We start from the raw sequence: 55,871 nt of genomic DNA, 5'->3' as shown, positions 1-55,871 counted from the left end.
AACTCGCCGGTGCCGCCGGCGGCGAACAAGCCGGCGACGTCATAGCCGCACAGCCAGTCCATGTTGGCGCGATAGGTCGCCTCGTCGAACGAATAGTCCGCGTTGAACGGGGTCACGGGGAAGGACAGGAGGCCGCCACCGATTCTAGCGGCCATCTCCTGAGGGGTCATCTTGCTCATGGCGCCACTCCTTGAATGTTTCTGGGAACGGGATGCGCGAGCAGCGCGCGTCCATGGCGGAATTTCTAGGGAATGGTTCGATGCGCGTCCAAGCCAAACGCGGTATCGAGCGATGCTAACTCTGCATCAATCGCCGCGCAGATGCGGCGCTGCGATTTCGGTCGCGATCTCGATCAGCGACGGCAGCAACTGGTTCTCGTGATCGCGCCGCCATACCATGAACAGCTCGACCGGCACGGGCGATCGCAGCTTCAGCGGCTTCAACTTGACGTCCGCGATCTTCAGGCTGGCGGCCGCTTCCGGCACGATCGCTACGCCAAGCCCGGCGCGCACCATAGCGAGGATCGAATGGATCTGGCTGAGATGCTGCACATAGCGCGGCAGCACGTCGGCGCGCGTGAACATCGACACCAAGAGATCGTGGAAGTAGCGCGCCTCGTAGGGCGAATACATCACGAAGGGCTGGTCGTCGAAATCCTTAATGCTCACGGTCTCGGCCGCGGCCAGCGGATGCTTCTTCGGGATCGCGGCGAGCAGCGGCTCGGCCACGACGCGCCGGCTGGCGAATTCCGGCCGCGCGATCGGCGGACGCAGCAGGCCGGCGTCGATCTGCCCGGTGGTGAGCGCCTCGAACTGATCGCCGGAGACCATCTCCTTCAGCGAAAAATCGACCTCGGGCAGGCGCGAGCGGCAGGCCGCGATCAGGTCGGGCAGGAAGCCGTAGGCGGCCGCGGCGGTGAAGCCGATCTTGAGCGAGCCGGTCTTGCCGAGCGCGATGCGGCGGGCAACCTGCGAGGCGGATTCCGCGAGCTTGAGGATGCGCCGCGCCTCGGGCAGGAAGCTGCGTCCCGCCGGCGTCAGCCGCACCGAGCGGCTGGTGCGTTCCAGCAGCGGCGCGTCGATGATGTGCTCGAGCACCTGGATCTGCCGGCTCAGCGGCGGCTGCGTCATGTTGAGCCGCGTCGCGGCGCGGCCGAAGTGCAATTCTTCGGCCACCGTGACAAAGCAGCGGAGCTGGCTCAGGTCGAACATCGATGCAAGCCCGGAATTGATCGCGCGGGGATTTGTACGTTCTAGCATCGATGCCTCCCACTGGCCAAGAAGACAAAAAAGCAGACAAAAAAGCAGACAAAGACGGCGGCCGAAGCCGCCGTTTGGTTTTCTGCTCCCTCTCCCCGTTCTTACGGGGAGAGGGTTGGGGTGAGGGGCTCTCTCTGCGCAACGGCCGCCTCGATGTGCACGCGCGATCCGAACGAGTCGGAAGGACTGTCTCTGCGGAGACGTGTTGCTTCGCCCCTCACCGAAATTCGCTGTGCGAATTTCGACCTCTCCCCGCGGAAGGCGGGGAGAGGTGAAGCGCGCTCACGCCGCCTTGAGCTGCACCCGCTTGATCTCGCCGACGATGAACAGATAGGCGATCGCCGCGACCAGCGCGTTGGCACCGACGAACACCAGCGCGCCGTTGAACGAGCCGGTGGCGGCCAGAATGTAGCCGATGACGATCGGCGTCGTGATCGAGGACAGGTTACCGAAGGTGTTGAACAAGCCGCCGGAGACGCCGCCGGCTTCCTTCGGCGAGGTGTCGGAGACGACCGCCCAGCCGAGCGCGCCGATGCCCTTGCCGAAGAAGGCGAGCGCCATGAAGCCGACCACCAGTGCCTGGCCGTCGACATAGTTGCAGGCGATGATCGACATCGACAGCAGCATGCCGCCGACGATCGGGATCTTGCGCGCCATGGTCAGCGAGCCGGTGCGGCGCAGGATATAGTCCGAGATCACGCCGCCGAGCACGCCGCCGATGAAGCCGCACAGCGCCGGCAAGGTCGCGACGAAGCCGGCCTGCAGGATCGAGAGCCCGCGCTCCTTCACCAGATAGACCGGGAACCAGGTCAGGAAGAAATAGGTCAGGGTGTTGATGCAGTATTGGCCGATATAGACGCCGAGCATCATGCGGTTGGCGAGCAATTGGCGGATGTGGTCCCAGCTGGGGCCGCTGTCCTGGGTCTTGCCGGCCTTCGCCGCGTCCATGTCGACCAGCGCGCCGCCCTGCTTGATGTAGTCGAACTCGGCCTCGTTGATCGCGGGGTGCTCCTTCGGCTCGTAGATGGTCTTGATCCAGGCAATGCCCATGACGATGCCGAGCGCACCCATCACGTAGAACACATGGCGCCAGCCATACTCATGGGCGATCCAGCCCATCAGCGGCGCGAAGATCACGGTGGCGAAATACTGCCCCGAATTGAAGAAGGCCGAGGCGGTACCGCGTTCATTGCCGGGGAACCAGGAGGCGACGATGCGGGCATTGGCCGGGAATGACGGCGCCTCGGCGATGCCGACCAGGAAGCGCAGGGCGAACAACAGGACCACGGCCGCGCCCGCGGACAGGAATCCGACCAGGCCCTGCATCGCGGTGAAGATCGACCAGACGATGATGCTGAGCGCATAGACCCATTTGGAGCCGAAGCGGTCGAGCAGCCAGCCGCACGGCACCTGGGCGACCACATAGGACCAGCCGAACGCCGAGAACACGTAGCCCATCGCGACGGGATCGAGATGCAGTTCCTTGGAAAGGGCGGGGCCGGCGATCGAGAGCGTGGCGCGATCGGCATAGTTCACGGTGGTGACGAGAAACAACATCGTCACGGTCAAGAGCCGGACGCGGGATCGCCGCGTGTCTGCGGCGGACACAATTGCGCTCATTAGCGCCTCCTCGAAAATTTCCTCGGGGTCTGTCCTAGAGAGATGACGACAATGGGTCCAAGCCGAAACGGGTATTGATCCATACCGATTTTGAATGGATCGGCCCGGTGTCATTCCACCTTCGCCGCTATTGCCAGGGTTTCGCATTTAGTGTACCAATAGTACAGTTATTAAGGGCGCAGCGTTGCGCCCGGCTGCTCGAGGTCGAATGCTGATGACCACGCCGCGCGACTATGAGGTGTTCGAGGCAGGCGATGTGACGCTGCAGGGCGGCGCCGTGTTTCCGCAACTGAGGCTCGCCTACAAGACCTATGGCACGCTGAATGCGGCGCGGGACAACGTCATCCTCTATCCGACGTCGTTCGCCGCACAGCACTCCGACATCGAATGGCTGGTGCAGCCGGGCGGCGCGCTCGATCCCGAGCGCTACTTCATCGTCATCGCGAATCTGTTCGGCAATGGCCTGTCTTCCTCGCCGTCGAATTCGGTCGAGGTGCTCGGCGGCGCGCCGTTTCCTGCCTTCACCTATCATGACGCGGTCGCGATCCAGCGGCGGCTGCTGGTCGAGCGGTTCGGCGTGACCAGGCTCGCGCTGGTCTATGGCTGGTCGATGGGCGGCATGCAGGCCTATCACTGGGCCGCGCGGTATCCCGACATGGTCGAGCGCGCGGCCGTGGTCTGCGGCAGCGCGCGGTGCTCGCCGTATAATCATGTGTTCCTCGAAGGTGTGAAGGCCGCGCTGACCGCCGACCCGGCCTACCGGGACGGCCGCTTCGTCAGCAAGCCCGCGGCGGGCCTTCGTGCGATGGGGCGCGTCTACGCCGGCTGGGCGATGTCGCATGAGTTCTATCGCGAGGAAGTCTGGCGCGCGGCCGGCTTCAACTCGCTGGAAGACTACCTCGCGGGATCCTGGGACGGTGCCTTCGCGCGGCGCGATGCGAATGATCTGATGGCGCAGATCGCGATCTGGCAGGCCGGCGATATCAGCCGTTGCGATCAATTCGGCGGCGACTTCGACCGGGCGCTGGCCGCGATCAAGGCGCATGTCCTGCTGATGCCGGGGCGTACCGATCGCTATTTCGACCCGCGCGACAACGAGGCTGAACTCGGCCGCCTGGTCAACGCGCGCTCGGCCGCGCTGCATGCGATTCCGTCGATCCACGGGCACCGGGCCGGCAATCCCGCCAACAACGCCGAAGACCGCGCCTTCATCAACGCCGAAATCTCGGCGCTGCTGCAACGCTGACAGGTGAGACGACCATGAGCACCGCAGAGACCAGTGACGCCGGACCCCGCCTGAAGCCGCTCAGCCCGCTGACCTTGCGCGATTTGTCGACCAAGTCGAACCTTGCCGGCGCGGTGCGCGCGGCAAGCCATTACGGGATGATCGTCATCGTCGGCGCGCTGATCTCCCTGGTCTCATCGCGCTACGGTCTGCCATGGGCGCTGCCGCTGATTGCCGTGCAGGGCTACTTCGTCGCATTCCTGTTCATGGTGGTGCATGAGACCGCGCACAAGACGGCGTTCCGCAGTCCAGCGCTCAATCTTGTCGTAGGCAATCTGTCCGCCTTCATGATCGGACTGCCCTACCAGTATTACTGCCTGTTCCACTGGGACCATCATCGCTACACGCAGGATCCGGAGAAAGACCCGGAGCTGATCGTCGGCCCCAAGCCCGCGTCGGACACCCAGCTCGCGATCGCCTATTCGGGACTGCTGCAGGTGTTGGTTCGCATCCGCCTGATGTTTTGGCATGCACTCACCGGAAAGGTGGTCGTGCCGTGGATTCCGGAGCACAAGCGCGCCCCGATCGTGCTGGAGGCGCGGCTCTATCTCGCGGGCTATCTGCTGTTGCTCGCGGCCTCGTTCGCGCTGCACAGTGCGATCCTGCTCTGGGTGTGGATCGTGCCGCTCCTGGCCGGTCAGCTCATCCTGCGCCCCTATCTCTATGCCGAGCACACCGGCTGCGAGCGGACGCGGAGCGCGTTCGAGAACACGCGCACAACGATGACCAGCAGGATCATGAAATGGTTCGCCTGGAACATGCCTTACCATGTCGAGCACCACGCCTATCCCACGGTGCCGTTCCATGCGCTGCCGAAGCTGAACGCTATCGTCGATGGCCACATCGTGTATCGCGGCAGCAGTTACCGGGCCGTCACGCGCGAGACCTGGGTCTGGTTCCGCCGTCAGCGCCAACGCTCTGCTTGATAGTCAAGCGTCCGTGCGCGGCCGCAGCACCAGATTGACGAGATTGCGGGCGTAGGCCGGCGTCAGCGGCTTGATGCCGAAGACGTAGCGGTAGAACAGGCTGCCATAGATGGCGTCATAGATATCGCCGGGGACGCCCGGCGCGCCGATGCTGCCGTCCTTCTGGCCGGCGGCGATGATCTCCAGCATCTTGCTGCGGCGCAGGCCGAGGTAACGCTCGTAGAACAGTTCTGCCGTGCTGGTCTTCGAGATGCATTCCGAGATCACGGCAAGCTGCACGCGGCCGAACTCGCCCTGCAACGCCTCGACATAGGTTGCAACGTGGCGGCGGATGCGGGCCACCGGACTGCCGGTTTCGGGCAGCGGCACGGCCCGCGAGGCCTGGTCGAGGAAGGCATCGATCAGCAAGGCTTCGCGCGACGGCCACCATTTGTAGATCGTCATCTTCGAGACGTTGGAATGCCTGGCGATCGCGTCGATGGTGGTCGCGGCGAGGCCGGTCGTCGCCATCAGTTGATAGGCGCCTTCCAGGATCGCGGCCGTGGTCGCGGCGGAACGCGGCCGCCCGCGCCGCCCCGTTGCCGCTTCCTCTGTCTGCGTCTTGCCGCTGGCCATGGCCGGACTTCGCGTCCTGCGTCTTTCAATCATTGCGCTGCATGCGGGCATAGCATGAAATCGCGCTCGGTTTCAGATCGTCGCCGTCGCTGATAGTGTACAACGCGCAGGCCAGAGCTTGCGTGCGGCACATTGCCCTCGCTCTGTCCAGCTCAGCCGCCGATCCAACAGGAGTGTCCCCGTGAAGGCCGTCTACAGTGATCTGCACCGCAGCCATGATCCGCAATTCTTCCTTGTCCGCGGTGTGGTCCAGCGTACCACCGAACAGCCCGAACGCGCCGACCGCCTGCTGGCGGGCCTGAAGGCTGGCAAGCACACGCTGATCGAGCCGACCAGGTTCGGGCAGGGGCCACGCGCGCGCGTGCACAGTCCGGAATATCTGAGCTTTCTCGCGGACGCCTGGGACGAATGGTCGGCGCTCGGCAATGCCGGACCGGAGATGATCGCGAACATCCACCCGGTGCGCAATGCCGGCACGTACCCTGCTCATATCGTCGGCAAGCTCGGCTGGCACACGATGGATACCGCGGCTCCGATCGGTCCCGGCACCTGGGCCGGTGCCTGCGCCGCGAGCGACGTGGCGGTCACCGCCGCGCAGATGGTGCTCGACGGCGAGGACGCCGTCTACGCGCTGTGCCGCCCGCCCGGTCACCACGCCTATCGCGACCTCGCCGGCGGCTTCTGCTTCCTCAACAACAGTGCGATCGCGGCCGAGCATCTGCGCCAGAAGCATGAGCGCGTCGCGATCCTCGACGTCGACGTGCATCACGGCAACGGCACGCAGGGCATCTTCTACGAGCGGCCGGATGTCTTCACCGTCTCGATCCACGCCGATCCGTCGTTCTTCTACCCCTTCGTCTGGGGCTATGCGCATGAGCGCGGCGCCGCAGGTGGCCTCGGCACCAATCTCAACATTCCCCTCGCCAAGGGCACCGGTGACGACGACTACATGAAGGCGCTCGCGGTGGCGGAGAAGGCGATCCGCTCCTTCGCCCCGACCGCGCTCGTGGTCGCGCTCGGTCTCGACGCCTCCGAGAAGGACCCGCTCGCCGGTCTCGCCGTCACCACCGACGGCTTCCGCCGTATCGGCGAGGGACTGGCCCGATTCGGACTGCCGACGGTGCTGGTGCAGGAGGGCGGCTATCTCTCCGACATCCTCGGCGCCAATCTGACGGCAGTGCTCGGCGGGTTTGAGGCCGCGCGCTAGCGCGGCTTCGGGCGAGGTGGCGACCGGTCCGCGCGAAGAAAGCCCGTCAAGGCCGGAATCCGGAGCATCGGCCTTGATTGGTCAAAGCCGATACCCCGGCCGCGAGGCGCGCAACAGAACGTCGCGGACTTGCGTGTCCGCAACCAAAATCACATCATGCCGTTGGTATTCGGCGCTGGCTTATGATTCTGCCTGGCGACTTCAGCCGGCCAGGTGGACAGCAACGCGAGGACGGCCATGAGTGACCTGCTTCGCATCGCCATCGTCGGCTATGGCGAGATCGCGTGCCGGCAGCACGTGCCTGCGATCGCGAAGACGTCAGGCGTGGCTCTCGTTGCGGTGGCCGATCCCGTCAAGACCCCGCCCGGCCTGCCGCATTTCCGTGATTTGCAGGAGTTGTTGCGCGACGGGCCGGAGATCGACGCGGTCGCGCTGTGTACGCCACCGCAGATGCGCCACGCGCAGGCCGCCGCCGCGCTCGCCTCGGGCAAGCACGTGCTGCTGGAGAAGCCGCCGGGCACGACGTTAAGCGAACTCAAGCCGCTGATCGCGGCCGCGCAGGAGGCGGGTCGGACATTGTTTGCCACATGGCATTCACGCTATGCGGGCGCGGTCGGTCCTGCGCGGCAATTGCTCGCGAGACGCACCATCAACAAGGTCACCATCATCTGGAAGGAAGACGTGCGCGTCTGGCATCCGGGTCAGGCCTGGATCTTCGAGGCGGGTGGCTTCGGCGTGTTCGATCCCGGCATCAACGCGCTGTCGATCCTGACCGAGATCCTGCCGCGTGCGGTCTTTGTCAGGAGTGCGGCGTTGGACTTTCCGTCCAATCGGGAGGCGCCGATTGCGGCAGAGATCGAACTCTCCGACGCGAGCGGCTTGCCAATCCACGCCGAATTCGATTTCCGCCAGACCGGATCGCCGAGCTGGGACATCCTGTGCGAAACCGAGGCCGGGCCTGTGACGCTGTCGAAAGGTGGAAGGCAGCTGCGCGATGGCGGCAGGCTGGTGGTCGATGCGCCAGATGAGGAATATCCCGCGCTGTACCGCCGTTTCGTCGCGCTGACCTCGGAAGGAAAATCCGATGTCGACCTCGCGCCCTTGCAGCTTGTCGCCGATAGCTTCATGTTCGGACGACGGCGCCTCGTCGAGGCGTTCGAGGACTGACAATGACATCAGCCAGCATCGGTCGCGCTCCCTTCGGCAAATTGCACGACGGCACCGTGGTCGAGCGCGTGATCTTGCGCGGCGAACACGGTTTTGAGGCCGCCATCCTTCCGTTCGGCGCCACGCTGCAGGCGCTGCTTGCGCCGGATCGTGACGGGCATTGCGACGACATCGTGCTTGGCCACGATGAACTCGACGGCTATCTCGCACAGCGCAAATTCTTCGGCGCGACGATCGGGCGCTATGCCAACCGGATCGCCGGCGCGCGTTTCGTGCTCGATGGCGAGACCGTGCAGCTCGACGCCAACAACGGTCCCAACGCGCTGCACGGCGGGGTGCAGGGCTTTGATCGCAAGCTGTGGCGGATCGTCGAACTATCGGATGATCCGGCGCCGACGCTGGTGCTGGAGCGCGAGAGCCCGCATGGCGAGGAGGGCTATCCGGGCAATCTCGCGGCGCGCGTGACCTATCGCGTGCGCAGTCCGATGGAGCTCTCGGTCACCTACGAGGCGACGACCGACCGGCCGACATGCCTCAATCTCACCAATCACAGCTTCTTCAATCTCGAGGGCGCGCGCTCGGGCATGCAGATCCTCGATCACCGGCTGACGATCGTCTCCGACCATTTCCTCGCGGTGGATGCCACGGCGATCCCGCTCCACGAACCGCCGCGGCCGGTCGACGGCACGCCGTTCGATTTCCGCAAGCCTACAGCCATCGGCGCGCGGATCAGGATGAATGACGAGCAGCTGCGGCTCGGGCGCGGCTATGACCACAATTTCTGTCTGGCCAAGGGGGCGGGCCTTTACCTTGCTGCGCGCCTCGAGGCGCCGCACGGCGGCCGCGTGATGGAGCTGTTCACCGATCAGCCGGGACTGCAGTTCTATTCCGGCAATTTCCTCGACGGCTCGACCGCCGGCAAGGGCGATCGTGTGTACCGGCAATCCGACGCGCTCTGTCTCGAGCCGCACGCCTGGCCGGATACGCCGAACCGGCCCGACTTCCCGTCGGCGCGGCTCGATCCAGGACAGCTCTATCGGCGCAGCATCGTCTACCGCTTCTCAACCGCGTGAGTGACGCCATGACCGACCGTGCCGCCGAGCCGCTGATGGAAGAGGTACCGACATCGGTGCTGTCGGCGGAGCGTTGCCATCTCGGCGAAGGCCCGACCTATGATGCGGCGACCGACACCGCCTGGTGGTTCGATATCCGCGAGCGCCGCCTGTTCGAGCATCGATTTGCAGGTGGCCGCACCGTCATCCACGAATTGCCGAAAATGGCGAGTGCATTGGCGCGGATCGACGGCGAGCGGCAGCTGATCCTTGCCGAAGATGGACTTTATGTACGGCACGTTGCAGACGGCCGCCTGGAGCTGTTCGCTGCGCTGGAGGCCGACAATCCGCTGACGCGCTCCAACGACGCGCGTGTGCATCCGTCGGGCACGTTCTGGCTCGGCACCATGGGGCGCCATGCCGAGCAGGGTGCCGGCGCGATCTATGCGCTGCACCGGGGCCGCATCGTGCGACTCTATCCCGGGATCACCATCCCGAATGCGATCTGCTTTTCGCCCGCGGGCGACATCGGCTATTTCGCCGATACCGCAACCAACGTGCTGCATCGCGTGCCGCTCGATCCATCAACAGGACTGCCGACCGGTGAACCCATCGAATTGATCAGGCATCAAGGCAGCGGCGGCCTCGACGGCGCGATCGTCGATGCCGACGGCCTGATCTGGAACGCGCGCTGGGGTGGCGGTCGCGTCGACGTTTACGATCCCGCCGGCCGGCATCTGCGTTCGCTGCGCGTACCAGCGAGGCAATCGAGTTGCCCGGCATTCGTCGGCCGCGACTTCTCGCGCGTGCTGATCACCTCGGCCTGGCAGGACATGGATGAGGCGCAGCGTGCGGCCGATCCCGAGCATGGCAGGACGTTCCTGCTCGAGGCCGCCGCGCGCGGTCGGGCCGAGCCTCACGTCAAACTATCCTGACGGATGGGTGCCGCGCGGCGTTGTTGACGCGACCGGATTATTTGGACGATAGTACAAATATGGTCCGCAAACCTGCCAGGTCCGACGTGAAGGCGGCCAGCGCCCGCAAGCCGAACATGCGCGAGGCGATCCTCGCCGCGGCCGAGGAATTGTTCTCGACCTACGGCTTCAACGCCGTCTCGGTACGCGACATCGCGCACGCCGCCGGCGCCAATCCGGGCAGCGTGACCTATCATTTCAGGACCAAGGACGGCCTGCTGCTGGAAATCTATCGGCGCCATTGCGGCCCGATGAACCGCCGGCGCTCCGAGCTGTTGGCGGCGGCGCGGCGGGTGCGCGATCTGCAGGACCGGCTGGAGGCGATCGTGCGCGCCTATGTGTTGCCGGCCTTTACGTCCGGCAGCGATCTTGCCGGCGGCGGAACGCGGTTCACGCGATTGCGCGCGATCATGTCGGCCGAGGGCAATGAGGTCGTGCGCAAGATCATCGCGCAGACCTTCGACGACACCAGTCATGCCTTCATCGACGCGATTCATGAAAGCCTGCCGCATATTCCGCGTACCGATCTGGTCTGGCGCAGCCACTTCCTGCTCGGCGCGCTCTACTACACGCTGGTGACGCCGGAGCGCGTCTCGCGCCTGTCGCGCGGCAGCGCCGACGGCTCCGATGCCGGCCACGCCATCGAGGAACTGGTGCGCGCCACCGTTGCCGCGTTGCAGGCCGCGCCGCTCGACGAAGGGGCGCCCCGCAAGATCCCGGGCGCGAATCCGGGCCGAGTGGTGACCTGAACGTCCGGAGCTTGTCGCGATGGAGAAACTTCGGCTGCGCGCCGTGCTCGGCAATCATCCGCACATCCGGGCGGTGAAGAACGGTGAGCTTCGCTCCGACCTGTTCGATCTCGAGTTCACCGAATTCACGCCGACCAACGCCGCGTTCAAGCCGATGGTGCGCGAGCAGGCCTTCGACGTCTGCGAGATGGCGATCGTGACCTATCTGATGGCAAGGGCGCACGGCAAGCCGTTGGTGCTGCTGCCGGCGGCGATGGTCGGCCGCTTCCAGCACGGCCATGCGCTCTATCGCGCCGACCTCGGTACGCTTGAGCCGGCCGATCTCGAAGGCAAGCGGGTCGGCATCCGCTCGTTCACGACCACGACCGGGGCATGGATGCGCGGCATCCTTGCCAATGACCATGGCGTGAACCTCGACAGGATCAACTGGGTCACGTTCGAGGATCCACATGTTGCGGAATATGTCGACAGCACCGAGCGCGCGCCGAAAGGCAAGACAATCGTCCAGATGCTGGGGGACGGCGAGGTCGACGCCGTGCTGGGCGAGACCTCCAGCGATCCGGAGCTCAAGCCGCTGTTCGCCGATCCAGCCCGAGAGGCGTCCCTGTGGTATCAGCGGCACGGCGTGGTGCCGGTCAATCATCTGGTGGTGGTGACATCGCGGCTTGCGGCGTCGCGGCCGGACGTGGTGCGGAGCCTGTACGAGCTGCTCAAGCGCGGCAAGGCAGCGGCCGGCCCGCCCGGGCATGCCGGACCTGCTGCCGTTCGGCGTTGCGGCGAACCGCAAGCCGCTCGAATTGATGATCGACTATTGCGTCCAGCAGGCGTTGATCCGCCGGCGCGTCACGGTCGACGAGCTGTTCGACGACACGACACGGGACCTGAACTGATGACAATCTCCGGCGATCCGCGGCAATGGCAAATCGGCATGCTCGGCTATGGCGAGGTCGGTCGCATCCTTGCCGAGGATCTGCGCCAGCAGGGCGTGAGGGTTTCGGCCTACGACATCAAGCTTGACCGCGAACAGGGCGCGGCGCTGCGCGCACACGCGGCGGAGATCGGCGTCGAGCTCGCGTAATCCCATGCCGTTCTTGCGGCGCGGGCCGATTTCATCATCTCGGCGGTGACGGCGAGCCAGGCGGTGCCGGTGGCCGCGGCCTGCGCGCCCGGGATCCGGAGCGGGGTCTGGTTTCTCGATTTCAACTCGGCCTCGCCCGGCGCCAAGCAGCGCGCGGCGGCGCACATCGACGGCGCCGGTGGCCGCTATGTCGAAGGCGCGGTGATGACTTCGCTGCCGCCGTACCGGATCAGGGTGCCGCTGCTGCTCGGCGGCCAAGGCGCGCGGGAGCTGGCGCCGCTGCTGGTCGCGCTCGGTTTTGCGGCGAAGGTCGCAAGCGACGAGCTTGGCGTCTCCTCGGCAGTCAAGATGTGTCGCAGCATGATGATCAAGGGGCTGGAGGCCATGGTGATCGAGAGCTTCACCACCGCGCGCGCCTATGGCGTCGAGGATGCGGTGCTCGCCTCGCTCAAGGAGACCTTTCCGTCGATCGACTGGGAGAAGCAGGGCGCCTATTTCTTTCAGCGGGTGATCGAGCACGGCCGGCGGCGCGCCGAGGAGGTGCGCGAGGTGGCGGAGACCGTGCGCGAGGCCGGGCTGACGCCGTGGTCTGCCTCCGGCACGCCGAGCGGCAGGGCTGGATCGCCGATCTTGCCGATGAGGGCGTGTTCGGAGCCAAGGGAACGCCGGACTTCGCCCGCAGCGCCGACTGGCGTACCGAGGCCGACCGGATTCTCGCGCGCATCAAGTCGTAAGGTCTCGCCCGGAGAATCCGCCGCGTTCCCTGCCGACGCGCAATGCGCTATTGCTCCATGAACAGTTTGTTCTGGAGGCACTCCCATGAAGAATTCCGGCAAGGTCGTCGCCATCACGGGTGCGGCACGCGGCATCGGCAAGGCCTGCGCGGCGCGCTTCCTGTCCGACGGCGCCAGGGTCGTCATCTCGGATGTCGACGCTGCAGGGCTGGTCCACACCGCCCAGGAACTCGGACATATCGATCAGTTGCGGGCGGTCGAGGCCGACGTCAGCAAGCGCGCCGATGTCGATCGCATTGTCGCGACCGCGGTGAAGGAGTTCGGCCGGCTTGACGTCATGGTCAACAATGCCGGCGTCGCGCGCAACCGCGACTTCCTCGACATCAGCGAGGCCGAATTCGACGACGTGATGGGCATCAACCTCAAGGGCGCGTTCTTCGGCGTCCAGGCTGCGGCGCGCCAGATGATCGCGCAGGGCGGTGGCGGCGTCGTCGTCAACATGTCCTCGGTCAACGCGCTGCTCGCGATCCCCTCGCTCGCGACCTATGCGATGTCCAAGGGCGCGATGAAGCAGCTCACCTCGGTCGCCGCCGTGGCGCTGGCGCCGCACGGCATTCGCGTCGTGGCGGTCGGACCCGCGCACGATCCTGACCGAGATGGTGGCGACGGCGATCTTCTCGTCCGAGGATGCGCGGCGCAGCGTGCTGTCGCGCACGCCGGCCGGCCGCTGCGGCGAGCCGAGCGAGGTCGCTGCCGTCGTGGCATTCCTTGCCAGCGACGATGCCTCCTACATCACCGGCCAGACCATCTATCCCGACGGCGGGCGGTTGATCTTGAACTACACGGTCCCGGTCAGCGAGAAGAAGTAGGGCAGGTTCAACCGCGAGCACACTGCCAAAATATCGAAAACAACCCCATGCAAAGGAGCCGCCGGCGGCCGGCGTTCGACCAGGCGACTTGACACGTCGGGCAAATCAGCGGCACTATTCGATTATTCAGAAATCGTGCAATCGCCATCCGGTGTCATCAGCCGCGCAGCGCATGCGCATGCGAGCGATCCAGTATTCCAGAGGCGGTCGTGCTTGAGCCGATGGGCCGCGGCGTACTGGTTCGCCCGGTTGAACCGGGCGATGACCGGTGAGGATGAGGGCGCCGCTACCGGCCCTTGAACTGCGGCTTGCGCTTCTCCATGAAAGCATTGCGGCCTTCGCGGAAATCCGCGCTGTCCATGCATTCGATGCCGACCTGCTTGATCGCCGCCATGTCGCGGTCGGCGGGATCCTTCAGCACCTGCGCGATGGTGATCTTGGCGGCTTTGATCGCCAGCGGCGCGTTGCCCGAAATGGTGCGCGCGATCTCCATGGTCGCGTCCCAGAGCTCGGCGTCCGGCAGCACGCGATCGACGAGGCCGATCCGCAGCGCCTCGGCGGAATCGATCCGCATGCCCGTATACATGATCAGCCGCGCCCAGGACGGGCCGACCAGCGACACCAGATGGCGCAGCCCGTCATAGCCATAGGCGATGCCGAGCTTGGCCGCGGGAATGCCGAACTGGCCGCTGGCGCCGGAGATACGGATATCGGTCAGCATCGCGACCTGCATGCCGCCGCCGAGGCAGAAGCCGCGGATGCAGGCGATGGTCGGCTTCGGATAGTCGGCGAGCAGGGTGCGCTGGGCGGCGCTGCGCCGTGAATATTCCTCGGAGGCCTCGGCGTTGTGCCTTGTCTTCTCGAACTGGCTGATATCGGCGCCCGATACGAACGCCTTGTCGCCGGCGCCGACCAGGATCACGACGCGGACAGCCGGATCGTCGCGCAACGCCGTCAGCGCCTCGCCGAGCCCCTCCCACATCTCCAGCGACATCGCATTGCGCTTGTCGGGATTGTTGAAGGTGATGACGCCGACACCGTCGACGACGTCCTGCAGGATCTTGCCGTCGGCAAGCGATTTGTTTGACATGTTGAGCCTATGAGGGTCCGGACCGATCGAGCGAAGGCTAGCACCCGGCCGACAGCCGGGGCAGGCGGTTTGGAGCACGGCGCGATTGCATTGCCGGGCGGCAACTCTCCCGGCAGTTGTACGGTTCGCAAAATAAACCGCCGCGAAACGGTTGCGCCATGGAGTGCGCCGACGCTCCGTCCCGGTTTAACTTTTTCCTAGTTTTTCGACGGTATGGCTGTACGCACCTGCGCGCCAGGACCATTCCGCCACGCGCTGGGATGCGTGCCGCAGCTGCCCGCTACCATCGCGTCGGTAGCGGACTTCCCCACCACCGGACCGGCAGTGAAGCCGGTCAATCCCGACCTCCGTGCACTCACATCGCCTCGGGCGAGGTTCAGTCGTGTCCGTCGAAAAGTTTCTCAAGCAACGCGCGGTCAAGATCACCGTCAATGGCAGCTACACGTTGCCGAACTGGTACGATGCCCAGGGCAAATTGCGCACCTTCGCCTGCCGCACGACGCGCGTCTCGCCGTTCCGGATGATCGTGGACGTGCCCGTCGTCGGCAAGGTCGGCGACCGGCTGACTTCGTATTTCGAGGAGTTCGGCAAATTCGAGGGCTGCATCACCGACACGATGAGCGGCAGCTTCCTGCTCGAGCTCGAGATGACGCATGCCATGCGTGAGAAGTTCGCCGACAAGCTGACCTGGATCGAGAAGAAGCAAAAGGATCCGAGCATCCGCGAGGCGCGCAACAACCCGCGTTTCGTTCCCGTCGCGCCGCATGCCATGTTGACGCTGGCGGACGGCACCATGCAGAGCTGCTTCATCATCGACATGTCGCTGTCCGGCGCGGCGGTCTCCTCCGAGGCGCAGCCGCCGGTCGGCATGCCGCTTGCGATCGGCGCCTGCGTCGGGCGGGTGGTCCGGCATCTGCCGAACGGCTTCGCCATCAAGTTCGTCGAGACCTACAAGCAGAGCGAGCTGGCCCGCCTGATCTCGCGCAAATCCAAGGAATTGCAGCAAGCGTCGGCCGACGGGGACCCTGTCGCCTGACGGCCGGGATCCGCCGGCTCCCTAGGTCAGCTGTTCCGGGTCTTCGGCCGCGCGCATCCGCGAGATAGTGTGCTCGGTTGCATTTGGACCGGCCGCCGCGATCGCGATCTCCCGCGCCAAATTGGTGCATTCGGCCCACATCAGGAAGAACACCAGCGGTGGCCGTTCGCGCGCTTCCAGCAGTTGCCGGCAACGCTCGGCCGCGCCGTCGATCGCCCACCACTGTTGGGCGACCACCATGACCCTGCGGAAGCTCCGCAACGTGCCGGAAAATTTTTGCGGATCGGCGCCCACGAGCGCGCCGCAATGGTTCAGCCAGTTCAGGCCAGCGTAGATCGCAATCCCGTAGTCTTCGATCGCGGTGCCGGTGAAATCGACGACGGTCTTGTCGTGCGCGCGCTGGCGCAGGAAAGCATCGATCATCTCCGCCTGGCGGGCCGGATCGACCAGCAGCGAGATGTCCTGCCGCGGCACCATCGGGACATAGCGCATCGCTTCAAGCCGCGTGTGCTCCCAGATCGCACTGATGTCGCCGAGCAGATCGCCGGACTTGCGTTTGCAGGCCGGATAGACCAGCACGCCATTGTCGGCGAGATCGAGATAGCGCGGGACCACCTTGTCGAGCGCGGCGACAAACGCCAATGGATCGGTAAGGCCGCGCAAGTCGCTGGCGGCGTCCTCCGCTTGTGCAGGCTTGTTGCCGCGTGTCCAGCCGAAATTGGCCATCCCCGGACGCCCTGATCTCAACCCGGCTATCAGGTTAGTTGGAAAATGCGGCGAAGCAAATGCGGCATTTGCTGCTACGCCGCCGTGCGTGCCCGCCGCTGCCGGTTGACGCGAGAGACCGCCGCGCCTAGCTGATGGTTAATGGCGCAACGCAGGTTGTTGCCGCTTTCGGGACCTATCGCCATGACCGCTTCTGATCGGCAATCGCATTGGCAGACCGTCTATCTGACCAAGGGAGAGCAGCAGGTGAGCTGGTCGCAGGCCGATCCGCAGCCATCGCTGCGCCTGATCGAATCGGTTGCGCCCGGCCGCGACGCCTCGATCGTCGACGTCGGCAGCGGAGCTTCGCGACTTGTCGATGCGCTGCTGGCGAGCGGCTTTCATGATGTGACCTTGCTCGATCTCTCTGAAACGGCACTGGCGAACGCGCGGGAGCGGATCGGCGCAGCAGGTGACGAGGTGCACTGGATCGTAGGTGACGCAACGGTCTGGCAGCCGCAGCAGACCTTCGACATCTGGCACGATCGCGCGGCGTTTCACTTCCTGGTCGAGGAACCAGACCGCGCAGCTTATCTCGACCGGCTGCATCGCGGCGTCAAAGCAGGCGGGCACGCCGTGATCGGCACCTTCGCGCTGGATGGCCCGGAGAAGTGCAGCGGCCTGCCGGTGCAGCGCTATGACCCCGCGACGCTCGGCAGGACCATTGGTCCGGCATTCGAGTTGATCGCGGATGAGGCGCACCGGCACGTCACGCCCTGGGGCGCGACGCAATCGTTCCAGTTCAGTGTGTTGCGGCGCAAGTGACCGGCCAGAAGGAGAGCTGAGATGACGGACGCGCCACGGACGATCGGCGAGATCGCGAGCTATCACGCTCATGTCTATTACGACCCCGCGGCCAGCCGGGACGAGGCGGAGCGGCTGCGCAACTGGATCGGCGAGCGCTTTCTGGTCACGCTCGGACGCTGGCACGACGTCAAGGTCGGCCCGCACGATCAGGCGATGTATCAGGTGGCGTTTGCGGCCGAGTTGTTCCCGACCCTGGTGCCGTGGCTGATGCTGAACCACGGCAGCCTGAGCATCCTGGTCCATCCCAACACCACCAATCCGCGCCGCGACCACCACGACGATCCGCTCTGGATCGGCACGCCGCTCGCCGTCCACGCCGACAAGCTGCCCGAAGAGGCGGAGATGGAGCAGGCGCCGACGCCGAACACGTCGCCGACACTGCGTCCCTGAGCGTCGCGGCTGTTGCGTAAAGTTTGACGCAATTGTGCTGCAGCCAAGTCGTTTCAAACTCATCGCGTTTTGCAACGTGAGGTTAAGTCACCATTCCTAGGCTACCCGATAAATTTCAGGGTCGGGGCGCATTGGGCATGTTCTTTTCGTTTCGAAGCTGGTCGTTGTGGCGGGTGGTGGGACCGCTGCTGGCCATCGTGCTGTTGCTGGGCGGCCTGTCGGCGGGCAGCCTGCAGGTGATGTCCGCGGTCAGGGCCTATGTGGCCGGCGAAAGCATGTGGTCGAAGGGGCAGAAGGACGCCATCCACTACCTGCAGACCTATGTCAGCACCGGTGCGCCGCTTTATCTGCAGAAGTTCGATGCCGCGATCGCGGTGCCGCTGGCCGATCGCACGGCGCGGCGCGCGCTGGAAGCGCCGGGCGACAATGACGCGGTGGCGAGGGCCGGCTTCGCCAGGGCAGGTAATCACGATGACGACATCGGCGGCCTGATCTGGCTGTTCAAATATTTCCGCACGATGCACCACGTGGCCGGCGCGGTGACGGCATGGCGCAATTCGGATGCGCTGCTCGATCAGCTGATTGAAATCCGGAACGAGGCGGCGAGCGACGTCGCGCTGCACGATCCGTCGGCTGCGACCATCAGGCATTGGGCCGAACGGATCGGTACGGTTGATGCGGCGCTGAGCACGCTCGCCGTCGATTTCTCCGATCATCTGGGCAAGGCGTCGCGTCAGGTCTCCGCGCTGCTGCTGCTGGTCAACCTCGTGATCGCGGCCTGCCTTGCCGGCATCGTGCTGGTCCATACGCGGCGGATGCTGTGGCGGCGCTGGCTTGCCGAGACCGCGCTCGCGGTCGAGAAGGAGCGCGCCCAGCTCACGCTGGCGTCGATCGGCGATGCCGTCATCGTGACGACGCAGGACGATCGGGTCGACTACATGAACGCCGCCGCGCAGCGGCTCATCGCGGCAGGGCAGGAGGTGACGGGACGGCCGCTGTCGTCGCTGTTCAACATTGCCGAACAGCCGGTGCGCGGATCGTTCGACGCCGACGACGAAAGCCGGCCGCAGCTCCTGGTGCGGCCGGACCACTCCAGCGTGCCGGTCTCGGTGGTCGAGACCCCGATCGTGCATGCCGGAGAACCGGCCGGCCGCGTCATGATCATTCACGACATGACCGCCGAGCGGCGGCTGGTCGAGGAATTGGCGCGGGCTGCCTCGCATGACGCGCTCACCGGCCTTGCCAACCGCCGGCAGTTCGAGTTCGAACTGCACAAAGCGATGTCGGGCTCGCCGGCCGTCGGCGCCGACCTGATGCTGATCGATCTTGATCAGTTCAAGATCGTCAACGACACCTGCGGCCACATGGCGGGCGACCGGTTGCTGAAGCAGGTGGCGAGGCTGCTGGCGACCGAAGTCGGCAGCAGCGGCCTCGTCGCGCGTCTTGGCGGCGACGAGTTCGGCATTCTCCTGCGTGACGACGGCTCCGCGACGCACGACGTCGCTGCCGACGTTGCGGAGCGGGTCAGGGCGGTGATCGAGCAGTCGAACTTCATTTATGAGGGATCGAGCTTCCGGATCAGCGCGAGCATCGGCCTGGTCGGGCTGGCCGACAGCGCCGGCGTGCAGGACGCGTTGCGGCTTGCCGACGTTGCCTGTTTCCTTGCCAAGGACAAGGGACGCAATCGCGTCCAGGAGCACCGCCCGTCCGACACCGGCATGGCCGTGCGCGTTGCCGAGATGAGCTGGGTCAATCGCATTCGCAAGGGACTGGATGAGGGGCGCTTCTGCCTCTACGAGCAGGAGATCCGCCCGGTGAACGGCGTGCTGAAGGGCAACGACCGGCGCGAGCTCTTGCTGCGCCTGCGCGACGAGAGCGGCGCGCTGGTGCCGCCCGGCAGTTTCCTGCCCGCCGCCGAACGCTACGGGCTGATGCCGCTGATCGACCGCTGGGTGGTTCGCCGCGCCTTCGAGATCATCGCCGAGCGCAAGCACCAGCCGCGCAAGATTGCGAGCTACGCCATCAACCTGTCCGGCGCCACCATCGGCGACAGCGACTTCGTCGACTTCGTCGCCGGGCTGTTCGCGCAGCTTGACGTTTCGCCGGCATCGGTGTGTTTCGAGATCACCGAAACCAGCGCAATCTCGAACCTCGACGAGGCGCAGAAGTTCATCGCGCGGCTGCGCGAGATCGGCTGCAGCTTCTCGCTCGACGATTTCGGCACCGGCATGTCCTCGATCGCCTATCTGAAGCACCTGCCGGTCGACATCATCAAGATCGACGGTTCGTTCGTGAAGGAGATCCTGAACAGCAAGGTCGATCGGGCGATGGTCGAGATGATCACCAAGACCGCGAAGATCATGCAGAAGCAGGTGGTCGCGGAATTTGTCGAGAACCTCGCGATCCTGGACGAGCTGCGCCAGATCGGGGTCGATTACGCCCAGGGTTACGCCATCGGGAAGCCGGTCCCGGTGCTCACTCTCTGGGAAGAAAAGATCGCCTGAGCCGCCGAAATCGTCCCGAATCGGGACATTTTCGGTCAATTCAGCCCGCCCAAGGCTGATTCTCTGGCGCTTTCCATCCGAAAAACGTTTAAAAAACCTCTCGTTGTGCGCTTTGTCTCGATTATGCCTTACTCTAATTCCCTGATATGATGAGTGATCGGTGAATCCCGGTGGGCCGGGTAACAGGCCCCAGAGCACCGAACTTGGGGATTGATGGGTCAACGAACGACGAAACCTGCCCGGCGCAAGTCGAGCCGCGGCATGTCTCTGGTGGGCAGCACGGCGTTTGCCGTGAGCGCGCTTGCCCTGTCGTCTGGCCTTGCCGCCTGGATGGTCGGCATCGACCCCACCGCATGGCTTCACGGTCCGGCGCTCGCCAACACCACCGCCTCGCTGAACTTCGACGATCGCTTCGGCTCTCGCTCCACGATCAATTCGGCCTCACTCTATTATCCACTGCGCCGCGGGTTCCGTTCGAGCCGCGGCGATTTCAATTCCGAGTTCGGCCAGATCGAGGACGCGCTGTCCGGCCAGCTGCGCGACACGCAGACCGAACTGCCGACCAGCCAGTCGGCGACGGCGTCCGTCGCCGCCACGACCACAGCGACGACGTCCACCGTGCCGATGCCGCGGTCGCGGCCGGCCGAGGCCAATCTGCTTGCGCGTAACGATCAGCCGCCACCGCCACAGGCGCCGGTGCAGCAGGGCGACAACCGGACGTTCTTGCAGAAGATTGCCGACATGATGCCGGGCAAGATGCAGCTGGCCTCGCTCGATCCGAATGACGGATTGTTGTCCGGTCCGAGCCCCGATCTCGGCAAGCTCGGCTATGACAGCACCACGGCGGTCTACGACATCACCGGCCGCATCGTGTACATGCCCGACGGCACCAAGTTCGAGGCGCATTCAGGCCTCGGCAATCTGCTCGACGACCCGGCGCATGTGAATGCCCGCAACGCCGGCGCGACGCCGCCCGGCATCTATGAGATGAAGCCGCGCGAGAAGCTGTTCCACGGCGTGCCCGCGCTGCGCATGACCCCGGTCGATGGCAGCGACACGTTCGGGCGCGTTGGCCTCTTGGTCCACAGCTACATGCTCGGACCGAATGGCGACTCCAACGGCTGCATCTCGGTCAAGCACTACGACAAGTTCCTGCAGGCCTACCGCAGCGGCACGATCAAGCGCATCGCCGTCGTCATCAACATCAAGGATGTTCAGTCGGCCTCGACCCGCGCGGCGTCGAACTCGTAGGCCGCGCGCCGGCGCCTCCGGCAAATTGCGCAGGCTCTTGCAGAGTCCAATCTTCGATCCGCTGACCGCCTCCAGCGCGGCCTGGTTGCTTCTTCCATCGTCTCGGAAAATTGCACCACGTTGTCGCCAGCTCTCCCTGGAGGCGGCGCCGGCTTGATTGTCTTCCCGACACGGTGCAATCATGTATACTGAAAATCGGACATAAATACCCCGATACCTCATATTTGCCTATTTTGCGAATACAATGTATACATAGCGTATTCATAAACGCTGAGAGGCGGACCAGTGCCAAAACCCTTTCCAATGAACGCATGGTACGCGGCCGGCTGGGATGCCGAGATCAAGCACGCGCTGTTGCCGCGGACGATCTGCGGAAAGCATGTCGTGATGTACCGGAAGGGCGACGGCGAGATGGTGGCGCTGGAGGATGCCTGCTGGCACCGCCTCGTGCCGCTCTCCAAGGGCCGGCTCGATGGCGATGCCGTGGTCTGCGGCTATCACGGCTTGAAATACAATGCGCAGGGCCGCTGCACCTTCATGCCCTCGCAGGAGACGATCAATCCGTCGGCCTGCGTCCGCGCCTATCCCGTCGTCGAGCGCCACCGCTTCATCTGGCTCTGGATGGGGGATCCCGCGCTTGCCGACCCGGCGCTGGTGCCAGACATGCACTGGAACCACGATCCGGCCTGGGCCGGCGACGGCAAGACCATTCACGTCAATTGCGACTATCGCCTCGTCGTCGACAATCTGATGGACCTGACGCACGAGACCTTCGTGCACGGCTCGAGCATCGGCAATGATGCGGTCGCCGAGGCGCCGTTCGACGTCACCCATGGCGAGAAGACGGTCACCGTAACGCGCTGGATGAAGGGCATCGAGGCGCCGCCGTTCTGGGCCAGGCAGCTGCAGAAGCCGGGCCCGGTCGATCGCTGGCAGATCATCCGCTTCGAAGCGCCGTGCACCGTCAACATCGACGTCGGCGTCGCGCCGGCCGGTTCGGGCGCGCCGGAGGGCGATCGTTCGCAGGGCGTCAACGGCTATGTGCTGAACACGATCACGCCCGAGACCGAGAAGACCTGCCATTACTTCTGGGCGTTCGTCCGCAATCACCGCATTACCGAGCAGCGGCTGACTAGCGAAATCCGCGACGGCGTCGCCGGCATCTTCCATGAGGATGAGATCATCCTGGAAGCGCAGCAGCGCGCGATGGACGAGAATCCGGACCGGGTGTTCTACAATCTCAACATCGACGCCGGCGCAATGTGGGCGCGGCGCGTCATCGACCGCATGGTGGCGAAGGAAAATCCGCCGGAGCAGCTGCAGGCTGCCGAGTAGACGAGGGGCGAGCCCATGGCGGAACGCGAGACCGATCGTTCAGTGTCGCAGACCGTGCGGGCGCAGCTTGCGCTGCGCGACCTCGTTCTCTCCGGCGGCCTGCGGCCCGGCGAGCGGATCTCGGAGCTGCAGGCGGTCGAGTTCACCGGGGTGTCGCGCACGCCGGTGCGGATGGCGCTGGTGCGGCTGGAAGAGGAAGGCCTGCTGGAGGCGATCCCTTCCGGCGGCTTCATGGTCAAGGCATTTTCCGAGCGCGACATTCTCGATTCGATCGAGCTGCGCGGCACGCTGGAGGGACTGGCCGCGCGCTTCGCCGCCGAGCGCGGCGTCTCGTCGCGCGATCTCGAGCCGTTGAAGGAATGCCTCAACGAGATCGACGGCCTGGTGCGGCAGGATCCGATTTCGGTCGAAGCCTTTTCGTCCTATGTCGCGCTCAACGCGCGCTTCCACGCGTTGCTCACCGAGCTGTCGCGCAGCCCGCCGCTGATCCGGCAGATCGACCGCGCCTCGGCGCTGCCATTCGCCTCGCCGAGCGGCTTCGTGATGGCGCAATCGGCGTTGCCTGAGGCGCGCCTCATCCTGCTGATCGCGCAGGATCACCATCGCATTGTGGTCGACGCCATCGAGAACCGCGAGGGCGCGCGTGCCGAGGCGATCATGCGCGAGCACGCAAGGCTTGCGGCACGCAATCTGCGGCTGGCGCTGCGCAACCGCAGCCATCTCGATCTGCTGCCGGCGCTGGCGCTGATCAATTCGGCAGCCGGCTGAGCGGAGAACGCCATGCGATTCATCGAGACCTGGACATCCGCCACGCTGCTCGCCGTGCGCGACCTCACGCCCGGCATCCGTGAATTCCTGCTGCGGCCGGATAACTTTACGGGTGCGCCCTATCCGGTCGGCAGCCATATCGATGTCGGCGTCACCATCGAAGGCCAGCCGCAGACCCGCTCCTATTCGCTGGTCGGCGAAGCCGATCCGCAGGGCTACCGGATCGCAGTTCGGCGCGCAGCGGATTCCCGCGGCGGCTCGCGCTACATGTGGTCGCTCGCGCCGGGCGTGCGGCTCACCGTCACGCTGCCGACCTCGCTGGTGCAGCTCGACTGGACGCGGCGGCAGTTCTGCCTGATCGCGGGCGGCATCGGCATCACGCCGATCGTCGGTGCGGCACAGGCGCTCGCCCGCCGCGACGCCGGCGTGACGCTGCACTATGCCGTGCGCACGCGCGGCGATGCGGTCTATCTCGATATGCTTGAGCGTGCGCTCGGCGACCGCCTCACCGTTCAGGCCGGCGACGAAGGCAGGCGGCTCGACTTCGACAGCGTCTTTGCGGCGCTTCCGCAAGACACGATGACGCTGTTCTGCGGCCCGATGCGGATGCTGGACGCGGCGCGGCGCGCCTGGGAGGCATCCGGCCGCCCGCTCTCCGACTTGCGCTACGAGACCTTTGGATCGAGCGGGCTGCTGCCGACCGAGCCGTTCCGCGTACGGCTCAGGGGCCCAGGGACTGAGCTGGGGACCGAGTTCGTCATCCCGCGCGACCGGTCGATGCTGGACGTGCTCAACGAAGCCGGTCATGAGGTGATGAGCGACTGCCGGCGCGGTGAATGCGGGGTCTGCGCGCTCGACGTGGTCGATGTCGACGGCGAGATTGACCATCGCGACGTCTTCTTCAGTGACCATCAGAAGCGGGAGAGCCGCAAGATCTGCGCCTGCGTGTCGCGCGCCCGCGGCACCATCACGGTCGACACCCTGCATCGGTCGGACACGCCCTGACGAGCCGATCGGCGCGGACGGTCGATCGGCGTTACGCCGCGTGCACCGAGTGCTGCGGATCGTGATCGAGCAGTGCGGAGATCTCGCTGCCTGACATCGGCCGCCCGATCAGATAGCCCTGGACCTCATCGCAACTGGTCTGGCGCAGATATTCGAGCTGATCCGCGGTTTCGACGCCTTCGGCCACGACGCCGATCTGCAGCTCCTGCGCGAGGCCGATCACCGATTTGACGATCGCGGCGCAGTCCGGCTGGGTCAGCATGTCCCGGATGAAGGATTGATCGATCTTGATACGGCTGAACGGCAGCTTGCGCAGATAGGTCAGCGACGAGAAGCCGGTGCCGAAATCGTCGAGCGCGACCGTCAGGCCGAGCTCGAGCAGCGCGTGCAGGATCGCGGGCGCCGATCCGTATTTCGAGATCAGCATCGACTCGGTGATCTCGATCTCGAGACGGTTCGGCGCGACGTTCGCCTCGGCCAGCGCGTCGACGATCGTCTGCAGGATGCCGACGTTCTGGAACTGGACCGCGGAGAAATTGACCGCGATCCGGATGTCGTCCGGCCAGCGCGACAGCATCGTGCAGGCGCGACGGATCACCCACTCGCCCAGCTGGTGGATCAGCCCGCTCTCCTCGGCGATCGGGATGAAGACGGTCGGCGGGATCAGGCCGCGGGTCGGATGCTGCCAGCGCAGCAGGGCCTCGAAGCCGGTGACGCGGTCTTTGCGGATGTCGAGGAACGGCTGGTAGACCAGAAACAGCTCGTCCGCCTCGATGGCGTGCTCGAGATCCCGCTGCAGGGCGCGGCGGTCGCGCGCCGACCGGTCGTCGCTGGCCTCGAAGAAGCAGATGGTGCCGGGCGCGGATTTCTTCGCCCGGTAAAGCGCGATGTCGACGTGCTTGAGCAGGTCGTGGGACGTGCTGCCGTCCCGCGGCGCCAGCACGATGCCGATGCTGATCGTCCGGTTGACCTCCAGCCCATCGATCGGGAACGGGTCGGCAAAGGCCGCGACGAACCGTTCGGCGATTGCAAACGCGTCCTCGGGCCGCGTCAGATTGGACATGATCAGCGCGAACTCGTCGCCGCCGATCCGTGCGACATGTTCGGCCGCGCGCGTGCAGCGCTGCAGCCGGGCGGCCACCTGCACCAGGAACTCGTCGCCTGCCGGATGGCCGAACCTGTCGTTGACCTCCTTGAAGCGATCCAGATCGAGCAGCAGCACCGCGAATTCCTCGCCCGACCGCGCCAGCCGGTTCAGTGCGCCGTTGAGCGCTTCATTGAAGGCGACGCGGTTCGGCAGATGCGTCAGCGGATCCTGCCTCACCGTCCGTTCGGCCTCGTGCTGGGCGATGACCCGCCGCCTGAACTCGAACGCGTTGACGAACACGCCGCGCAGCAGCACCGAACCATAGACCAGCACCAGCACGGCCATCAGGAGGTAGACGAAATCGCCGTCCCGGCCGAGGCAGATCGCGGTGCCGACGAAGATCGGCGCGGTGAACGCAATCGCGGCGATCGGGATGGTGGAGAACGCGAAGGCGCCGCCGGCCAGCATTCCGGCGCACAGGCAGGTGATGACGAGCTGGGCGCCGCTCGATGCGTTCGCGAAGAAGGCGACGGGGACGACGCCCCAGGCCGTCCCGAGCGCCAGCGCATTGCGCACCAGCCGGTACATGGTTCGGCGCGACACGAATTGCGGCTTGGCGATGCGGCGCGATGCCCGCGCCTGCAGGCCGAAGAACAGCGCCGCGCTGCCCACCGCGACCGCCCACACCAGCGCAAAGGCCCAGTCCGGCGATCGCCACAGCGCAATCGCGAGCACCAGCGCGTTGCAGGCGTTGGCCAGCATGATGCCGAAGGAATAGCCGAGCACCAGCGAGACCTGTTCGGCGCGAATGTGGCCGGCAAGCGCTTCATCCGTCGGTGGTGCACCGAAGGCCGCGAGGTCGCCGGCGAACAGGGTCGCGAAATATGATCTCAGATGGGTACGCATCACTACGTTGCCTGCCCGGTTTGGCCATGGCGCCGTGGCGAAGAATTCTCTGCAAACCTTTGACAAACTATGAACTATTGGAACGGACCGTGCCGCGGCGGGCCGCTCCTTCGGTTCCACCGGCAGGCATTGCTAACAAATCGATACAAATGCGTGACGCGAGGTCACGGATCGGCAAAGCTTGCCGCGCGCCGCGCTGCTTGATCCCCCGCGGGTTTTTCGCGATGAGTCGGGTTCCCGCGAACGGCAAAAACCAGAAGGTGCGCATGAGCCTCCCGACGACGAACCACGATCCCGGGTTCCATATCACGCGGGCCAGCCATGTCGTCCTGAGCGTTCGTGATCTTGCGGCGAGCCGGCAGTTCTACGAAAAGGTGATCGGGCTGATCCTGACCGCGGAGGAGGGCGGCACACTCTATTTCCGCGGCGTCGAGGAGGCCTGTCATCACAGCCTTGCGTTGCGCAAAGGCGAGGGCGCCGCCTGCGCACGGCTCGGCCTGCGGGTCTTTCAGGACGATGACCTCGACCGGCTCAAGGCCTTCTTCGAAGCGCAGGGATGCCGGGCCGCCTGGGCCGAAGTGCCGCATCAGGGCCGCACCCTGCACGCGACCGATCCGGCCGGCACGCCGCTGGAGTTCTGCGCGACCATGCCGGTCGAGCCGCGCATGATCACCAAATTCACCCGCCATGCCGGCGGCTCGGCGCTGCGGCTCGATCACTACCAGGTGCTGACGCCGGAGCTGCGCAAGGCGTGCGAGTTCTACACCGCGGCAGGGTTTCGTCTCAGCGAATATATCGCGCCGGCTGATACCTTCGACCTGCGCGGCGTGTTCCTGCAGCGCAAGGGCAATCCGCACGACATCGTGTTCTTCAACGGCGCCGGACCGCGGCTGCATCATTTCGCATTTCTCGCGCCCGAAGTTCATCATCTGCTCAACGCCTGCGATGTCGCCGGCGAGCTCGGCTATGGCGCGGCGGTTGAACGCGGCCCCGGGCGTCATGGGCCGGGACACGCGATGTATGTCTACATGCGCGATCCCGACGGGCATCGCGTCGAGCTGTTCAACACCCACTATCAGATCATGGACATCGAGAACGAGCCGGTCGGCTGGGATCCGTCCGACCACACGATCTCGTTCCCGTGGGGGTTGCCGGCGCGGCAGGCCTGGTTCGAGGAGGCGACGCCGTTCGAAGGTGTCGCGATCCGCGAACCCGAGGTGAAGCCGAAGCCGCTGACGCTCGAGAGCTACCTCGCGAAGTAGCATGTCATTGTCAGCCGATTATCCCATCCATGACGTGGCCATCATCGGCCTCGGGCCGGTCGGTGCCATCTTCGCCAACCTGCTCGCGAAATCCGGCTTGCGCGTTGCGGTCGTCGAGCGCGTTGCCGACATCTACGACAAGCCGCGCGCGATCACGCTCGACCACGAGGCGCTGCGCGTGCTGCAGGCGATCGGGCTCGGCGATTTCATGGAACAGGCGATCGCTCCGCATAACGGCTCGCACTATCTCGGCGTCGACGGCGAGATCATCAAGATCTTCGATCCGATGCCGCCGCCGTTTCCGCTCGGCTGGATTCCGAACGTGACCTTCGTGCAGCCGGACGTCGAGCAGGCGCTGCGCGACAAGCTCGCCGACTATCCGCATGCCGACATTTTCCTTGCGGCCACGGGCGTGGCGCTGCAGCAGGACGATGGCGCGGTGATGCTGACGGCACGCCGCGAGACCGGCGAGGAGTTCTTGATCCGCGCGCGCTATCTGGTCGGCTGCGACGGCGCCAACAGCTTCGTCCGCAAGCAGCTCGGCATCGGCCTCGACGACCTCGCCTTCGATGAATGGTGGATGGTGGTGGACACGCTGACCAGCGATCCCGCCAAGCGGCCGGCCAAGAGCTTTCAGTATTGCTGGCCGTCGCGTCCCGGCACTTTCGTGCCGGGTCCGCGCAATTTGCGACGCTGGGAGATCAAGCTGCTGCCCGGCGAGGACCCCGAGGTGGCCGGCGCGCCCGACAACGTCGTGACGCTGCTCAAGGGTTTCACCGATATCTCCGACCTGACGATCTGGCGCTCGGCGGTCTATCGCTTTCACGCGCTGCTCGGCCGGCGCTGGCGCGACCGCCGCGTGCTGCTGATGGGCGATGCCGTGCACCAGACGCCGCCGTTCCTCGGGCAAGGGCTGTGCGCCGGTATCCGCGATGCGGTGAACCTGGCCTGGAAGTTGCGGCTGGTTCTTCGCGGCGACGCGGGCGGTGCGCTGCTCGACAGTTACGAGATCGAGCGCAAGCCGCATGTCCGCGCCGTCGTCGCCAGCGCCAAGGAGTTCGGCAAGATCATCGGCGAGCTCGATCCGGTGGCCGCCGTCGAACGCGACATGCGGCTGCGCGCCGACCTGAAGGCCGGCAAGGCCGAAACCATCAGGCAGAAATTCATCCCCGATCTCGTCTCCGGCCTGATCGCGCGCGATGCCGCGCTTGCCGGGCGGCTGTTCGTGCAGCCGCATGTGCGCGCGCCGGATGGGCGGACGTGCCGGCTCGACGATCTGCTGCAGCCGGAATTCGCGATCGTGACGACGGCGGCGGAGCGGATGGTGTGGCTGTCGGATGCGTCCGCTGCCGCCTGGCAGCGTCTGTCGGGCGAGCGCGTCGTCATCGCCACATCAGGCGAAAGCGCCGATCGAGGCGATATCCTGACCGTGGTCGAACGCGACAGTTTGTTCGCGGACTGGATGCGGCAGCATGACTCCGCGGCCGTCATCGTGCGGCCGGACCGCTACGTCTTCGGCGCCGCGCGCAATGCCGGCGAGCTCAGTATGCTTGTCGGGCAACTGCTCCAGAACCTCAGCGCAGGGCACTAGTCTTTTCAAGGCTGCGCTTTGTCTGTACCACCGGAAGAAAGAAATTCCGGGGGAAACCAGTGAACAACAATAGCGATGCGGCGGAGTATGATTACGTCATCGTCGGTGCCGGCTCGGCCGGTTGCGTGCTCGCCAACCGCCTGAGCGCTGACGGCAAGCACTCGGTGCTGCTGCTCGAGGCCGGCCCGAAGGACAGCAACATCTGGATCCATGTGCCGCTCGGCTACGGCAAGCTGTTCAAGGAAAAATCCGTCAACTGGATGTACCAAACCGAGCCCGAGCCGGGCCTGAACGGGCGGCAGGTGTTCCAGCCGCGCGGCAAGGTGCTTGGCGGCTCCAGCTCGATCAACGGCCTGCTCTATGTGCGCGGCCAGCATGAGGACTATGACCGCTGGCGCCAGCGCGGCAATGCCGGCTGGGGCTATGACGACGTCCTGCCCTATTTCCGGAAGGCGGAAGATCAGCAGCGTGGCTCCAACACCTATCACGGCGCCGGCGGCCCGCTGCCGGTGTCGGATTGGCGGCATCATGATCCGCTGTCGGAGGCCTTCGTGCATGCCGCAGCCGAGGTCGGGATTCCCACCAATCCGGATTTCAACGGCGCGACCCAGGAGGGCGCGGGCTTCTTCCAGACCACGACGCGGCGCGGCCGGCGCGCCTCGACGGCGCGGTCCTATCTGCGGCCGGCGTTGACGCGCGGCAATCTTCATGTCGAGACCTCGGCGCTGGCGCAGCGCATCCTGTTCGACGGCAAGCGCGCGAGCGGCGTCGCCTACAAGCAGAACGGGCAATTGCGCAAGGCCAAGGCGCGCAGGGAGGTGCTGGTATCGAGCGGTGCGTACAACTCGCCGCAATTGTTGCAGCTCTCCGGCGTCGGCCCTGCCGATCTGTTGAAGCAGCACGGCATCGACATCGTGCTCGATGCGCCCGGCGTCGGCAACGACCTGCAGGACCACATGCAGGTCCGCATCGTCACGCGCTGCGCGCAGACCGTCACGCTGAACGACGTCATCAATCATCCCGTGCGCCGCGTCATGGCGGGCCTCCGCTACGCCGCGCTGCGCAAGGGGCCGCTGACGATCGCCGCCGGCACCTCGGGCGCGTTCTTCAAGACCAGCCCGCGGCTTGCCTCGCCCGACATCCAGATCCACTTCCTGCCGTTCTCGACCGACAAGATGGGCGAGCAGCTGCATCCGTTCTCGGGCTTCACGGCCTCGGTCTGCCAGCTGCGTCCGGAGAGCCGCGGTTCGCTGAAGATCAGGAGCGCGGACCCGGGCGTGCCGCCGGAAATCCGCATCAACTATCTGGCGACCGAGACCGATCGCCGCGCCTTCATCGACGGCATCCGTATCCTGCGCAAGATCCTGGCGGCACCGGCGCTGAAATCCTATTCAGTGGGCGAGGTCGATCCCGGCGCCAAGGTGGTCAGCGACGACGACCTGCTCGATTTCTGCCGGCGCACCGGAAGCACGGTCTATCATCCGACCTCGACCTGCCGGATGGGCAACGATCCGCTCGCGGTGGTCGACCAGCGGCTCAAGGTGCGCGGCATCGAAGGTCTGCGCGTGGTCGATGCGTCCGTCATGCCGGACCTGATGTCGGGCAACACCAATGCGCCGACGATCATGATCGCGGAGAAAGCGTCGGACATGATCCTGGAGGATGCGAGGTAGGACGCCATCCGTCATCCTGAGAGTCTGACTCATAAATCACTCAACCTTAGCTGCAGCCGCGAGTCTGCGGGTCAGGAGCCTGATGTGTGCAATCAGCAGCCAGGCAGCTTCGGTTGCCACCGTCGCCTCGAAGTCCTTGGCGAGGCGGCGGCATCTGCCGAACCAAGCGAATGTGCGTTCAACCACCCACCGCCTCGGCAGAAGCTGGAAGCCTTTGACGCCTTGGGGCCGCTCGACGATCTCGACAGTCCATGGACCGCAGTCTGAGAGCGCGTCGAGGAGTTGATTTCCGCGGTAGATCCGGTCGGCAAAGACGTGGCGCAGCCGGGGGAAGTTCATCCGCACGTTCTTCAGCAGCGGTACGGCGCCATGGCAGTCCTGAACGTTGGCGGGATGAACATGAACCCCAAGGAGGAGGCCATTGGTATCCGTCACAATGTGCCGCTTGCGGCCGTAGATGCGCTTGCCTGCATCGTAGCCGCGCGGTCCGCCAGCTTGCGTGGTTGGCGCACTTTGACTGTCGATCACGGCTGCCGTCGGCTTCGGTGTCCGTCCAAGCTTTTTTCGCGCCCGTCGGACAAGCACGCTGACAATCCTCTGCCACCGGCCTGTATCCCGCCATCTATAAAAATAGCCCTGCACCGTCGAATAGGGCGAGAACTCCTGCGGCAACGCCCGCCACTGGCAGCCGGTCGAAACGATATAGAGGATCGCTTCGATCACACGACGCAGCTCCGTCTTACGCGGCCGGCCGCGCCGGTTCGCTCGCGGCAACAGGCGTCTGATCACCGCCCACTCCGCATCGGTCATATCGCTTGCATAACGCAGATCGTCCCGCCGATATTGCTCCCGAGTGATCTTGGTCCAGGGCATCGTGCTCTCCCTCGAATCTTTGCAAATCCGATGGAATCACACCCCACTGAGATCACTCACCCATTTTTCAGTCAGGCTCTGAGGAGCGCGTAGCGCGTCTCGAAGGATGCACGGCCCCGGTCTGACGGCTCGGAAAGCTCCGGGCCGTCGACCCTTCGAGACGCGCGCAAGAGCGCGCTCCTCCAGCGACAAAGGCGAAGCCTTCGCGCGGTGACGGTGATAGAGTGGGCGACTGGACGTCAGCCCTTATACGCGCGCACCCGTGCGACCATCTGCTCGACATGGGCGATCGGCGTCTCGGGGAGGATGCCGTGCCCGAGATTGAAGATCATCCGCCCCTTGCCGAAGTTCTCCAGCACATCGTCCACCGCGCGGTCGAGCGCGGCGCCGCCGGCGATCAGGGCCAGCGGATCGAGATTGCCCTGCACCGCGACGCGGCTTTGCACGCGCTCGCGGATCATCGACGGCTCGGTGGCCCAATCGATCGAGACCGCATCGACGCCGGTTTGCTCGATATAGGCCGGCAGCATGCCTGCCGCGCCGCGCGGGAAGCCGATGATCCTGGCATCGGGGACCTGCTTGCGCACCCCGGCCACGATGCGCCGGGTCGGCTCGATCGCCCAGCGGGCGAACTGGCGCGGCGGCAGCACGCCGGCCCAGGTGTCGAAGATCTGCAGGCAGTCGGCACCGGCCTTCAACTGGCCGACGAGATAGTGGATCGAGTTCTCGACCAGCACGTCGATGATCTTGGCGAACGCATCCGGATGGCGGTAGGCAAGCATCCGCGCGGGTGCCTGGTCCGGCGTGCCCTGTCCGGCCACCATGTAGGTCGCAACCGTCCACGGTGCGCCGCAGAAGCCGATCAGTGCGATCTCGGGGGCGAGTTCGCGACGGACGCGGCGCAGTGCTTCAAAAACCGGCTCGAGCGTGTCGAAGTTGGCATCGGTTGCCAACGTCGCGATTTCGCCGGGCGTTGCCAGCGGATCGAGCCGCGGTCCTTCGCCGGCCTCGAAGCGCACCGAGCGGCCGAGCGCGTAGGGGATTACCAGGATGTCGGAGAAGATGATCGCGGCGTCGAAGTTGAACCGGCGGATCGGCTGCAGCGTGACCTCGGCGGCGAATTCGGGCGTGAAGCAGAGATCGAGGAAGCCGCCGGCCTTGGCGCGCAGCTCGCGATATTCCGGCAGATAGCGGCCGGCCTGCCGCATCATCCAGAGCGGCGGCACGGCCTGGCGGTGGCCCGATAGCACGTCGATGAGCGGCTTCTTGGTGGGATCCTGGGGCACGCGGATAGTTCCTGATCACGGTCAAATTTGCGCCCCTGATACACGCTGCAGCGCAATGGGCCAAGGCGGTTCTGGAACCCCCCTTTGCGCGGCCGCGTTGTCCCCCGAATGGAGGGACGACATGGCCGACAAATTCGATCCTGCCCCGCACGACAAGCATGCCGAGAAGCCGCACGAGGCGCAGGCTGCCGACCGCAAGGCCCGCACCCGGCTGAAGGAGGGGCTCGAGGATACCTTCCCGGCCTCCGATCCGGTCAGCGCCACGCAGCCCGCGCCGTCAAAGCACGACGGCAATCGGGACAATTAGCTGGTGTATGCCAGCGCCTGCTAACCACGATGCCAAGAGAGTTCCACATGCGGCGAACTATTCGCCGCGGAGCGATGGCCCGGAGCACCGGGCCCGTCCGCATACCGTGATCGCCGGGATAGTCTAGACGGGGCCGCTTGCGGGGCGCTGCATCCGGTCAGATTCGAAGGTCACGCCGAGCCGGCGCTCCAGGCGCCAGGCCACAATGCAGTGCCGCCGGATCGGTTCGCTCTCGATCTCGAGGTCGAACGCGAGCGGGATTGCGACGTCGCTTTCCACGGCGAGCCCCGCGCCGCCGGTCGAGAGGTTGAGCACAAGACATCCGACACTGCTGTTGCGGAAGAAGATCGTCCCGCGCTTCAGCAGGATCGTTCGTTGGCTGTCGGTCTTGTATCTTATCGTTGTGCTCACGGCAGTCTCCTACCCCCGATGTGATGCCCGTCGCGATCGGTCCCCTCAAGCGCGATGGTCGCGCTTTCGCTTCTTGTTCGAGCATGATCTCCGCGCAAACGCTTTGCGTTTGTCGCGAGGGAAAACCGCTTCGTACTCTTCCGGATCATGCTCTAGTTCACCAGCACGGCGCCATCGCAGCGGATGCCCAGCACCCAAACGTCGACCTGGCCGAGCCCGATGCCGAGCGTCGCGAGCAGCGACGCCAGCACCTGATCGACTGAACTCGTCACGCCGTTCAGGATGCTCATGACGAGCGCCCCCAATCCCGGGATCGGCAGCCCGAGCGGGCCGAGATTGATGGTCAGCGAGAGGTCGCCGAGCAGACTTCCTGTCAGCGATGAAAGGAAGTTGGTCGTCGTCACCGTCTTCTTGGTGCCCGACTGGATGTCGCTGTAGCTGAAATTGACATTGGTCGGCGTGGTGTTGCCCATGCCGGCATGGGCGAGGCCGGTGACGGTGGCGAGACCAAGGTTGACCAGTGTCGCCGGCGGCGGATTGGGCTTGGTCGTGAAGTTGGTCATGTCGGCGATCGTGACGTTGCCGATCCATGCATCCACGATCCCAGGCGTCACGCCGATCGTGACCTGCGAGGTGTTGATGTTGGGGTGGCCGCAGGACACCGCGTTGAGTGTCGCGGTACTCGAGGCGACCTCGACATAGACCGGGAGATTGATCGCAGACACGGTGCCGGAGCCGAGCACATTGATCGTCGCCAGGATCCTGGTCTGCGCGGTGTGGACGCTCACACCCTGGGTGCCGATCGCGATCCAGCTCGAGCCGACCGGTCGCTCGCCGATCGTTGCGATCACGGAGACGTTGGCGATGCCGGGCAGGCCGAGATTGATCGAGGTCGCGATCTGATGGTTGCCGTTGGCGATCTGGGCCACCGTGGAAATCAGGTCGAACACCGAAACGCTGGCGCCGACCTTGGGTTTCTGCCCCGCCGTGAGATTGGCGAAGGGACCGAGGTCGACCAGCGTGCCCGGCGAAATCTTGGTGGTGGAGCCGGTGACGGCCTGGGAGATCGTCGACAGCGCTGTGGTCGCCGCGTTGGCGCCGTTGGTGATCTGCTGGGTGGTCAGCGCCGACGCGACGATGTCGCCGACCTTGATGTTGCTGCTCAGCAGGTCGCTATAGGTGACGCCGGTCAGGTTGACCCGGGTCGCCAGTGCCGACAGGAAGTCCAGGGCGTCGATCTTGGCGCTGATCAGCGCATTGTAGTCCATCACCGAGAGCGACAGCGTGGTGCCGAGCATCGAGCCGAGCAGCGCATTGAGCGCGCCGCCGTTGACCGAGAGCAGCCTCGACCCGATCGCGAACGAGGCCATTTCGGTCGATGTCGCGGTAGCGGTCGTCTTGATGGTGAAGCTGCTCGCGCCGGTGAGGTACCGCGCGAAGTAGAGCGGGGTCTGGGTGTTCAGCGTGACCCGCGCGGCGTTGGGAGTGCCGACCGCCGGGGTCACGAAACGGGCCTGCGGCGCGATGGCGCTGTTTGCGGTGTAGGTTCCTGTCTCGACCTTGACCAGCGCACTGGCCGGGTACTTGTTCTGCGTAACCGTCGCGGTGGCGGCGTTGACCGGATTGTTCAGGTTGGCGGCGGCGACGATCGCGGCGAGATCGGCGGTGCTCTGCGTCTTGCGCCGGTCGGCGAAGATCGTGCCGAGATCGATGGCGAGCCCGGCGCACCCGATCAGGAGCGTCATCAGGCCGGCGCTGATCATCGCGAAGTTTCCTCGTTCGTCGGCGCCGAAGCGCCGCATCAGCATGAGGACGCCTCTCATCCTAAAATCCCCCGTACTGAATCGCCGCGGAGCGGACGATGGTGCTCGCCGGGGCGGGGACGAAGGGCAGCTTGTAGATGAAGTTGCCGGCCGCGTTGTAGTTGACCGTCACGACGTAGACGTTGGCATTCGATGGAGACGGCGCGGCATTGACCGTGAGATTGCCGGGAACGAGCAATGGATAGGTCGACGCGTTGGCGGTGACATAGCTCGTCGCGAGGCTGTTGCGTTCGGTGTCGGTCATTCCCGCGATGGATGACCGCGCCGCTTCGGCGGCGAGTTGCTGAACGCCATGCACCATGGCGAGATACGAGCCGAAGACGATGATGCCGAAAATGAAGGCAAGAAACAGCGGCAGCATCAGCGCGAATTCGACGGCGGACGCACCGCTTCGGCAGCGAAAAAAACTGGTCATTGCAACACACCTCGAAACGCCAACGACGACGTCACGTTGCGAGGCTTTGATTAAGGAAAACTATGAAAACGCTTTCACGAATCAGCGGCCGCAATTCAGACTTATCGGGTCAGTGAAGCATTATGGGGCGATCAGAATATTTGATGCGATACCCGCAAAAACCCGGGGTGTGGTGCGGTTGAGGTGCTGCAGCGTGTGGAGATGTAGTTGTTGGATACCGTGATATGCGGAGCAATGCACGTAACAATACATATGACCTGCAATATCAGTGCCTTGGCGGGTAATTGTGGCTAAACGAAAGTGCAACCAAATGTTAGTATAGCCTGATGGCATACTGTGGAGATTGGAATTGCGTCCCGTGCTGAGACTGGAGGGCTCGCGATGCATAGACCGCGTCAGCATTTGAATATTCCTACTGAAATCGTTCGTACCGTCGTTGCGATCGCGGAGACAGGCAGCCTGTCGAAAGCCGGGGAGCGTCTCGGCCTCAGCCAGCCGGCGATCAGTTCGCAGGTCAAGCGCCTGCAAAGCCTGATTGGTGGCGCACTCTTCGTCAGAACCGCAAACGGCACCACGACCACCGAGCTCGGCAAGGTCGCCGTGCAGCAGGCGAGGCGCATCCTCGAAGCCAACGATCAACTGCTTCGGCTCGGCGGCAATCATGAAGGACCCCAGCCGTTGCGGCTGGGAATCAGCACGATGCTCGCGGAGGAATTCCTGAAGCTGCATCCCTCCGATGCACTCGCCGACGTTCTGCTGCACGCCGACATGTCACCGGCCGTCATCAGGGGGGTGATCGACGGCTACATCGACATCGCGTTCGTCTACAGCAACCCTTCGCAGGAGAACGAAGACGAGGTGACGATCGCCGCCGAAGCCGAGGAGCGGTCGGTGTGGGTGCGATCGCGCGATTTTGTGCTGCGGCCGGGCGCCCCGATCCCGATCCTGGCCTGGCCAGGTGACGACTGGATGATCCGGACGCTCACCAAGCACAACATCACGTACAAGATCGTGTTCAGGAGCCCGAACCACCAGCTGCGACTGGAAGCCGCCCGGGCCGGGTACGGCCTGACGGCGTGCCCCGAGCGGATGATCCCGTCCTCGCTGATCTCGGCGAAGGACTATTATCTTCCGGAGCTTCCGTTGCAGAAGCGCCTGCTGTGCGTTCGCCCTGGTCTCGAAGGCAGCCGCGCCACGGCGATGGTGCAGCGGTTGTCCAGCCTGTTCTTCAGCGGCGCGAAGCCGATGCGTCAGGTGAGCAACATGTAGCTGGTGCTGCCGCGGTCCGGCGGCACCGATCAATAGTGCGGTGGGCGTTCGTTGGCGGGGCCGGGCGCCTGGCGTTCGGCCTCCTGAAGCCGGTCGCGCAACTCGGCGATCTGGCGCGTCAGCGCGTCGATCTGCTTCCATTGTGCCGTGATGGTCTGGTTCAGCGTCTCGATGGCCTCGTCCTGATAGGTCAGGCGAACCTCCAGCGCATCGATCCGCTCGCTCAGCTTGGCCGTGTCATTCATGGACGGCAGCCTCGCAGGGGGTACTCTCGCGCTCCGCGTCGCTCGAACGCGCACCCGCACGCTCGCGCAGGCCGTGGCCGAGCGCGACACGCTCGTCGAACACAAAACAGTCGCCGCGCCAGCGGCTGTCCAGCTGCGGGGTTTCCTCGAGATATTTCAGAATGCCGCCCTTGAGGTGATAGACCTCGGCAAAACCTTGCGCGAGCAGATAGGCGCTGGCCTTCTCGCAGCGGATGCCGCCGGTGCAGAACATCGCAATCCTGCGGTGCTTGGCCGGATCGAGGTTTCGCGCCGCAAATTCCTTGAATTGTCCAAAGCTCGCGATCCTGGGATCCACCGCGCCTTCGAACGTGCCCATCGCGACCTCGAACGCGTTGCGGGTATCGAGTACCACGATGTCAGGCGCGGCGATCAGCTCGTTCCAGTCGGCGGCATCGACATAGGTGCCGACCTGCCGCGTCGGATCGACCGTGGTGTCGCCGAGCGTGACGATCTCCTTTTTCAGCCGCACCTTGAGCCGCTGGAATGGCATCTGCGCCGCTTCGGAGAACTTCAGCTCGAGATTGTCGAGGCGGCCGCCGAACAGCGCTCCGTGCCTGAGCTCCGCAACGAAGTCATCGATGCCTTGGTCGGTGCCGGCAATGGTGCCGTTGATGCCCTCATGGGCGAGCAGCACGCTGCCCTTGAGATCGAGCGCGGCGCAGAACGCGCGCAGCGGCTCGCGCAGCGCGCGGAAGTCCGGCAGCGCGGCGAACTGGTAGAAGGCGGCGACCTTGAAGGGCATCGCCGGGGTTTATCAGGCCGGCCAGGCCGGCGAAACCCACAAAGCCATGCATTGTCGGGATAATTCCCCTGGCATGCCAGGCATTGCTCAGCCGGGGATGAGTGTGCCATGTACTTTGTACTCCCTTGGCATCATCCGCCGCAGCCGCATCAGACCATCACGATCAAGCGAGCACTCCGTTATGAGGAATTTCCATTTCGCCGGCCGTTCCACGGTCCACGCCCAGAACGCGATGGTGGCGACGTCGCATCCGGAAGCGGCGCTCGCGGCCATCGAGGTGATGCGCGAGGGCGGCACGGCCGCCGACGCGGCGGTTGCAGCCTGCGCGCTGCTCGGCGTCATCGAGCCGCAATCGACCGGCATCGGCGGCGACTGCTTCGCGCTGATCCAGCCGCGGGGAGAAGGCAAGATCACCGCCTATAACGGCAGCGGCCGGGCGCCGATGGCGGCGACCGCCGACTGGTATCTCGAGCGCAAGATCCATTCGGTGCCGCTGACCTCGGCACATGCGGTCAGCATTCCCGGCGCGGTCGATGCCTGGGACGTGATCCTGAAGGACCACGGCAAGTTCGGCTTCGACCGGCTGCTGCAGCCCGCGATCAAGGCCGCCGAAGAGGGCTACGTGGTCGCGCCGCGCATCGCCTTCGACTGGAAGAACGGCTTCGAGAAGCTGAAGAACGGCACCAACACCGAGCGCTATCTGTTGCCGCACGGCAGGCCCGCGGTTGCCGGCGACGTGATCCGCCAGCCCGAGCTCGGCAAGACGCTGCGCGCGATCGCGCAAAAGGGCCGCGACGCCTTCTATAGCGGCGAGATCGCCGCCGACATGGTCGACACGCTGCGCGGCATCGGCGGCCTGCACACGCTCGAGGACTTCGCCGCGCACTCGACCGAGGCGACCTCGCCGATCGGCACGATGTACAAGGGCTACGACGTCTGGCAGTGCCCGCCGAACGGCCCCGGCATCACCATGCTGGTCATGCTCAACATCCTGTCGCGCTTCGACCTGACCAAGTTCAAGCCGCTCAGCATCGAGCGCTTCCATCTCGAGGCCGAGGCGGCACGCATCGCCTACATGATGCGCGAGCAGCATATCGGCGATCCCCAGCACGTGCATGTCGACGTTGCCGGCATCCTCGCCAGGGAATTCGCCGAAGAGCACATCAAGAACATCCGGATGGACCGGCTGCTCGAACTGCCGAACGTCGCGCCGCCGATGAATCCGTCGACGGTCTACATCACGGTGGTCGACAAGGATCGCAACGTCTGCTCGTTCATCAATTCGATCGCGCATTCGTTCGGCTCGGCGATCGTCTCCAACAAGACCGGCGTCCTGCTGCAGAACCGCGCCGGCGGCTTCCGCATCCAGCCCGGACATCCGAATTGCATCGCACCGGGCAAGCGTCCGCTGCACACCATCATCCCGGCGCTGGTCACCAGGAACGGCCGTGCGCTGATGCCGTACGGCGTGATGGGCGGGCAGTACCAGCCGGTCGGCCAGACCCGTGTGCTGACCAACATGCTCGACTATGGCTGCGACATTCAGGAAGCCATCGATATGCCGCGCGGCCTGCACTACGAAGGCGTCTACCAGCTCGAGGACTCTGTGCCGGCGGAGATCGTCGAAGGCCTGAAGAAGATCGGTCACAAGACCACCAGCGTGGTCGCGCCGCTCGGCGGCGGGCAGGGCATCTGGATCGATTGGGACAAGGGGACGCTGACCGGCGGCTCCGATCCGCGCAAGGACGGCTGCGCGCTCGGCTACTGATTGTCGCGGCCGATCAGGGGCCGGCGGAAACAAGGTGTTGTCGCGGGGATGGTGCTAGTCCTGCCCCGCGGAAGCCCGTCACCGGCATCACCTACTCGTATCTGGCGGCGCAACTGATCGGTGATCTCATCGCGGGCGCGTCGTCGCCATTGATCGGCGATTTTGCGCTGGACCGCGACGGCGGCATGGCCGGTCACTGAAAAATGGCTAGGGATTCGACCCGCACTGGGCTAGAGACGGCCGTCCTTCACGAGAGGTGCAAGATGCGATCTTCCCGACGCACGATCATCAAGACTGCATTCGCCGGCCTCGCGGCGGCAGTCTCCACGTCCGTTGTCAGCGGGTCGGCAACGGCCCAAACTGCAGGAAAGCCCATGACCACAGCTTCAGGCCTCCAGATCATCGACAGCAAGGTCGGCACCGGCGCCTCGCCGAAGACCGGCCAGACCTGCGTCATGCACTATACCGGCTGGCTCTACGAGAACGGCCAGAAGGGCAAGAAATTCGACTCCTCCGTCGATCGCAACGAGCCGTTCGAGTTTCCGATCGGCCAGGGTCACGTGATCAAGGGCTGGGACGAGGGCGTCGCCACCATGAAGGTCGGCGGCAAGCGCACCCTGATCATCCCGCCGAACCTCGGCTACGGCGCGCGCGGCGCCGGCGGCGTGATCCCGCCGAACGCCACGCTGTTGTTCGACGTCGAACTGCTTGGCGTCAAATAAGCCGATGGGCGTCAAGTAACCGGCCCACAGCAACAGGGGCGCAGCGATGAAGATTTCGATCCTCGACGATTATTTCGACACGCTGCGCACCCTCGATTGCTACCGCAAGCTCGACGGGTATGACGTCAAGATCTGGAACGATCATGTCCAGGACGTCGATGCGCTCGCCGAACGGCTGCGCGATACCGACGCGCTGGTCCTGATCCGCGAGCGCACCCAGATCCGCACCCCGCTGCTCGAACGTCTGCCGAAGCTGAAGCTGATCAGCCAGCGCAGCGTCTATCCGCATATCGACATCGACACCTGCACGCGGCTCGGCATCATCGTGTCGTCGAGCCAGCATGCCGATACGCCGTCCTACGCCACTGCCGAGTTCACCTGGGGCATGATCCTCGCGGCGATGCGCGCGATCCCGCAACAGATGGCGGCACTCAAGTCCGGCAAGTGGCAGATCGGCGTCGGTCATACGCTGCGCGGCAAGACGCTCGGCATCTATGGCTACGGCCGCATCGGCGCCGTGGTCGCGGGCTATGGCAAGGCGTTCGGCATGAACGTGCTGGTCTGGGCGCGCGAGCCGGCGATGGCGAAGGCGCGTGCCGACGGCTATGAGACATCAGCCAGCAAGGCGGATTTCTTCGCCCGCTGCGACGTGCTGTCGCTGCATATGCGGCTGGTCGACGCGACGCGCGGCATCGTCAAGGCGGAAGACCTCGCGCGGATGAAGCAGACCGCGCTGATCGTCAACACCAGCCGCGCGCCGCTGATCGAGCCCGGCGCGCTGGTCAATGCGTTGCGTGCCGGCCGGCCAGGCATGGCCGCGATCGACGTCTACGAGAAGGAGCCGCTGCGCGACACGGCGGACCCGCTGCTCAACATGGACAATGTGGTCTGCACGCCGCATCTCGGCTACGTCTCGCGCGACGAGTACGAAATCCAGTTCACCGACATCTTCGACCAGATATTGGCCTACGCGGCCGGCACGCCGACCAATGTCGTGAACCCGGATGTGCTGGCGCATCCGCGCCCGCGCGGCTGAGCAGCGTCGTTCATGCTCGATCGGCCGGCTTGATGGGGCGGCCGTGTCATCTCTCGTTCAGCGAGGCCAGTGAGCCGCTGAGGTCACCCTGCCGACAATCCTCTTGATGCCGCCGAGTGCCTTCTGTCCCTTGCCCTTGGCTTCCAGGATCGCGCCTCGGCCCTGCATCGCCGGAGAGCCGGTGACCTTGCCAAGACGCCGCTTGAACCTGCCGATCGCCTCGTTGGCCGTGCCCTTGATCCTATCGGTCGCGCTACCCATGAAATTACTCCTTCGGAATACGCTGAGGTAACGTGCCGGAACATGGCGATGTTCCGATTCGGCGAGGTTCCGATTTTCCGCTCGCCTGCGCGGCTGCTTTTCGCTAGCGTTCCACGCACGAAATCAGGCCAACGAAAGCAAGAATGATGAGCGGTTCCCACGATCACACCCATTCCCACGACCATCACCATCACGACGACGAGCGCTGGAAGCACGACGGCGTCCGCGTGATTCCCGGCAACCAGCTCGATCCGAACGTGCCGTCGACCGCCGGCATGGACCGCAAGGCCGCGATCAATTTTGCCCGGGTCGGGGCGCAGAAATTGTGGGCAGGCACCGTCAGCATCAAGCCGGATGCCAAGACCGGCGCGCATCATCACGGCCATCTCGAAAGCATCATCTATGTCGTGAAGGGCAAGGCGCGGATGCGCTGGGGCGAGAAGCTGCAGTTCACCGCCGAGGCCGGCCCCGGCGATTTCATCTTCGTGCCGCCCTACGTGCCGCATCAGGAGATCAATGCCAGCCGCGACGAGGTGCTGGAATGCGTGCTGGTGCGCTCCGACGGCGAGGCGGTTGCGATCAACCTCGATATCGAGCCGATCGAGAAGCCGGAGACCGTGCTGTGGGTCGACCCGGTGCACCGCCATCCCGACGAGAAGAAATAGCCGCGACATTTGCGTCGAGATTCCGGTTCACGCTTCGCGTGCCCCGGAATGACAGTCCGGGGGAGGAGGCCAGCATGACGCTCGTGCGTTACGAGAGCGCCGACCACGTCGCGACCATCACGATGGACCGCGTCTCCTCGCACAACGCGCTCAACAATGCGCTGTGCGACGAGTTGCAGCAAGCCTGGCGGCGCTTTCGCGACAGCGATGACCGCGTCGCGGTGCTGGCTTCGGCCGAGGAGAAGTACTTCTGTGTCGGCGCCGACGTCCGGGATTTCCCCGCCAATATGTGGCAGGCGGTGCCCGGGCTCGGTGTCGAGCTCGACAAGCCAGTGATCGCGGCGACGTCGGGCTGGGTGGTGGGCGGCGGCTTCGTTCTGGTGCAGATGGCCGACATCTGCGTCGCCTCGGAGACGACGCGGTTCGTCTATCCGGAAGCCAAGATCGGCACCACCGGCGGCGGTGTCTCCTCGGTGCTGGCCCGCATGCCGCACAAGATCGCGATGGAGTTCCTGCTTGTCGGCGAGGAGCTGTCGGCCGAGCGGGCCTACCAGATCGGCTTCGTTAACCGCATCACGCCACCGGGGCAGCACCTTGCGGCGGCGCTGGAGCTGGCGGCCAAGATCGCGGGCAACGCGCCGCTGGTGGTGCAGGCGCTCAAGAAGCTCGCCCGTGACGCGATGCCGAAGGGGCCGCTGGAGACGGTCGCCGAGGTGCGCCGGCAGCTCGACGCCATCAAGGACAGCGACGACCTCAAGGAAGGCGCCAGGGCGTTCAGCGAGAAGCGCAAGCCGAGATTTACGGGGCGATGACCTTTTCCGTCATTGCGAGGGGCTCGCGACAAAATTGCAAGCAATTTTGCGCTGTGACGAAGCAATCCATCTGTCCCCGAGCAGAGATATGGATTGCTTCGCTGCGCTCGCAATGACGGGGCCTAACCCCTACGCAAACACCCGGTGATCGATCACACCGTTCGGCACCACATAGCCGTAACGCGTGTTCGACGGCTCTACGCCAGCCTTCTCATACTGCGCCTTCATCATCGCAAAGCGATCGCCCTTGAGGTCGAGCATCGCGCGCTTCGGCTGGATGTTGTAGAGCCGGGCGTTGTTGTCGCCGAAGATCGCCGTCTTCACCGGCCCGTCGGCGGGGCCGAGCGGTGCATAGCCGAACTTCTTCTGCATCATCTCGGGGATCTCCAGCCGCCGCAGGCCCTCGATTTGCCATTGCGGCGCGCCGGTCCACAGCGCATCGGTACCCCAGCAGACGTGGTCGGCGCCGAGCCCCTTGATCAAGGTACCCATCAGCGCGGCGCAGACATTGGGCTCGGCGACCAGCGTGGTCGCGAACAATTGTCCGACGTCGCCATAGACATTGTTGACGCCGTACTGCGCCGGGATGTCGGCGAGATCCGAGGTCCAGGCGATGCGGCCGGTGCGCTCGAACTCGGCGAGCGCGACCTTCGGATCGCCGCCGACATGGCGATAGGCCGAGTGGTAGATGATGAAGTTGAGCTGCGGCCAGTCCTTGGCGGCCTTTCCGACATCGGCAACGTCGGCGAAGCCGCGCAGATTCGGATACTGCTTCTCTATCCCGGGCGGAAACAGTCCCTTGTGGACGCAGACGTTCTTGATGCCCGCCTTCACCATCTTCTCATAACCCTTGTAGGCGACCTTCTCGTCGTCCAGCCGCCAGGGGTAGCGGCTGATCTCCTTGTGGGTGTTGTCGCCGATCGTGTAGCCCTTGCAGGATTCCGGCTTCAGCGCCAATGCGGCGTCGAGCTTGTCGAGCCAGCCGGGCTGCCCGGGCGTGAAGATGGCGTGGCAGAACACGCGCCGCGAGCCGGCCTCGTCGTTCATTTTCTTGCGCGCGTCGGCCATCTGCTCGTTGGTCAGGAACCAGTCCTGCTCGATATCCGACGGCGCCGAGGAGATCAGCGCGATCTTGGTGTCGGAATCGAGAAACATCTCCTTCTTGTAGTTGTCGAACTTGAGATCCTCGATGGTCTGCTCGTGATCGTTGAGCTCCTTGTTCCAGCCGGCCTTGCCGACCGCCTTGCGCATTTCCACAAAACCCATGATGCGGGTGTCGTCGCGCAGGAAATGCGTGTGCATGTCCATGATGAACTGGTCTTTGAGGGAGTTGGCGCGCTCCTGCGCCATTGCGGGTGTCGCGGCCTCCGCCGGCGTCACGGCGAACAGCTCCCCATAGACCTGGTTCATCGCGACGAAGCAGGCGGCCATGCCGGCCGCGGTCTGGAAGAATCTGCGGCGGTCGAGGCCCTGCTTGCCGCCGAGATCGTCGGCCATCGCGAGCAGCCGCGCCTCGACCTCGCGCTGACGTTCGTTCTGCGGATCGGGATAGAATTCGTCGCTGGAGACGATCTGGGTCGGGATCGGCGTCTGGTGCTGGCACAGTTCGGAGGGCATCAAGGCGGCAAGTTCATCGTCGGTGAGATTGCTGCTCATTCTTCGCTCCCACTTCTCGCCGGATTTTTCCGGTCGGATCGCCGCGGAGACTAGGACCAAGTCCGCCCGTCGTCCGCGCCGTTTGCCGGAAAACGCATTCACAAAATCGTGCATCGGATTGGCGGAGGCGAGATGCGCCCGTCGCGCAACCGGACATGCCCGCTGCTATGCTCGATCGCGCCGTATCGGACGAAGAAATCCGGAAGGGAGCGAACCATGATGTCATCTGACCATTCGCGGCGCAGCATGATCAAAGGCATCGGCATTGCAACGGCCGCCGGCGTGTTCGGCGCAGCGTCGGCACGGGCCGCCACCGCGGTTCCTGCCGAAGGAGAAATATGGAGCAACGAATACTGGGCGAAGAAGGATGACATCCCCTTGTGGATGTTCCGCAAGCGGATCGGCGCGCCGAAGCCGGGCGAGCCGGCGCGGCCCGTGGTGTTCTTCGTCCACGGCTCGTCGGTGACATCGCGGGTGTTCGACCTCACGGTGCCGGGCAAGGGCGAGTATTCGCTGCTGAACACATTTGCCCGCTACGGCTTCGATTGCTGGACCATGGACCACGAGAACTACGGCAAGTCCGGCCGCACGTCGGGCAATGCGGACATCGCGAGCGGCGTCGAGGATCTGAAGGCCGCGGTCGAGGTGATCGCGCGCGAGACCGGGCAGGAGCGATATCACTTCGTCGGCGAATCCTCGGGCGCGCTGCGGGCCGGCGCATTCGCGATGGCCGCACCCGAGCGCATCGACCGGCTGGTGTTCGCGGCCTTCACCTACAAGGGGGAGGGCTCGCCGACGCTGGCAAAGCGCGCCGAGCAACTCGCCTATTACCGCAGCCACAACATGCGCAAGCGCGACCGCGACATGATCCGCTCGATCGCGACCCGCGACAGGCCCGGCACGTCGGACCCCGCCGTGGTCGAGCTGCTGGCCGATGTCGAGATGCAGTTCGGCGACCAGATCCCGACCGGCACCTATCTCGACATGACCGCCAATTTGCCGGTGGTGCATCCGGAGAGGGTGCTGGCGCCGGTGCTGCTGGTTCGCGGCGAATATGACGGCATCGCCGCGGTTCCGGACCTCGAGGAGTTCTTCAACAAGCTGCCGAACGGCGATCGGCAGTTCATCATCCTGCCCGGCACCGCCCATTCGGTGGCGCTTGCCACCAATCGGGAGCTGTTCTGGCATGTGACGCGGGCATTCCTGACCATGCCGACACCGATTGTGACCTGACGTCACCCTGCGGCAGGACGCCGCAAGAAAAATCGGCGCGGTGATGTCGGGACGCGGCGAGGCGGTTCGTCCTCGGGGCACAACCCCGCGAAAAGGAGCGCCTTTCATGGCCAAGCCGACAATGATCTTCGTCAACCTGCCGGTCAGCAATCTCGCCCACGCGACCGCCTTCTATGAGGCGATCGGCGCGACCAAGAACGCGCAATTTTCCGACCACACCGCCTCCTGCATGGTGATCTCCGACACGATTCACGTCATGCTGCTGACGCACGACAAGTTCCGCGAATTCACCCCGAAGAAAATTGCCGACACCAAAACCACGAGCGAAGTGCTGATCTGCCTGTCCGCCGACAGCCGCGACGCGGTCGACGGCTACGTCGCCAAGGCAACGGGCGCGGGCGGCAGCGCCGATCCGTCGCCGCAGCAGGATTACGGCTTCATGTACGGCCGCAGCTTCGAGGATCCCGATGGTCACATCTGGGAAGTGATGTGGATGGACGTCGAGGCGGCGATGAAGGCGCAGTCCGCCGCGGCGACCGCCTGATCGCATCCCGCCATCACGAGGAGCTCAGCATGTCGAAGGTATCTCCCTGCCTGTGGTTCAACGGCGAGGCCGAGGAGGCCGCGAACTTCTACGTCTCGCTGCTGCCCGGTTCGCGGATCGAGACCGTCCAGAAGAATGTCATCGACAGCCCCGGCGGAAAGGCCGGCACGGTGCTGCTGGTCGAATTCACGCTCGCCGGTCAGCGCTTCATGGCGCTGAACGGCGGGATGAGGATGGAGCATACCCACGCGGTCTCGTTCGCGATCGACTGTGTCGACCAGGCCGAGGTCGATCGCCTGTGGGACGCGTTGCTCGCGGCCGGCGGCACCGCCGAGCAGTGTGGCTGGCTGCGCGATCGCTATGGCGTCGCATGGCAGATCGTGCCGGCGGCGGTCCGCCAATATCTCGGCGGGTCCGACGCCGGCGGCGCTGCGCGCGTGATGCAGGCCGTGCTCGGGATGATCAAGCTCGATATCGAAGGTCTGCGCCAGGCCTATGAGGGCGACGCGGCGGCGTAAGGCAGGGCTTCGCTGGCACCGCCCGGCTCGCCGCCTTCGCTAAAGCTTCGGCGAGCCAGGGATTCGTGGCCTCGTCGAAGCCTTGGCGTAGACGGGACCGGGCGATCCAGCATTCCAGAGATTTCGGTGCTCGGCCGACAGGCCGCGGCGTACTCGATGCCCGCATGAAGCGGGGCATGACAGTATGGGCATCGATGGTTCCGTCACATGACCGTGGCGACGGATCGCGGATGCAGCTGATATCGTATATTTGTCACAAGCTGTGTTCCCCTCGCACCATGCTTGCCCTTTGAACACCGTATCCAAATCTCCTTCTGTTCCGCGACGTCCCGCCGCGCGCACGGCGATCGTCGCAGCAATCGTCTTCATCGTCGCCCATGTCGTGCTGCTGCTCGGGATCACGGCGCCGGACAAGCTCTATTTCGACGAGGTGCATTACGTGCCGGCGGCGCGGCAGATGCTGCTGCCGGTGCGCGAGGGCCCGATCCTCAATCCGATGCATCCGCCGCTTGCCAAGGAGATCATCGCCCTCTCGATCAAGGCATTCGGCGATGGGCCGCTGGGATGGCGCTATCCCGCGGCGCTGTTCGGTGCGCTGGCGCTGGTCGGCGTCTATCTCGGCGGGCTTGCGCTGTTCGCGTCGCAGCAACGCGCGATCGCTGCCGCGCTGCTCGCCTTCTTCAACCAGATGCTGTTCGTGCAGTCGCGGATCGCGATGCTGGATATTTTCGCGCTCGCTTTCGGCCTGTTCGCGATCGCGGCGTTCGTCCACGGCTTCAGGCAACAGCAGCCGCAATTCGCCCTTGCGCTGGCGGGGCTGTTCGCGGGGCTTGCCAGTGCCTGCAAATGGAGCGGGCTGTTCGTGCTCGCGACCTGCATCGCGATCGTCGCTGCGATCCGCTTGATGCAGGGCTGGCGCACGCGCTTTGCCGACGCCAATGCGGAGGATTGGTACCGGCCGGAGCTGTGGCCGGATTTTCGTGTTCCGCACTTCATGGTCTGCTTCGTGCTGATCCCGGCGGCCGTCTATCTCGCGACCTTCGTGCCGCTCTACGGCCTCTCGTTCACGGATATCATGGAGGCGCAGCGTCGCATCTTTGCCGACAACACCACGGCCGCCATCGCGGGCCACACCTATATGAGCTCATGGCCGTCCTGGCCGTTCCTGGTGCGCCCGGTCTGGTACCTGTTCGAGAAGGTCGGCGATGACAGGTTCGCCGCGATCGTGCTTCTCGGCAACCCGGTGGTGCTGTGGCCGGCATTGATCGCGCTGATCATTGCGCTGCGCGACTGGATCGTCGGGCGCGGCCGTGATGCATTTCTCGTGCTGGCGTTCTACCTCGGCCCGTATCTCGCCTGGGCGCTGCTGCCGCGCACGCTCGGTTTCATCTATTACTATCTCCCCGCGGCGACCACCGCGAGTTTCGTGCTGGTCTACGCCTTGACGCGCAAGGGTGCGCCGCGCTGGCTGCTGTGGGCGTTCGTTGCGGTTGGATGCGTAGGGTTTGTTGCGATGCTGCCGGTCACGGCCGCTGTCATCGAGACGTCGATGGCGACGTTCAACCGCCTGATGCTGTTTCAGGGCTGGATATGACGGTCTTTGAAGTAGTGATCCGCCTGCCGGGCATGGCAGGCGGATCGGGGCTGCGGGAGATTACTGCGAGGCGGTCTTGGTATCCATGTTGACGACCTGCACGCGTCGATTGGTCGGGTCCATCGGCGCGCTCGGGTCCTTCGGCCGGGTCTTTCCGTAGCCGACCGTCACGAGATCCGAGCCGTTCAGGCCGTAATGTTCGACCAGAAATTTCTTGATGGTGTCGGCGCGGCGCTCCGACAGGTCCTGGTTATAGGCCTCGCCGCCGATCGCGTCGGTGTGGCCGGCGACGACGAAGGTCGAGCCCTTCATGCTGGCATCGGACAGTGCCTTGCCGAGCTCCTGCACCGCCTGGGTCGAGCCCTTGCTGATGTCGGCCGAGTTGTAGTCGAAGTGGATCTCCAGATCGATCTTCGGCTTGTTCGCCGCGATGTCGGCGATCTCCTGGCGTTCAACGCGCGACAACGAACGGGTCTGCCGGTTGCGGACGGTGTTGAGGAAGCTTGCCTCCTTGGCGGAAGCCGCGAGGTCGACCTGCGTGCCGGCGGAAAGGCCGCGGGTGGCCGACTTCGGCTTCAGCGCATTGAGAATCTGTGCGGCAGGAACGGCCTCGCTGCCGGCCAGTGCGACGCCCGCCGTCATCGACAGCGCGGCGCCGATCGTCAGAAAAGACAAGGAAAAAGAGCGGGTCATGGTTTTCGTCCTCAAATGTCGGGCTAGCCAATCCGGCTTGCTGTCGTTTTGATGCTGGAAGAATAGGACCGGTTCAAAGCCCGGAATGTGATCTGGGTCACGGTTGGGTGTGCCGCCCCGCCTTGCGCCAGGCAGGCAGACGGGAAGCGAGGACATCATGGCCAACGTCAATCGTGTCCTCCGCTCGATCAATGACGAAGCTGCCTCGCGCTGCGTCGATATCTTCCTTCGCCCGGACGGCAGCATCGGCTTCGAGGAATATCGGCGGGACGTCGAAGATGGCCGTGGCTGGTTTCCGGTCGGCGGTCATTCGTCCCGCATCTTCCATGGAGAAAGCGCCGCGCTCGCGGCGGCGATCGGGGACGTTCCGTGGTTGCGGCGGGTCGTCGGATCGACGTAGCCGTTCCGAATGATGCGGAGCTGATTTCCGCCGCGCGGCTCTCCACAGCTGCGCGAATCTCACTACATTGCTGGGGCAATGTCCCGCGCCGCCGAACCCCTTTCGTTGAACAATGCTGTGGCCCGCCATATCTGGCTGCGCGCGCAGCGGCTCGATACCCAGGTGCCGTTCGGCGAGGGGGCGTCAGCGGTGGCGGCCGCCGTCGATCATCTCGGCTATGTGCAGATCGACACCATCAACGTGATCGAGCGCTGCCATCACCACATCCTGTTCAGCCGCATTCCGGACTACCGCCGCGCCGACCTCAAGCAGGCGCAGAGCCGGGACAAGAGCGTGTTCGAGTACTGGACGCACGCGCTGTCCTACATTCCGTCCAAGGACATCGGCTTCTTCCTGCCGGCGATGAAGGCGCACAAGCGCGAGGGCCACAAATGGTTCTCGTCGGTGACCCCGGCGGATACGCGCAAGGTGCTGCGGCTGCTTCGTGCCGGTCCGCTGACGATCCGCGACATCGATGACGACGTGCTGACCGAGAAGGAGCATCTCTGGCAGAGCCGCAAGCCCTCCAAGCGCGCGCTGCAGCTCGCCTTCTACGGCGGCGTGGTCACGATCAGCGAGCGCGCCGGCATGCTGAAGACCTATGAGTTGATGACCCGGCACTTCGGCTGGGACAAGCCGCCGAAGCCGGCCCCGGCCTCGGCCCGGACGGCCTATCTGCTCGACCGCGCGCTGCGCTCACAGGGCATCGTCAGCCTGGATTCGATCTGCCATCTCGACGCGCCGAGCAAGAAGGCGGTGCGCAGCCTGATCGAGGCGAGGGTGCGCCGCAAGGAGCTGGTGCGGATCGCGCTCGATGGCGCCGGCAAGCAGGAGCATTGGGCGCGGCCCGAGGTGCTGGACGCGACCGGCGAGGGTGATCCCACCCTGGTCCACATCCTCTCGCCGTTCGATCCGCTGATCATCCAGCGCAAGCGCACCGAGCTGTTCTTCGGCTATGGCCACCGTTTCGAGGCCTATGTGCCGAAGGAGAAGCGCCTGTTCGGCTATTTCGCGCTGCCGGTGCTGGTCGGCGACGACGTCGTCGCCGCCCTCGACCTCAAGACCGACCGGCAGAACAAGAAGCTCCTGATGCAGAAATGGAGCTGGGTCGGCAACGGCAAGAAGCAGGCGGCACGCAAGGAGCTGAAGCGGCGCATCGAGGAAGAGCTCGACCGCTTCGAGCGCTTCCAGCTGGCTGAATAGGGTGGCTCCGTCATTGCGAGCGCAGCGAAGCAATCGCGCCACAAGCGGATAAGTGGATTGCTTCGCTTCGCTCGCAATGACGCCGTGCACAAAACGCACAGGTTTCCCGTTTGCGCTGTGAGCTATGAGTTTTTGCCATTGCTCAATGTGGGGCCAGCCAATAATCCTCACGGTAAGCAACACCCGGGGAAAGCTCATGAGCCAGACAGCTACCATCGCGCCCGATCGCGGCGCCCGCAGCGAGATCGAGACGTCGACGATCCGCGCGATCTCCTGGCGGCTGATCCCGTTCCTGATCCTGGCCTACTTCTTCTCCTATCTCGACCGCGTCAATCTCGGTTTCGCTGCGCTCACCATGAACAGCGAGTTGAAGTTCTCGCCGGTGGTGTTCTCGTTCGGCGCCGGCATCTTCTTCATCGGCTATTTCATCTTCGAGGTGCCGAGCAATCTGGCGCTGGAGCGGTTCGGCGCCAGCAAGTGGATCGCCCGCATCATGGTGAGCTGGGGCGTCCTCTCGGCGTTGATGGCGGCGGTCTATGACGAGCACAGCTTCTACGCGCTGCGCTTCTTCCTCGGCGTCGCCGAGGCCGGCTTCTTCCCCGGCATCATCCTCTATCTGACCTACTGGTATCCGGCCGAGTATCGTGCGCGCTTCCTCGCCGCCTTCGCGCTCGCGGTGCCGATTTCGACCGTGATCGGCGCGCCGATCTCCGGCCTGTTGCTCGGCCTCGACGGCGTGATGGGCTTGAAGGGCTGGCAGTGGCTGTTCGTCATCGAGGGCATTCCCTCGGTGCTGCTCGGCATCGTCACCTGGTTCTATCTGACCGACCGGCCGGAGAAGGCCGAGTGGCTCTCGGCCGAGCAGAAGGCGTGGCTCAAGGCAAAGCTCGACGCCGAGGTCGCGGCCAAGCAGGCGGCGAAGCATTTCACCTTGGGCGAGGCGCTGTCCTCGCCCAAGGTGCTGGCGCTCAGCGCGATCTATTTCGGTTTCGTCGCCTCGCTCTACGGCATGCAGTTCTGGCTGCCGCAGATCGTCAAGGCGTTCGGTCTGACCAACGCGCAGACCGGCTTCGTCACCGCGATCCCGTACGCATTCGGCACCGTCGCGATGATCCTGTGGGCGCGCCGTTCCGATGCCACCCGCGAGCGCGTGTTCCATGTCGGCGCGCCGCTGCTGCTGACCGCGCTGGCGCTCGCGGTCTCCAGCTACATCACCGATCCGGTCATGACGATGGTGGTGCTGACGGTCGCCGCGATCGGCGTGTTCTGCACCTTCGCGGTGTTCTGGACGCTGCCGACCGCCTGGCTCTCCGGCACCGCTGCCGCCGGCGCGATCGCGCTGATCAACTCGATCGGCAACCTCGCCGGTTTCGGCGGGCCCTATCTGATCGGCTGGGTCAAGGAAGCCACCGGCAGCACGTCGACCGGCCTGTTGGTGTTGTCGCTGTTGCCGCTCGCCGCGGGCCTGCTGGTTTTCCTCGGCAGCCACGAGACCAAGACCGAGTTCGCCGGCGCGAAGTAGCGATGACGCGTGCGCCGTGACGGGTTGCGATGGGTAGAGCATTGGGCAACCGCGGCGAGATGATGAGTCTCGCTGCGCTCTACCCATCCTGCGACCGGGCTAGCTAGATCGGATAGCGCCACTTCAGCGCGCGGCGCACGAAGAAGATCGCGACCAGCGTGGTGCCGAGCGCGGCAAGCCAAGCCCACATCAGGACGCCGCCCTGTGCCAGGGCGTAGCGGCTCGGCGAACGTCAGCGCGACCAAAACGCCGATGAGCCCTACGCCAGACCAATAGAGGGGCGAACGCAGCATTCCAGTCGCAGCATGTTCAGCCGCGCGTTCGCGCGCTCTGCCTACCGACCAGACCAAGAAGCCGGCGTAACCAAGGGCAAAGATCCATGACATCGCCGCAACCTCGCACGCCGGTGCTTCCGGGACCGTAAAGGACGGAAGCGAAAGTCGAGGTATCGGGCGGAGGAGCCTGATCACGGCCAACCTCACGAATAGGTTATCACTGACGAATATTGACATTTATCAGTGATAAATCGATACTCTTCATCAGTCGTCAGCCTGAAGGAGATTTCAGATGTTCGTTCGTTCCGTTTTCTCGAGCTATTACAGGCTCTTGACGGGAGCATCATTGGCTTTCGCGGTGTTCGCGCTGACCGGCTGCAATGAAAAGGCGGCTGAAAACGCCGATCCGGGGCGCCCCGTTCTGGTGGCGACCGTCCATTATGAAGCTGAAACCCCTGAGCGCAGCTTTGTCGGCACCATCAAGCCCCGTATCGAAGCCGATATGGGCTTTCGGGTCGCCGGCAAGGTGGCCAAGCGGCTGGTCGAGGTCGGACAGACAGTCGACGTCGACCAGCCCTTGGCCACCCTCGACGAGGTCGACCTGAAGCTGCAGGCCGAGCAGGCGGAGGCGGAATTCCGCGCCGCCACCGGCGTGCTGGCGCAGGCCGCCGCCGCCGAGCAGCGCGCCAAGGATCTGAAGGCCAAGGGCTGGACCACCGACGCGGCACTCGATTCCGCCAAGGCCGCCGGCGACGAGGCCCGCGCGCGGCTGAACCGTGCCGAGCGCTCGGTCGAGCTGACCAGGAATTCCCTCTCTTATGCAACGCTGGTGGCCGACACCCGGGGTGTCGTCACAGCGACCATGATCGAGCCCGGCCAGGTGGTTGCCGCGGGCCAGGCTTCGATCCGTGTCGCCCGACTTGGCGAGAAGGAAGCTGTCGTCGCGATCCCCGAGACGCTTCTTGCTCGTGCCAGGTCGGGCGTAGCCACGGTGACGCTGTGGTCGGACGCCAAGAAGAGCTATGCCGCCAGGCTGCGCGAGGTCGCGCCGCAGGCCGATCCCGCCACCCGCACCTATCTCGCAAAATTCTCGCTGCCGGACGCGGACGAGGCGGTCTCGCTCGGCATGACCGCGACGCTGACGCTGGCCGACAAGGCGAGCGAGCGCGTCGCCAAGTTGCCGCTGTCGGCGCTGTACAGCCAGGGCGGCGATCCCTCGCTCTACATCGTCGACGACAAGGGCGACATCGCGCTGAAGCCGGTCAAGGTGAAGGCCTATGAGAGCAACAACGTCGTGATCTCCGGCGGCGTCGACGATGGCGCCAAGGTGGTCGCCCTCGGTGTGCAGAAACTCGATCCGAGCCAGAAGGTGCGGGTCGTGTCGTCGCTGTCGTTCTAACCCTCGCATAGCAGCGGAAACGGTTCTGGGACTGGTCTAGAACTTGGAGAGTTCGATGAAGCGCTTCAACCTTTCGGCCTGGGCGGTCAGCCATCCGACGCTGGTCCTGTTCCTGATGATCATCCTCGCCGCCGCCGGCTTCTTCTCCTATGAGAAGCTCGGCCGCGCCGAGGATCCGTTCTTCACCGTCAAGGTGGTGAACGTCTCGGTGATGTGGCCGGGCGCGACCTCGCAGGAAATGCAGATGCAGGTCGCCGATCCGATCGAGAAGAAACTGCAGGAGCTGCCGTTCTTCGACAAGGTGCAGACCTATTCCAAGCCGGGCTTCACGGCGATGCAGGTCTCCTTCAAGGATTCGACCTCGCCGAAGGACGTACCCTATCTCTTCTATCTGTTGCGCAAGAAGCTGGTCGATGTGCAGGGCGAGCTGCCCTCCGGCATCCTCGGTCCCGTCGTCAACGACGAATTCTCCGACGTCGATTCGATCCTCTATATGATGACCGGCGACGGCGCCAATTATGCGCAGCTCAAGAAGGTCGCGGAGGGCTTTCGCCAGCGCCTGCTGAAGGTGCCCGGCGTCACCAAGATCGATCTGTACGGCACCCAGGACGAGCGTATTTTCGTCGAGTTCTCGCATGCCAAGCTGGCGACGCTCGGCATCACGCCGCAGGCGCTGTTCGATTCGCTCGCCAAGCAGAATAACGTCACCCCGGCCGGTACCGTCGAGAGCTCATCGCAGCGCGTGCCGCTGCGCGTCACCGGCGCGCTTGACGGCGTCAAGGCGGTTGCCGAGACGCCGGTCGAGAGCAACGGCCGCGTGTTCCGGCTCGGCGATATCGCGACCGTAAGCCACGGCTATGTCGATCCGCCGAGCTTCAAGGTGCGTCAGGAAGGCAAGCCGGCGCTCGGCATCGGCGTCGTCACCGCCAAGGGCGCCAACATCCTCGAGCTCGGCAAGGAGGTCCAGAAGGCGACCGCCGAGTTCCTGAAGGCGGTGCCGCAGGGCGTCGATGTCCAGCAGATCGCCGACCAGCCCAAGGTGGTCGAGCACGCCGTCGGCGAGTTCGTGCACTCCTTCGTCGAGGCGCTCGCGATCGTGCTGTTCGTCTCCTT

At 64.9% G+C, this 55,871-nt stretch carries 51 protein-coding genes and 3 pseudogenes (2 of these 54 running past the window's edge); 37 read left to right on the top strand and 17 right to left on the bottom strand.

Annotation, left to right across the window (positions count from 1 at the left end; all coding sequences use genetic code 11):
* The 3 genes from kdgD to ACVMB1_RS25710 form a co-directional block, all read right to left on the bottom strand.
* A protein-coding gene (gene kdgD / locus ACVMB1_RS25720; protein ID WP_076826062.1) for a 5-dehydro-4-deoxyglucarate dehydratase crosses the window boundary here: on the bottom strand, window positions 1–179 show its start. 763 nt of this gene lie to the left of the window's left edge; 179 of the gene's 942 nt are visible here — the first part of the coding sequence; it begins with the start codon at window positions 177–179; its stop codon lies off the left edge, out of view.
* A gap of 126 nt (window positions 180–305) precedes the next feature.
* Complete coding sequence (locus ACVMB1_RS25715; protein WP_141340767.1) at window positions 306–1,211, bottom strand: LysR substrate-binding domain-containing protein; 906 nt, start codon at window positions 1,209–1,211, stop codon at window positions 306–308.
* A 330-nt stretch (window positions 1,212–1,541) separates the two neighbouring features.
* Complete coding sequence (locus ACVMB1_RS25710; RefSeq protein ID WP_253638799.1) at window positions 1,542–2,879, bottom strand: MFS transporter; 1,338 nt, start codon at window positions 2,877–2,879, stop codon at window positions 1,542–1,544.
* 214 nt (window positions 2,880–3,093) lie between these two features.
* Here ACVMB1_RS25710 and ACVMB1_RS25705 point away from each other — a divergent pair, with 214 nt between their 5' ends.
* Window positions 3,094–4,125, top strand: a complete 1,032-nt coding sequence (locus ACVMB1_RS25705) for an alpha/beta fold hydrolase (RefSeq protein WP_141340768.1) — start codon at window positions 3,094–3,096, stop codon at window positions 4,123–4,125.
* Between the two features lie 14 nt (window positions 4,126–4,139).
* Window positions 4,140–5,090 carry a fatty acid desaturase gene (locus ACVMB1_RS25700; protein WP_141340750.1) on the top strand — a complete coding sequence of 317 codons (951 nt, stop codon included), beginning with the start codon at window positions 4,140–4,142 and terminating at the stop codon, window positions 5,088–5,090.
* 3 nt (window positions 5,091–5,093) lie between these two features.
* Here ACVMB1_RS25700 and ACVMB1_RS25695 read toward each other — a convergent pair whose 3' ends face one another.
* Window positions 5,094–5,705: a TetR/AcrR family transcriptional regulator gene (locus ACVMB1_RS25695; protein WP_057016914.1), complete on the bottom strand. Its 612-nt coding sequence runs from the start codon at window positions 5,703–5,705 to the stop codon at window positions 5,094–5,096.
* Between the two features lie 181 nt (window positions 5,706–5,886).
* Between ACVMB1_RS25695 and ACVMB1_RS25690 the strand changes: the two genes are divergently transcribed.
* The 8 genes and pseudogenes from ACVMB1_RS25690 to ACVMB1_RS25655 all read left to right on the top strand — a co-directional run bounded on the left by ACVMB1_RS25690 (window position 5,887) and on the right by ACVMB1_RS25655 (window position 13,535).
* On the top strand, window positions 5,887–6,912 hold the full coding sequence (locus ACVMB1_RS25690) for a histone deacetylase family protein (RefSeq protein WP_076826066.1): 1,026 nt from the start codon (window positions 5,887–5,889) through the stop codon (window positions 6,910–6,912).
* 237 nt (window positions 6,913–7,149) lie between these two features.
* Complete coding sequence (locus ACVMB1_RS25685) at window positions 7,150–8,079, top strand: Gfo/Idh/MocA family protein (RefSeq protein ID WP_200844530.1); 930 nt, start codon at window positions 7,150–7,152, stop codon at window positions 8,077–8,079.
* A 2-nt stretch (window positions 8,080–8,081) separates the two neighbouring features.
* Complete coding sequence (locus ACVMB1_RS25680) at window positions 8,082–9,152, top strand: aldose epimerase family protein (RefSeq protein WP_456814842.1); 1,071 nt, start codon at window positions 8,082–8,084, stop codon at window positions 9,150–9,152.
* 35 nt (window positions 9,153–9,187) lie between these two features.
* The gene (locus ACVMB1_RS25675; protein ID WP_456815276.1) at window positions 9,188–10,066 is read left to right on the top strand and encodes an SMP-30/gluconolactonase/LRE family protein; all 879 of its coding nucleotides are present in this window, start codon (window positions 9,188–9,190) and stop codon (window positions 10,064–10,066) included.
* Between the two features lie 59 nt (window positions 10,067–10,125).
* On the top strand, window positions 10,126–10,854 hold the full coding sequence (locus ACVMB1_RS25670) for a TetR/AcrR family transcriptional regulator (protein WP_092089644.1): 729 nt from the start codon (window positions 10,126–10,128) through the stop codon (window positions 10,852–10,854).
* A 19-nt stretch (window positions 10,855–10,873) separates the two neighbouring features.
* A pseudogene (locus ACVMB1_RS25665) lies at window positions 10,874–11,251 on the top strand (hypothetical protein); the annotation flags it as partial.
* Between the two features lie 492 nt (window positions 11,252–11,743).
* A pseudogene (locus ACVMB1_RS25660) lies at window positions 11,744–12,666 on the top strand (DUF1932 domain-containing protein).
* An 85-nt stretch (window positions 12,667–12,751) separates the two neighbouring features.
* A pseudogene (locus ACVMB1_RS25655) lies at window positions 12,752–13,535 on the top strand (SDR family NAD(P)-dependent oxidoreductase).
* 286 nt (window positions 13,536–13,821) lie between these two features.
* Here the strand turns inward: ACVMB1_RS25655 and ACVMB1_RS25650 are convergent.
* Window positions 13,822–14,625, bottom strand: a complete 804-nt coding sequence (locus ACVMB1_RS25650; protein ID WP_253638801.1) for an enoyl-CoA hydratase — start codon at window positions 14,623–14,625, stop codon at window positions 13,822–13,824.
* 382 nt (window positions 14,626–15,007) lie between these two features.
* Here ACVMB1_RS25650 and ACVMB1_RS25645 point away from each other — a divergent pair, with 382 nt between their 5' ends.
* Window positions 15,008–15,661: a PilZ domain-containing protein gene (locus ACVMB1_RS25645; RefSeq protein WP_057016920.1), complete on the top strand. Its 654-nt coding sequence runs from the start codon at window positions 15,008–15,010 to the stop codon at window positions 15,659–15,661.
* 21 nt (window positions 15,662–15,682) lie between these two features.
* Here ACVMB1_RS25645 and ACVMB1_RS25640 read toward each other — a convergent pair whose 3' ends face one another.
* The gene (locus ACVMB1_RS25640) at window positions 15,683–16,387 is read right to left on the bottom strand and encodes a hypothetical protein (protein WP_076826073.1); all 705 of its coding nucleotides are present in this window, start codon (window positions 16,385–16,387) and stop codon (window positions 15,683–15,685) included.
* A 183-nt stretch (window positions 16,388–16,570) separates the two neighbouring features.
* Between ACVMB1_RS25640 and ACVMB1_RS25635 the strand changes: the two genes are divergently transcribed.
* The 7 genes from ACVMB1_RS25635 to ACVMB1_RS25605 all read left to right on the top strand — a co-directional run bounded on the left by ACVMB1_RS25635 (window position 16,571) and on the right by ACVMB1_RS25605 (window position 24,486).
* Entirely contained in the window at window positions 16,571–17,191 is a 621-nt protein-coding gene (locus ACVMB1_RS25635; protein ID WP_141340756.1) for a class I SAM-dependent methyltransferase, read from the top strand.
* 21 nt (window positions 17,192–17,212) lie between these two features.
* Window positions 17,213–17,623: a DOPA 4,5-dioxygenase family protein gene (locus ACVMB1_RS25630; protein ID WP_092085937.1), complete on the top strand. Its 411-nt coding sequence runs from the start codon at window positions 17,213–17,215 to the stop codon at window positions 17,621–17,623.
* Window positions 17,624–17,760: 137 nt separating this feature from the next.
* Window positions 17,761–20,127, top strand: coding sequence for a putative bifunctional diguanylate cyclase/phosphodiesterase (locus ACVMB1_RS25625; protein WP_141340757.1), 2,367 nt, complete (start codon window positions 17,761–17,763; stop codon window positions 20,125–20,127).
* 261 nt (window positions 20,128–20,388) lie between these two features.
* A complete protein-coding gene (locus tag ACVMB1_RS25620; RefSeq protein WP_057016925.1) occupies window positions 20,389–21,378 on the top strand; it encodes a DUF2778 domain-containing protein in 990 nt (329 codons plus the stop codon).
* 285 nt (window positions 21,379–21,663) lie between these two features.
* Window positions 21,664–22,713 carry an aromatic ring-hydroxylating dioxygenase subunit alpha gene (locus ACVMB1_RS25615; protein WP_200844531.1) on the top strand — a complete coding sequence of 350 codons (1,050 nt, stop codon included), beginning with the start codon at window positions 21,664–21,666 and terminating at the stop codon, window positions 22,711–22,713.
* Between the two features lie 15 nt (window positions 22,714–22,728).
* Window positions 22,729–23,481 (top strand): GntR family transcriptional regulator, encoded by a 753-nt coding sequence (locus ACVMB1_RS25610; protein ID WP_141340759.1) that lies wholly within the window; start codon window positions 22,729–22,731, stop codon window positions 23,479–23,481.
* A gap of 12 nt (window positions 23,482–23,493) precedes the next feature.
* Window positions 23,494–24,486, top strand: coding sequence for a PDR/VanB family oxidoreductase (locus tag ACVMB1_RS25605; RefSeq protein WP_141340760.1), 993 nt, complete (start codon window positions 23,494–23,496; stop codon window positions 24,484–24,486).
* A gap of 31 nt (window positions 24,487–24,517) precedes the next feature.
* On the opposite strand, the gene ACVMB1_RS25600 is transcribed toward ACVMB1_RS25605, so the two are convergent.
* Complete coding sequence (locus ACVMB1_RS25600) at window positions 24,518–26,479, bottom strand: putative bifunctional diguanylate cyclase/phosphodiesterase (RefSeq protein WP_456814841.1); 1,962 nt, start codon at window positions 26,477–26,479, stop codon at window positions 24,518–24,520.
* 266 nt (window positions 26,480–26,745) lie between these two features.
* Here ACVMB1_RS25600 and ACVMB1_RS25595 point away from each other — a divergent pair, with 266 nt between their 5' ends.
* The 3 genes from ACVMB1_RS25595 to ACVMB1_RS25585 are packed head-to-tail and all read left to right on the top strand — an operon-like array spanning window position 26,746 to window position 31,005.
* On the top strand, window positions 26,746–27,741 hold the full coding sequence (locus ACVMB1_RS25595; protein ID WP_246786743.1) for a VOC family protein: 996 nt from the start codon (window positions 26,746–26,748) through the stop codon (window positions 27,739–27,741).
* 1 nt (window position 27,742) lies between these two features.
* Entirely contained in the window at window positions 27,743–29,332 is a 1,590-nt protein-coding gene (gene mhpA / locus ACVMB1_RS25590) for a bifunctional 3-(3-hydroxy-phenyl)propionate/3-hydroxycinnamic acid hydroxylase MhpA (protein WP_141340763.1), read from the top strand.
* A gap of 59 nt (window positions 29,333–29,391) precedes the next feature.
* Window positions 29,392–31,005, top strand: coding sequence for a GMC family oxidoreductase (locus tag ACVMB1_RS25585; protein ID WP_076826091.1), 1,614 nt, complete (start codon window positions 29,392–29,394; stop codon window positions 31,003–31,005).
* A 36-nt stretch (window positions 31,006–31,041) separates the two neighbouring features.
* On the opposite strand, the gene ACVMB1_RS25580 is transcribed toward ACVMB1_RS25585, so the two are convergent.
* Entirely contained in the window at window positions 31,042–31,878 is an 837-nt protein-coding gene (locus ACVMB1_RS25580; RefSeq protein ID WP_456814840.1) for an IS5 family transposase, read from the bottom strand.
* Window positions 31,879–32,117: 239 nt separating this feature from the next.
* Window positions 32,118–33,164, bottom strand: a complete 1,047-nt coding sequence (hemE, locus tag ACVMB1_RS25575) for a uroporphyrinogen decarboxylase (protein WP_456849348.1) — start codon at window positions 33,162–33,164, stop codon at window positions 32,118–32,120.
* Between the two features lie 121 nt (window positions 33,165–33,285).
* Between hemE and ACVMB1_RS25570 the strand changes: the two genes are divergently transcribed.
* Window positions 33,286–33,471, top strand: coding sequence for a hypothetical protein (locus ACVMB1_RS25570; protein ID WP_028333252.1), 186 nt, complete (start codon window positions 33,286–33,288; stop codon window positions 33,469–33,471).
* Between the two features lie 123 nt (window positions 33,472–33,594).
* Here the strand turns inward: ACVMB1_RS25570 and ACVMB1_RS25565 are convergent, their stop codons facing one another.
* The 3 genes from ACVMB1_RS25565 to ACVMB1_RS25555 all read right to left on the bottom strand — a co-directional run bounded on the left by ACVMB1_RS25565 (window position 33,595) and on the right by ACVMB1_RS25555 (window position 36,120).
* Window positions 33,595–33,882 carry a PilZ domain-containing protein gene (locus tag ACVMB1_RS25565; RefSeq protein ID WP_229189556.1) on the bottom strand — a complete coding sequence of 96 codons (288 nt, stop codon included), beginning with the start codon at window positions 33,880–33,882 and terminating at the stop codon, window positions 33,595–33,597.
* 152 nt (window positions 33,883–34,034) lie between these two features.
* Window positions 34,035–35,705 (bottom strand): pilus assembly protein TadG-related protein, encoded by a 1,671-nt coding sequence (locus ACVMB1_RS25560; RefSeq protein ID WP_141340495.1) that lies wholly within the window; start codon window positions 35,703–35,705, stop codon window positions 34,035–34,037.
* Between the two features lies 1 nt (window position 35,706).
* Complete coding sequence (locus ACVMB1_RS25555) at window positions 35,707–36,120, bottom strand: TadE/TadG family type IV pilus assembly protein (RefSeq protein ID WP_057016934.1); 414 nt, start codon at window positions 36,118–36,120, stop codon at window positions 35,707–35,709.
* A gap of 336 nt (window positions 36,121–36,456) precedes the next feature.
* Between ACVMB1_RS25555 and ACVMB1_RS25550 the strand changes: the two genes are divergently transcribed.
* Window positions 36,457–37,389, top strand: coding sequence for a LysR family transcriptional regulator (locus tag ACVMB1_RS25550; RefSeq protein ID WP_456782452.1), 933 nt, complete (start codon window positions 36,457–36,459; stop codon window positions 37,387–37,389).
* Between the two features lie 29 nt (window positions 37,390–37,418).
* Here the strand turns inward: ACVMB1_RS25550 and ACVMB1_RS25545 are convergent, their stop codons facing one another.
* Window positions 37,419–37,634, bottom strand: coding sequence for a SlyX family protein (locus ACVMB1_RS25545; RefSeq protein ID WP_028333247.1), 216 nt, complete (start codon window positions 37,632–37,634; stop codon window positions 37,419–37,421).
* On the bottom strand, window positions 37,627–38,418 hold the full coding sequence (gene trhO, locus ACVMB1_RS25540; protein ID WP_141340496.1) for an oxygen-dependent tRNA uridine(34) hydroxylase TrhO: 792 nt from the start codon (window positions 38,416–38,418) through the stop codon (window positions 37,627–37,629). The genes ACVMB1_RS25545 and trhO overlap by 8 nt, the downstream gene beginning before the upstream one ends.
* 181 nt (window positions 38,419–38,599) lie before the next feature.
* Here trhO and ggt point away from each other — a divergent pair, with 181 nt between their 5' ends.
* The 3 genes from ggt (at window position 38,600) to ACVMB1_RS25525 (ending at window position 41,944) form a co-directional block, all read left to right on the top strand.
* Window positions 38,600–40,186: a gamma-glutamyltransferase gene (ggt, locus tag ACVMB1_RS25535; RefSeq protein WP_076826098.1), complete on the top strand. Its 1,587-nt coding sequence runs from the start codon at window positions 38,600–38,602 to the stop codon at window positions 40,184–40,186.
* 263 nt (window positions 40,187–40,449) lie between these two features.
* On the top strand, window positions 40,450–40,908 hold the full coding sequence (locus tag ACVMB1_RS25530) for an FKBP-type peptidyl-prolyl cis-trans isomerase (RefSeq protein WP_246786590.1): 459 nt from the start codon (window positions 40,450–40,452) through the stop codon (window positions 40,906–40,908).
* Between the two features lie 46 nt (window positions 40,909–40,954).
* A complete protein-coding gene (locus tag ACVMB1_RS25525; protein ID WP_253638810.1) occupies window positions 40,955–41,944 on the top strand; it encodes a D-2-hydroxyacid dehydrogenase family protein in 990 nt (329 codons plus the stop codon).
* 57 nt (window positions 41,945–42,001) lie between these two features.
* Here the strand turns inward: ACVMB1_RS25525 and ACVMB1_RS25520 are convergent, their stop codons facing one another.
* On the bottom strand, window positions 42,002–42,205 hold the full coding sequence (locus ACVMB1_RS25520; RefSeq protein WP_057016940.1) for a CsbD family protein: 204 nt from the start codon (window positions 42,203–42,205) through the stop codon (window positions 42,002–42,004).
* 146 nt (window positions 42,206–42,351) lie between these two features.
* Here ACVMB1_RS25520 and ACVMB1_RS25515 point away from each other — a divergent pair, with 146 nt between their 5' ends.
* The gene (locus ACVMB1_RS25515; protein ID WP_028338582.1) at window positions 42,352–42,870 is read left to right on the top strand and encodes a cupin domain-containing protein; all 519 of its coding nucleotides are present in this window, start codon (window positions 42,352–42,354) and stop codon (window positions 42,868–42,870) included.
* A 74-nt stretch (window positions 42,871–42,944) separates the two neighbouring features.
* Entirely contained in the window at window positions 42,945–43,682 is a 738-nt protein-coding gene (locus ACVMB1_RS25510) for an enoyl-CoA hydratase/isomerase family protein (protein WP_141340497.1), read from the top strand.
* A gap of 129 nt (window positions 43,683–43,811) precedes the next feature.
* On the opposite strand, the gene ACVMB1_RS25505 is transcribed toward ACVMB1_RS25510, so the two are convergent.
* A complete protein-coding gene (locus ACVMB1_RS25505; protein ID WP_141340498.1) occupies window positions 43,812–45,338 on the bottom strand; it encodes an amidohydrolase family protein in 1,527 nt (508 codons plus the stop codon).
* 216 nt (window positions 45,339–45,554) lie between these two features.
* Between ACVMB1_RS25505 and ACVMB1_RS25500 the strand changes: the two genes are divergently transcribed.
* From ACVMB1_RS25500 to ACVMB1_RS25485, 4 genes are all read left to right on the top strand, one after another.
* Complete coding sequence (locus ACVMB1_RS25500) at window positions 45,555–46,571, top strand: alpha/beta hydrolase (protein WP_141340499.1); 1,017 nt, start codon at window positions 45,555–45,557, stop codon at window positions 46,569–46,571.
* Window positions 46,572–46,677: 106 nt separating this feature from the next.
* Window positions 46,678–47,115, top strand: coding sequence for a VOC family protein (locus tag ACVMB1_RS25495; RefSeq protein WP_057016942.1), 438 nt, complete (start codon window positions 46,678–46,680; stop codon window positions 47,113–47,115).
* Window positions 47,116–47,144: 29 nt separating this feature from the next.
* Window positions 47,145–47,633, top strand: coding sequence for a VOC family protein (locus ACVMB1_RS25490; RefSeq protein ID WP_141340500.1), 489 nt, complete (start codon window positions 47,145–47,147; stop codon window positions 47,631–47,633).
* Between the two features lie 289 nt (window positions 47,634–47,922).
* Entirely contained in the window at window positions 47,923–49,227 is a 1,305-nt protein-coding gene (locus ACVMB1_RS25485) for a phospholipid carrier-dependent glycosyltransferase (protein ID WP_141340501.1), read from the top strand.
* A gap of 60 nt (window positions 49,228–49,287) precedes the next feature.
* Here the strand turns inward: ACVMB1_RS25485 and ACVMB1_RS25480 are convergent, their stop codons facing one another.
* Window positions 49,288–49,920, bottom strand: coding sequence for an OmpA family protein (locus ACVMB1_RS25480; RefSeq protein WP_057016944.1), 633 nt, complete (start codon window positions 49,918–49,920; stop codon window positions 49,288–49,290).
* Window positions 49,921–50,077: 157 nt separating this feature from the next.
* Between ACVMB1_RS25480 and ACVMB1_RS25475 the strand changes: the two genes are divergently transcribed.
* The 5 genes from ACVMB1_RS25475 to ACVMB1_RS25455 all read left to right on the top strand — a co-directional run.
* Window positions 50,078–50,320 carry a hypothetical protein gene (locus ACVMB1_RS25475; protein ID WP_057017018.1) on the top strand — a complete coding sequence of 81 codons (243 nt, stop codon included), beginning with the start codon at window positions 50,078–50,080 and terminating at the stop codon, window positions 50,318–50,320.
* Between the two features lie 78 nt (window positions 50,321–50,398).
* Window positions 50,399–51,562 carry a winged helix-turn-helix domain-containing protein gene (locus ACVMB1_RS25470; protein ID WP_141340502.1) on the top strand — a complete coding sequence of 388 codons (1,164 nt, stop codon included), beginning with the start codon at window positions 50,399–50,401 and terminating at the stop codon, window positions 51,560–51,562.
* 196 nt (window positions 51,563–51,758) lie between these two features.
* Window positions 51,759–53,084: an MFS transporter gene (locus tag ACVMB1_RS25465; RefSeq protein ID WP_141340503.1), complete on the top strand. Its 1,326-nt coding sequence runs from the start codon at window positions 51,759–51,761 to the stop codon at window positions 53,082–53,084.
* Window positions 53,085–53,651: 567 nt separating this feature from the next.
* The gene (locus tag ACVMB1_RS25460; protein ID WP_141340505.1) at window positions 53,652–54,758 is read left to right on the top strand and encodes an efflux RND transporter periplasmic adaptor subunit; all 1,107 of its coding nucleotides are present in this window, start codon (window positions 53,652–53,654) and stop codon (window positions 54,756–54,758) included.
* A 55-nt stretch (window positions 54,759–54,813) separates the two neighbouring features.
* Window positions 54,814–55,871 carry the start of an efflux RND transporter permease subunit gene (locus ACVMB1_RS25455; RefSeq protein ID WP_141340506.1) on the top strand. Its footprint extends 2,080 nt past the window's final position, so only the first 1,058 of its 3,138 coding nucleotides appear in the window; the start codon lies at window positions 54,814–54,816; the stop codon falls past the right edge of the window.

The sequence above is a fragment of the Bradyrhizobium sp. USDA 4504 genome (assembly GCF_054063995.1).
Note: the sequence above shows the minus strand (reverse complement) of the source record. Positions and strands in the feature narration are given on the sequence as shown.

What these genes read in the sequence shown, in the direction of transcription:
- ACVMB1_RS25715 (WP_141340767.1), bottom strand. Translation starts at nt 1,211, where the DNA reads ATGTTCGACCTGAGCCAGCTCCGCTGCTTTGTCACGGTGGCCGAAGAA.
- ACVMB1_RS25710 (WP_253638799.1), bottom strand. Translation starts at nt 2,879, where the DNA reads ATGAGCGCAATTGTGTCCGCCGCAGACACGCGGCGATCCCGCGTCCGG.
- ACVMB1_RS25705 (WP_141340768.1), top strand. Translation starts at nt 3,094, where the DNA reads ATGACCACGCCGCGCGACTATGAGGTGTTCGAGGCAGGCGATGTGACG.
- ACVMB1_RS25700 (WP_141340750.1), top strand. Translation starts at nt 4,140, where the DNA reads ATGAGCACCGCAGAGACCAGTGACGCCGGACCCCGCCTGAAGCCGCTC.
- ACVMB1_RS25695 (WP_057016914.1), bottom strand. Translation starts at nt 5,705, where the DNA reads ATGGCCAGCGGCAAGACGCAGACAGAGGAAGCGGCAACGGGGCGGCGC.
- ACVMB1_RS25685 (WP_200844530.1), top strand. Translation starts at nt 7,150, where the DNA reads ATGAGTGACCTGCTTCGCATCGCCATCGTCGGCTATGGCGAGATCGCG.
- ACVMB1_RS25680 (WP_456814842.1), top strand. Translation starts at nt 8,082, where the DNA reads ATGACATCAGCCAGCATCGGTCGCGCTCCCTTCGGCAAATTGCACGAC.
- ACVMB1_RS25675 (WP_456815276.1), top strand. Translation starts at nt 9,188, where the DNA reads ATGGAAGAGGTACCGACATCGGTGCTGTCGGCGGAGCGTTGCCATCTC.
- ACVMB1_RS25670 (WP_092089644.1), top strand. Translation starts at nt 10,126, where the DNA reads ATGGTCCGCAAACCTGCCAGGTCCGACGTGAAGGCGGCCAGCGCCCGC.
- ACVMB1_RS25650 (WP_253638801.1), bottom strand. Translation starts at nt 14,625, where the DNA reads ATGTCAAACAAATCGCTTGCCGACGGCAAGATCCTGCAGGACGTCGTC.
- ACVMB1_RS25640 (WP_076826073.1), bottom strand. Translation starts at nt 16,387, where the DNA reads ATGGCCAATTTCGGCTGGACACGCGGCAACAAGCCTGCACAAGCGGAG.
- ACVMB1_RS25635 (WP_141340756.1), top strand. Translation starts at nt 16,571, where the DNA reads ATGACCGCTTCTGATCGGCAATCGCATTGGCAGACCGTCTATCTGACC.
- ACVMB1_RS25630 (WP_092085937.1), top strand. Translation starts at nt 17,213, where the DNA reads ATGACGGACGCGCCACGGACGATCGGCGAGATCGCGAGCTATCACGCT.
- ACVMB1_RS25625 (WP_141340757.1), top strand. Translation starts at nt 17,761, where the DNA reads ATGTTCTTTTCGTTTCGAAGCTGGTCGTTGTGGCGGGTGGTGGGACCG.
- ACVMB1_RS25620 (WP_057016925.1), top strand. Translation starts at nt 20,389, where the DNA reads ATGTCTCTGGTGGGCAGCACGGCGTTTGCCGTGAGCGCGCTTGCCCTG.
- ACVMB1_RS25610 (WP_141340759.1), top strand. Translation starts at nt 22,729, where the DNA reads ATGGCGGAACGCGAGACCGATCGTTCAGTGTCGCAGACCGTGCGGGCG.
- ACVMB1_RS25605 (WP_141340760.1), top strand. Translation starts at nt 23,494, where the DNA reads ATGCGATTCATCGAGACCTGGACATCCGCCACGCTGCTCGCCGTGCGC.
- ACVMB1_RS25600 (WP_456814841.1), bottom strand. Translation starts at nt 26,479, where the DNA reads ATGCGTACCCATCTGAGATCATATTTCGCGACCCTGTTCGCCGGCGAC.
- ACVMB1_RS25595 (WP_246786743.1), top strand. Translation starts at nt 26,746, where the DNA reads ATGAGCCTCCCGACGACGAACCACGATCCCGGGTTCCATATCACGCGG.
- mhpA (WP_141340763.1), top strand. Translation starts at nt 27,743, where the DNA reads ATGTCATTGTCAGCCGATTATCCCATCCATGACGTGGCCATCATCGGC.
- ACVMB1_RS25580 (WP_456814840.1), bottom strand. Translation starts at nt 31,878, where the DNA reads ATGCCCTGGACCAAGATCACTCGGGAGCAATATCGGCGGGACGATCTG.
- ACVMB1_RS25570 (WP_028333252.1), top strand. Translation starts at nt 33,286, where the DNA reads ATGGCCGACAAATTCGATCCTGCCCCGCACGACAAGCATGCCGAGAAG.
- ACVMB1_RS25560 (WP_141340495.1), bottom strand. Translation starts at nt 35,705, where the DNA reads ATGAGAGGCGTCCTCATGCTGATGCGGCGCTTCGGCGCCGACGAACGA.
- ACVMB1_RS25555 (WP_057016934.1), bottom strand. Translation starts at nt 36,120, where the DNA reads ATGACCAGTTTTTTTCGCTGCCGAAGCGGTGCGTCCGCCGTCGAATTC.
- ACVMB1_RS25545 (WP_028333247.1), bottom strand. Translation starts at nt 37,634, where the DNA reads ATGAATGACACGGCCAAGCTGAGCGAGCGGATCGATGCGCTGGAGGTT.
- trhO (WP_141340496.1), bottom strand. Translation starts at nt 38,418, where the DNA reads ATGCCCTTCAAGGTCGCCGCCTTCTACCAGTTCGCCGCGCTGCCGGAC.
- ggt (WP_076826098.1), top strand. Translation starts at nt 38,600, where the DNA reads ATGAGGAATTTCCATTTCGCCGGCCGTTCCACGGTCCACGCCCAGAAC.
- ACVMB1_RS25530 (WP_246786590.1), top strand. Translation starts at nt 40,450, where the DNA reads ATGCGATCTTCCCGACGCACGATCATCAAGACTGCATTCGCCGGCCTC.
- ACVMB1_RS25525 (WP_253638810.1), top strand. Translation starts at nt 40,955, where the DNA reads ATGAAGATTTCGATCCTCGACGATTATTTCGACACGCTGCGCACCCTC.
- ACVMB1_RS25520 (WP_057016940.1), bottom strand. Translation starts at nt 42,205, where the DNA reads ATGGGTAGCGCGACCGATAGGATCAAGGGCACGGCCAACGAGGCGATC.
- ACVMB1_RS25515 (WP_028338582.1), top strand. Translation starts at nt 42,352, where the DNA reads ATGAGCGGTTCCCACGATCACACCCATTCCCACGACCATCACCATCAC.
- ACVMB1_RS25510 (WP_141340497.1), top strand. Translation starts at nt 42,945, where the DNA reads ATGACGCTCGTGCGTTACGAGAGCGCCGACCACGTCGCGACCATCACG.
- ACVMB1_RS25505 (WP_141340498.1), bottom strand. Translation starts at nt 45,338, where the DNA reads ATGAGCAGCAATCTCACCGACGATGAACTTGCCGCCTTGATGCCCTCC.
- ACVMB1_RS25500 (WP_141340499.1), top strand. Translation starts at nt 45,555, where the DNA reads ATGATGTCATCTGACCATTCGCGGCGCAGCATGATCAAAGGCATCGGC.
- ACVMB1_RS25495 (WP_057016942.1), top strand. Translation starts at nt 46,678, where the DNA reads ATGGCCAAGCCGACAATGATCTTCGTCAACCTGCCGGTCAGCAATCTC.
- ACVMB1_RS25490 (WP_141340500.1), top strand. Translation starts at nt 47,145, where the DNA reads ATGTCGAAGGTATCTCCCTGCCTGTGGTTCAACGGCGAGGCCGAGGAG.
- ACVMB1_RS25480 (WP_057016944.1), bottom strand. Translation starts at nt 49,920, where the DNA reads ATGACCCGCTCTTTTTCCTTGTCTTTTCTGACGATCGGCGCCGCGCTG.
- ACVMB1_RS25475 (WP_057017018.1), top strand. Translation starts at nt 50,078, where the DNA reads ATGGCCAACGTCAATCGTGTCCTCCGCTCGATCAATGACGAAGCTGCC.
- ACVMB1_RS25470 (WP_141340502.1), top strand. Translation starts at nt 50,399, where the DNA reads ATGTCCCGCGCCGCCGAACCCCTTTCGTTGAACAATGCTGTGGCCCGC.
- ACVMB1_RS25465 (WP_141340503.1), top strand. Translation starts at nt 51,759, where the DNA reads ATGAGCCAGACAGCTACCATCGCGCCCGATCGCGGCGCCCGCAGCGAG.
- ACVMB1_RS25460 (WP_141340505.1), top strand. Translation starts at nt 53,652, where the DNA reads ATGTTCGTTCGTTCCGTTTTCTCGAGCTATTACAGGCTCTTGACGGGA.